Origin of the sequence: Neorhizobium sp. T6_25 (assembly GCF_002968555.1) — a bacterium.
GTDB lineage: Bacteria > Pseudomonadota > Alphaproteobacteria > Rhizobiales > Rhizobiaceae > Neorhizobium.
Map to the genome: position 1 here is coordinate 1 of NZ_PVBL01000033.1, position 57671 is coordinate 57671.

The 57671-nt window shown below is 61.4% G+C and carries 49 protein-coding genes, 1 tRNA gene and 1 pseudogene (1 of these 51 running past the window's edge); 25 read left to right on the plus strand and 26 right to left on the minus strand.

Features of this window, described 5'->3' with window-relative positions:
• Positions 1 to 50 precede the first annotated feature (50 nt).
• A tRNA-Met gene (locus C5L10_RS29520) sits at positions 51 to 127 on the plus strand.
• Between the two features lie 204 nt (positions 128 to 331).
• Here C5L10_RS29520 and C5L10_RS29525 read toward each other — a convergent pair.
• Positions 332 to 862: a MarR family winged helix-turn-helix transcriptional regulator gene (locus C5L10_RS29525; RefSeq protein WP_172717255.1), complete on the minus strand. Its 531-nt coding sequence runs from the start codon at positions 860 to 862 to the stop codon at positions 332 to 334.
• Positions 863 to 928: 66 nt separating this feature from the next.
• On the opposite strand from C5L10_RS29525, the gene C5L10_RS29530 reads away from it, so the two are divergent.
• Positions 929 to 1822, plus strand: coding sequence for an arginase family protein (locus tag C5L10_RS29530; protein ID WP_105432586.1), 894 nt, complete (start codon positions 929 to 931; stop codon positions 1820 to 1822).
• 760 nt (positions 1823 to 2582) lie between these two features.
• Here C5L10_RS29530 and C5L10_RS29540 read toward each other — a convergent pair.
• Together C5L10_RS29540 and C5L10_RS29545 are read right to left on the minus strand one after the other, a co-directional pair.
• Entirely contained in the window at positions 2583 to 3224 is a 642-nt protein-coding gene (locus C5L10_RS29540; RefSeq protein ID WP_105402634.1) for a 3-oxoacid CoA-transferase subunit B, read from the minus strand.
• Entirely contained in the window at positions 3224 to 3937 is a 714-nt protein-coding gene (locus C5L10_RS29545) for a CoA transferase subunit A (protein WP_105432588.1), read from the minus strand. The genes C5L10_RS29540 and C5L10_RS29545 overlap by 1 nt, the downstream gene beginning before the upstream one ends.
• Positions 3938 to 4014: 77 nt before the next feature.
• Between C5L10_RS29545 and C5L10_RS29550 the strand changes: the two genes are divergently transcribed.
• Positions 4015 to 4605: a PAS and helix-turn-helix domain-containing protein gene (locus C5L10_RS29550; RefSeq protein WP_245448284.1), complete on the plus strand. Its 591-nt coding sequence runs from the start codon at positions 4015 to 4017 to the stop codon at positions 4603 to 4605.
• Between the two features lie 145 nt (positions 4606 to 4750).
• Here the strand turns inward: C5L10_RS29550 and C5L10_RS29555 are convergent, their stop codons facing one another.
• The 3 genes from C5L10_RS29555 to C5L10_RS29565 all read right to left on the minus strand — a co-directional run bounded on the left by C5L10_RS29555 (position 4751) and on the right by C5L10_RS29565 (position 8679).
• Entirely contained in the window at positions 4751 to 6424 is a 1674-nt protein-coding gene (locus C5L10_RS29555; protein ID WP_371412004.1) for an ABC transporter permease, read from the minus strand.
• A 53-nt stretch (positions 6425 to 6477) separates the two neighbouring features.
• Complete coding sequence (locus C5L10_RS29560; protein ID WP_105432590.1) at positions 6478 to 7500, minus strand: extracellular solute-binding protein; 1023 nt, start codon at positions 7498 to 7500, stop codon at positions 6478 to 6480.
• A gap of 123 nt (positions 7501 to 7623) precedes the next feature.
• Complete coding sequence (locus C5L10_RS29565) at positions 7624 to 8679, minus strand: ABC transporter ATP-binding protein (RefSeq protein WP_105432591.1); 1056 nt, start codon at positions 8677 to 8679, stop codon at positions 7624 to 7626.
• Between the two features lie 1073 nt (positions 8680 to 9752).
• On the opposite strand from C5L10_RS29565, the gene C5L10_RS29575 reads away from it, so the two are divergent.
• The 9 genes and pseudogenes from C5L10_RS29575 to C5L10_RS34595 form a co-directional block, all read left to right on the plus strand.
• A complete protein-coding gene (locus tag C5L10_RS29575; RefSeq protein WP_105432593.1) occupies positions 9753 to 10559 on the plus strand; it encodes a class I SAM-dependent methyltransferase in 807 nt (268 codons plus the stop codon).
• 447 nt (positions 10560 to 11006) lie between these two features.
• Positions 11007 to 13184 carry an EAL domain-containing protein gene (locus tag C5L10_RS29580; RefSeq protein ID WP_245448286.1) on the plus strand — a complete coding sequence of 726 codons (2178 nt, stop codon included), beginning with the start codon at positions 11007 to 11009 and terminating at the stop codon, positions 13182 to 13184.
• 62 nt (positions 13185 to 13246) lie between these two features.
• Entirely contained in the window at positions 13247 to 14140 is an 894-nt protein-coding gene (locus tag C5L10_RS29585; protein WP_105432595.1) for an amino acid ABC transporter substrate-binding protein, read from the plus strand.
• A 62-nt stretch (positions 14141 to 14202) separates the two neighbouring features.
• The gene (locus tag C5L10_RS29590; RefSeq protein ID WP_245448288.1) at positions 14203 to 15090 is read left to right on the plus strand and encodes an amino acid ABC transporter substrate-binding protein; all 888 of its coding nucleotides are present in this window, start codon (positions 14203 to 14205) and stop codon (positions 15088 to 15090) included.
• Positions 15091 to 15272: 182 nt separating this feature from the next.
• Entirely contained in the window at positions 15273 to 15923 is a 651-nt protein-coding gene (gene paoA / locus C5L10_RS29595) for an aldehyde dehydrogenase iron-sulfur subunit PaoA (RefSeq protein ID WP_105432597.1), read from the plus strand.
• Complete coding sequence (locus C5L10_RS29600) at positions 15920 to 16870, plus strand: xanthine dehydrogenase family protein subunit M (protein WP_105432598.1); 951 nt, start codon at positions 15920 to 15922, stop codon at positions 16868 to 16870. The genes paoA and C5L10_RS29600 overlap by 4 nt, the downstream gene beginning before the upstream one ends.
• Positions 16871 to 16873: 3 nt before the next feature.
• Complete coding sequence (gene paoC, locus C5L10_RS29605; protein ID WP_105432599.1) at positions 16874 to 19072, plus strand: aldehyde oxidoreductase molybdenum-binding subunit PaoC; 2199 nt, start codon at positions 16874 to 16876, stop codon at positions 19070 to 19072.
• A 175-nt stretch (positions 19073 to 19247) separates the two neighbouring features.
• Positions 19248 to 20135 (plus strand): LysR family transcriptional regulator, encoded by an 888-nt coding sequence (locus C5L10_RS29610; RefSeq protein WP_105432600.1) that lies wholly within the window; start codon positions 19248 to 19250, stop codon positions 20133 to 20135.
• 228 nt (positions 20136 to 20363) lie between these two features.
• Positions 20364 to 20492 (plus strand): annotated as a pseudogene (locus C5L10_RS34595) (L-iditol 2-dehydrogenase); the annotation flags it as partial.
• Positions 20493 to 20811: 319 nt separating this feature from the next.
• On the opposite strand, the gene C5L10_RS29620 reads toward C5L10_RS34595, so the two are convergent.
• Together C5L10_RS29620 and C5L10_RS29625 are read right to left on the minus strand one after the other, a co-directional pair.
• The gene (locus tag C5L10_RS29620; protein ID WP_172717256.1) at positions 20812 to 22275 is read right to left on the minus strand and encodes a sulfatase; all 1464 of its coding nucleotides are present in this window, start codon (positions 22273 to 22275) and stop codon (positions 20812 to 20814) included.
• A gap of 17 nt (positions 22276 to 22292) precedes the next feature.
• Entirely contained in the window at positions 22293 to 23246 is a 954-nt protein-coding gene (locus tag C5L10_RS29625) for a dihydrodipicolinate synthase family protein (RefSeq protein ID WP_245448290.1), read from the minus strand.
• A gap of 127 nt (positions 23247 to 23373) precedes the next feature.
• Here C5L10_RS29625 and C5L10_RS29630 point away from each other — a divergent pair, with 127 nt between their 5' ends.
• From C5L10_RS29630 to C5L10_RS29660, 7 genes are all read left to right on the plus strand, one after another.
• Positions 23374 to 24111, plus strand: a complete 738-nt coding sequence (locus tag C5L10_RS29630) for a FadR/GntR family transcriptional regulator (protein WP_105432602.1) — start codon at positions 23374 to 23376, stop codon at positions 24109 to 24111.
• Between the two features lie 31 nt (positions 24112 to 24142).
• Entirely contained in the window at positions 24143 to 25729 is a 1587-nt protein-coding gene (locus C5L10_RS29635) for an ABC transporter substrate-binding protein (protein ID WP_105432603.1), read from the plus strand.
• A gap of 73 nt (positions 25730 to 25802) precedes the next feature.
• Positions 25803 to 26762, plus strand: coding sequence for an ABC transporter permease (locus tag C5L10_RS29640; protein WP_105432604.1), 960 nt, complete (start codon positions 25803 to 25805; stop codon positions 26760 to 26762).
• Positions 26728 to 27639 carry an ABC transporter permease gene (locus tag C5L10_RS29645; protein WP_205837110.1) on the plus strand — a complete coding sequence of 304 codons (912 nt, stop codon included), beginning with the start codon at positions 26728 to 26730 and terminating at the stop codon, positions 27637 to 27639. Before C5L10_RS29640 ends, C5L10_RS29645 begins: the two co-directional genes overlap by 35 nt.
• A 10-nt stretch (positions 27640 to 27649) precedes the next feature.
• On the plus strand, positions 27650 to 28567 hold the full coding sequence (locus C5L10_RS29650) for a dihydrodipicolinate synthase family protein (protein WP_105432606.1): 918 nt from the start codon (positions 27650 to 27652) through the stop codon (positions 28565 to 28567).
• Positions 28568 to 28569: 2 nt separating this feature from the next.
• Positions 28570 to 29580, plus strand: a complete 1011-nt coding sequence (locus C5L10_RS29655) for an ABC transporter ATP-binding protein (RefSeq protein ID WP_105432607.1) — start codon at positions 28570 to 28572, stop codon at positions 29578 to 29580.
• A 3-nt stretch (positions 29581 to 29583) separates the two neighbouring features.
• Positions 29584 to 30552: an ABC transporter ATP-binding protein gene (locus C5L10_RS29660; RefSeq protein ID WP_105432608.1), complete on the plus strand. Its 969-nt coding sequence runs from the start codon at positions 29584 to 29586 to the stop codon at positions 30550 to 30552.
• Between the two features lie 60 nt (positions 30553 to 30612).
• Here the strand turns inward: C5L10_RS29660 and C5L10_RS29665 are convergent, their stop codons facing one another.
• On the minus strand, positions 30613 to 31245 hold the full coding sequence (locus tag C5L10_RS29665; RefSeq protein ID WP_105432609.1) for a PQQ-binding-like beta-propeller repeat protein: 633 nt from the start codon (positions 31243 to 31245) through the stop codon (positions 30613 to 30615).
• 9 nt (positions 31246 to 31254) lie between these two features.
• The gene (locus C5L10_RS29670; RefSeq protein ID WP_105432610.1) at positions 31255 to 32475 is read right to left on the minus strand and encodes a helix-turn-helix domain-containing protein; all 1221 of its coding nucleotides are present in this window, start codon (positions 32473 to 32475) and stop codon (positions 31255 to 31257) included.
• A 96-nt stretch (positions 32476 to 32571) separates the two neighbouring features.
• Between C5L10_RS29670 and C5L10_RS29675 the strand changes: the two genes are divergently transcribed.
• The 4 genes from C5L10_RS29675 to C5L10_RS29690 all read left to right on the plus strand — a co-directional run bounded on the left by C5L10_RS29675 (position 32572) and on the right by C5L10_RS29690 (position 36061).
• Positions 32572 to 33270 carry a thioredoxin family protein gene (locus C5L10_RS29675; protein ID WP_105432611.1) on the plus strand — a complete coding sequence of 233 codons (699 nt, stop codon included), beginning with the start codon at positions 32572 to 32574 and terminating at the stop codon, positions 33268 to 33270.
• A gap of 155 nt (positions 33271 to 33425) precedes the next feature.
• Positions 33426 to 34649 carry an MFS transporter gene (locus C5L10_RS29680; protein ID WP_105432612.1) on the plus strand — a complete coding sequence of 408 codons (1224 nt, stop codon included), beginning with the start codon at positions 33426 to 33428 and terminating at the stop codon, positions 34647 to 34649.
• 156 nt (positions 34650 to 34805) lie between these two features.
• Positions 34806 to 35348: a sigma-70 family RNA polymerase sigma factor gene (locus C5L10_RS29685; RefSeq protein ID WP_046637969.1), complete on the plus strand. Its 543-nt coding sequence runs from the start codon at positions 34806 to 34808 to the stop codon at positions 35346 to 35348.
• On the plus strand, positions 35345 to 36061 hold the full coding sequence (locus tag C5L10_RS29690) for an anti-sigma factor domain-containing protein (protein WP_105432613.1): 717 nt from the start codon (positions 35345 to 35347) through the stop codon (positions 36059 to 36061). Before C5L10_RS29685 ends, C5L10_RS29690 begins: the two co-directional genes overlap by 4 nt.
• Before the next feature lie 15 nt (positions 36062 to 36076).
• On the opposite strand, the gene C5L10_RS29695 is transcribed toward C5L10_RS29690, so the two are convergent.
• From C5L10_RS29695 to C5L10_RS29765, 15 genes are all read right to left on the minus strand, one after another.
• Positions 36077 to 37465 carry a M20 family metallopeptidase gene (locus tag C5L10_RS29695; protein ID WP_105432614.1) on the minus strand — a complete coding sequence of 463 codons (1389 nt, stop codon included), beginning with the start codon at positions 37463 to 37465 and terminating at the stop codon, positions 36077 to 36079.
• Positions 37466 to 37481: 16 nt separating this feature from the next.
• A complete protein-coding gene (locus C5L10_RS29700) occupies positions 37482 to 38489 on the minus strand; it encodes an ABC transporter ATP-binding protein (RefSeq protein WP_105432615.1) in 1008 nt (335 codons plus the stop codon).
• Positions 38486 to 39475 carry an ABC transporter ATP-binding protein gene (locus C5L10_RS29705; protein WP_105432616.1) on the minus strand — a complete coding sequence of 330 codons (990 nt, stop codon included), beginning with the start codon at positions 39473 to 39475 and terminating at the stop codon, positions 38486 to 38488. The genes C5L10_RS29700 and C5L10_RS29705 overlap by 4 nt, the downstream gene beginning before the upstream one ends.
• Positions 39472 to 40416 (minus strand): ABC transporter permease, encoded by a 945-nt coding sequence (locus C5L10_RS29710; protein ID WP_105432617.1) that lies wholly within the window; start codon positions 40414 to 40416, stop codon positions 39472 to 39474. The genes C5L10_RS29705 and C5L10_RS29710 overlap by 4 nt, the downstream gene beginning before the upstream one ends.
• On the minus strand, positions 40413 to 41384 hold the full coding sequence (locus C5L10_RS29715) for an ABC transporter permease (RefSeq protein WP_105432618.1): 972 nt from the start codon (positions 41382 to 41384) through the stop codon (positions 40413 to 40415). The genes C5L10_RS29710 and C5L10_RS29715 overlap by 4 nt, the downstream gene beginning before the upstream one ends.
• A 10-nt stretch (positions 41385 to 41394) precedes the next feature.
• Entirely contained in the window at positions 41395 to 42549 is a 1155-nt protein-coding gene (gene argE / locus C5L10_RS29720) for an acetylornithine deacetylase (RefSeq protein WP_105432619.1), read from the minus strand.
• Positions 42549 to 44153 (minus strand): ABC transporter substrate-binding protein, encoded by a 1605-nt coding sequence (locus tag C5L10_RS29725; RefSeq protein ID WP_172717258.1) that lies wholly within the window; start codon positions 44151 to 44153, stop codon positions 42549 to 42551. Before C5L10_RS29725 ends, argE begins: the two co-directional genes overlap by 1 nt.
• A 323-nt stretch (positions 44154 to 44476) precedes the next feature.
• Entirely contained in the window at positions 44477 to 46438 is a 1962-nt protein-coding gene (locus C5L10_RS29730; RefSeq protein ID WP_105432621.1) for a 3-hydroxyacyl-CoA dehydrogenase NAD-binding domain-containing protein, read from the minus strand.
• A 7-nt stretch (positions 46439 to 46445) separates the two neighbouring features.
• Positions 46446 to 46841 carry a RidA family protein gene (locus C5L10_RS29735; protein ID WP_046637978.1) on the minus strand — a complete coding sequence of 132 codons (396 nt, stop codon included), beginning with the start codon at positions 46839 to 46841 and terminating at the stop codon, positions 46446 to 46448.
• Positions 46819 to 47250, minus strand: coding sequence for a thioesterase family protein (locus C5L10_RS29740; RefSeq protein WP_105432622.1), 432 nt, complete (start codon positions 47248 to 47250; stop codon positions 46819 to 46821). The genes C5L10_RS29735 and C5L10_RS29740 overlap by 23 nt, the downstream gene beginning before the upstream one ends.
• A gap of 8 nt (positions 47251 to 47258) precedes the next feature.
• On the minus strand, positions 47259 to 48434 hold the full coding sequence (locus tag C5L10_RS29745; RefSeq protein WP_105432623.1) for an acyl-CoA dehydrogenase family protein: 1176 nt from the start codon (positions 48432 to 48434) through the stop codon (positions 47259 to 47261).
• Entirely contained in the window at positions 48434 to 49276 is an 843-nt protein-coding gene (locus C5L10_RS29750; RefSeq protein ID WP_105432624.1) for an enoyl-CoA hydratase family protein, read from the minus strand. Before C5L10_RS29750 ends, C5L10_RS29745 begins: the two co-directional genes overlap by 1 nt.
• Before the next feature lie 59 nt (positions 49277 to 49335).
• A complete protein-coding gene (locus tag C5L10_RS29755; RefSeq protein WP_105405354.1) occupies positions 49336 to 49782 on the minus strand; it encodes a cupin domain-containing protein in 447 nt (148 codons plus the stop codon).
• A gap of 43 nt (positions 49783 to 49825) precedes the next feature.
• Positions 49826 to 50638 carry an SDR family NAD(P)-dependent oxidoreductase gene (locus tag C5L10_RS29760; RefSeq protein ID WP_105432625.1) on the minus strand — a complete coding sequence of 271 codons (813 nt, stop codon included), beginning with the start codon at positions 50636 to 50638 and terminating at the stop codon, positions 49826 to 49828.
• A gap of 10 nt (positions 50639 to 50648) precedes the next feature.
• Positions 50649 to 52991: a bifunctional salicylyl-CoA 5-hydroxylase/oxidoreductase gene (locus C5L10_RS29765; RefSeq protein ID WP_105432626.1), complete on the minus strand. Its 2343-nt coding sequence runs from the start codon at positions 52989 to 52991 to the stop codon at positions 50649 to 50651.
• Positions 52992 to 53287: 296 nt separating this feature from the next.
• Here C5L10_RS29765 and C5L10_RS29770 point away from each other — a divergent pair, with 296 nt between their 5' ends.
• Both C5L10_RS29770 and C5L10_RS29775 read left to right on the plus strand, forming a co-directional pair.
• The gene (locus C5L10_RS29770; RefSeq protein WP_105432627.1) at positions 53288 to 55444 is read left to right on the plus strand and encodes an indolepyruvate ferredoxin oxidoreductase subunit alpha; all 2157 of its coding nucleotides are present in this window, start codon (positions 53288 to 53290) and stop codon (positions 55442 to 55444) included.
• A gap of 3 nt (positions 55445 to 55447) precedes the next feature.
• The gene (locus tag C5L10_RS29775) at positions 55448 to 56995 is read left to right on the plus strand and encodes an indolepyruvate oxidoreductase subunit beta family protein (protein ID WP_105432628.1); all 1548 of its coding nucleotides are present in this window, start codon (positions 55448 to 55450) and stop codon (positions 56993 to 56995) included.
• A 77-nt stretch (positions 56996 to 57072) separates the two neighbouring features.
• Here C5L10_RS29775 and C5L10_RS29780 read toward each other — a convergent pair whose 3' ends face one another.
• On the minus strand, positions 57073 to 57671 hold the 3' portion of the coding sequence (locus C5L10_RS29780; RefSeq protein WP_105432629.1) for a hypothetical protein. It continues 49 nt past the right edge of the window; the window shows 599 of its 648 coding nt (coding positions 50-648); its start codon lies off the right edge, out of view — the gene reads right to left on this strand; it ends in the stop codon at positions 57073 to 57075.

Below are 57671 nucleotides of genomic sequence, written 5' to 3' on the forward strand. Positions count from 1 at the left end.
AACCTTCGGTTTTGCGCACCGGTATTTTGCCCCAGGCAAAAACCTTATAACGCGGGGTGGAGCAGCCCGGTAGCTCGTCAGGCTCATAACCTGAAGGCCGCAGGTTCAAATCCTGCCCCCGCAACCAAATCCCTAAACTCACCCCATACATAACAAAGCCCCCTCGTAGGGCTTCTTGCGTTTTAAGCTCCAAAAGCCTCAGTTCGCACGGCAAATGCCCGCCCAACTATCGATCGCGTTCCTCGAACCCGCGACCAACTGCGATAGTGTGGGCCAGAACGGAGTGCGTGCGATGCTGGTGAGGGACGCAGGCATGTTCGCCACCATGTGCTCACCGGTCCTTCTCGCGTGCCGCCTGCTCGACCGGGCAGAGGTCCGGCGGGCAGTTGTCAAGGTCGCACAGGCGGCAAGTGTGGTCGCAGGTCTCGCGGTTAGGCGTCATGGCCGTCAGCATGCGCTCGAGCAGCAGTTCTAATGTGCTCCGGTCCTCAGGTTCGAGCTGCGACAGAGCCCGGTCGAACACTTCGCGCCGGGCGGCGAGAATGGCGGCGACGCGGGCGCGGCCGGCCACGGTTGCGCTCAGCGTTCGCGCACGCCGGTCGGCGTCACTGACCTCACGTCTGACTAGTCCTTCGCGCACGAGGCGATCGACGAGGCGGGTTGTCCCCGCTGGCGACAAGCGCAGGGTGCGCGACAGCGCGTCAATGGTTTCGTTAGGCCACGTAGCGATCTCGACAAGCGCAGCCGCTTCCGAGGGGCCTCCGCTGGCGCGGTTGCGGATAGCCAAATAGAACTCGTCGGTGACCGCGAGCGCGAGCGCGCCCAAAAGGTTTGCGGTGCGATATTTGTTTGCATCATGCAAGGAACTCGTGGCGGCGCAAGACGTTCCGCACCAAGGACCATTTGTTGCAGCCACAGGGAGGCGCAGATGCCGAGCTGTTCCTTTGCAATCCTGGAAGCCCCCTCCACACTGGGCCTGGCGACAGACGGAGTGGAGCGATTACCCGAGCGGCTCCTGGAATTGGGTCTTGCGGAGCGGATCAATGCGCGTCGCGCCGGGCGGCTGGCGGTGCCGCCGAAAGATCCAGCGCCAGATCCGGAGACCGGAACCCTCAATGCCGAGGCGATCGCGAGCTGGTCGCCCAAGCTCGCTGACGCGGTCGAGACGCTGCTCCACGCGGGCGAATTTCCCGTCGTGCTGGGTGGCGACTGCACGATCCTGCTAGGCTCGATGCTCGCCCTGAAACGGCGCGGCCGCTACGGTTTGCTCTTTATCGATGGCAATGCCGACTTCTTCCAGCCCGAGGCCGAACCCAACGGCGAGGGCGCGTCAATGGATCTTGCGTTCGCGACCGGACACGGGCCGACGCTCCTGACCAACATTGAGGGCCGCGGCCCGCTGGTGCGATCGGACGATGTCGTCGCGCTCGCCTATCGCGATCACAAGGATCAGGAAGAGTTCGGAAGCCAACCGCTCCCCAAAGAACTTAAGGCGCTTGATCTTCCCACCCTGCGCAAGGTGGGAATCGAGGCCGCGACACGCAAAGCCGTTGACCATCTGCTGCGTCCGGAGCTCGAAGGTTTCTTCATCCATCTGGACGCCGACTGTCTTGACGACTCTATCATGCCAGCAGTTGATTTCCGTGTCCCGGGCGGGCTGGCCTGGGACGAATTGGGGACGACGCTGCGGATTGCCATGGCAAGCGACAAGGCGGTCGGTATCGAGGTCACCATTTACAATCCGCGTCTCGATGAGGATGGCTGCGCTGGGCGCGGCCTGGCCGACGTGCTGGCCGCAACACTCGGAACTATTGCGAGTTGACGCTGCTTCGGTTGATGCATGATCACGAGAATAGGCGGCAGGATGAACCCGGCAGCGCTTTGCCTTTCCAGCTCTCGAACGACGATCCGAAAGGTCGGGCCGCCTCTTCACCGGAACAGGTGGCCGGACGTTCGATCGGTATGCCTAGCGAAGAGATCGGCCAATCGCCAAGTACAGCCGGATCGTCAGATCTGTATTCAAACCGCATGAACGATCCAGCCCATGATGAGAATCTCTAAAAGGCTCTGGAGCAGCAAGGTTGTTGCGAGCCAGCGGCGTCGTCCTCCAGCCCACCAGCAAATTCCGTTACAAATGCAGGATATCAGGTTCCCTACGGCCAGCACGAATATTCCGACGACCATGCCGAGGTCAGGGAAAAATCCACCCCCCGAGGGGGCCAGGATCAGAAGACCGCCGACGAGCAACCCGCAGCATAGCGAGAGGACGGAGACCACGCCGCATGTGGTAGTTATTACAGTTCTCAAAACACTATTCCGCGGGCACACACTTCGTTTCGACTGGCTGAGCCAGGTCATTGGATGGATAGGGAGGAAAACTGATCGCCCAGGTGCCGCGTCGTCTCGGGTTGAATGGATAGCTGCCAGTAACGTTGTGTGTCCTCATCAATCGCCCGAACGACAAGGGCGCGCGCCTCGACGAGTTTGGAGATCGACATAAGCAGCGCCGGAGAGCCGGTCAGTTAGAGATCAGCTCCGGCGTGAGGCGAACACGTCGCGGGATGTATTGCCCAAAGCGCCGATCAAAGACCGACCCTGAAGTCAGCCCTGGTCTTAGCCTTGATTTCTTCGAGGGTCACCCCCTCGGCGATTTCGACCAGCACCATTTCCGGAGCGCCCGTCCTTGCGATCGTGAAAACGCCGAGGTCGGTGACGACGAGATCCACGACGCGCTTGCCCGTGAGCGGAAGATCGCATTCCGGCAAAAGCTTCGATTCGCCCTTGGCCTCGTGTTCCATCAGTACGACGACGCGTTTGACCCCGGCCACGAGGTCCATCGCGCCGCCCATGCCCTTGGCCATCTTGCCCGGGATCATCCAGTTCGCGAGGTCGCCGTTGCTGGCCACCTGCATGGCACCCAGAATCGACAGGTCGATGTGACCGCCGCGGATCATCGCGAAGCTGTCCGCAGACGAAAAGAAGCTGGTCATCGGCAGTTCGCTGACGGTCTGCTTGCCGGCATTGATGAGGTCGGCGTCGACTTCATTGTCGAGCGGGAAAGGGCCGATGCCGAGCATGCCGTTTTCGCTCTGCAGGACGACATTGATGCCGGCAGGAATGTGGTTAGCCACTAGCGTCGGGATGCCGATGCCGAGGTTGACGTAGAAGCCGTCCTGAAGCTCACGCGCGGCGCGCGCGGCCATCTGATCCCGTGTCCAGGCCATTACACCGCCTCCGTCTGTGCGGATCTCACGGTCCGCTGTTCGATATGTTTCTTCGCATTGGGAACGTGGAGAATTTTTGACACGAAGATGCCCGGCGTATGGACATGGTCGGCGTCAATCTGGCCGACGTCGACGAGATGTTCGACCTCGGCGATTGTGAACTTGCCGGCGGTCGCCATCATCGGATTGAAGTTCCGGGCCGTCTTGCGATAGACGAGATTGCCTTCGGTGTCGCCCTTCCAGGCATGGACAAGCGATACGTCCGCCGTCAGCGCCATTTCCATGACATATTGCTCGCCGCCGAACTCCCGAATCTCCTTGCCCTCCGAAATGATGGTACCGACACCCGTCTTTGTGAAGAACGCCGGGATGCCTGCGCCGCCTGCGCGTATCCGTTCGGCAAGGGTACCCTGGGGATTGAACTCGAGTTCGAGTTCGCCGGAAAGAAACTGTTGGGCGAAGAGTTTGTTCTCGCCGACATAGGACGAAATCATTTTCCGAATCTGGCGCGTTTCCAGTAACAGGCCGAGGCCTATTCCATCTACGCCAGCATTATTCGAGATGACGGTGAGGTCCTTTACGCCGGACAGCTTGACGGCCTCGATCAGGATTTCGGGTATTCCGCAAAGCCCAAACCCTCCCGACATGATCACCATGCCGTCCTTCAATACGCCTGCCAGCGCCTCAGTGGCGCTTGATACTATCTTTCGCATCCTGACCCTCCCACGGAATTCCGCTAGTGCGAAACTAAGGCTTGATCGACCTTGGCGGCTAGCCGTATTAATACTGCATGCCCGAAGCTCCAGCATCAATTCCGGATCCGGATCAGAGCCATCGCTTTCCGCTGGCCGATATGCCGGTGCCCATGGTCTATGCAAGGCATCGCATTATTCGTGATTGTAACGTCGAATTCGCTACGCTTTTTGGGCTTCGCCGGGAAGAGATCCTGGACACCAGTTTTGCACGTCTCTATCCGAAGATCGCGGACTTTGTGCGCATTGGTCATTTGTGGCGCAGTCACCTGCCCGCCGGGCAGGTCTTTTATGACGAGCGGATCATGACGAGGGGGGATGGCGGCCGCTTCTGGTGCAGGGTGAACGGCCGTAGCCACCATCTGGCCGATCCGTTTGCCGAAGCACTCTATTGTTTCCAGGCGATCAACCGGCCGATCAAGAGCTCCGACCCGACCTTTACCGACCGGCAGCACCAGATCATCACCCTGGTTGCGCAGGGAAAGAGCAACGCAATGATCGCCGACGAACTCGGACTTTCGAAGCGTACGATAGAATCCCATCGTGCACGGCTTATGCAAGCCGTAGGCGTACGCAATGCGGCTGAGCTGGTAGCATGGTTTACGGCAGGCCATAAACGGCAAGGATGAGTTCATTTAATTTGGCTGAGGAGAGATCCTATCCTCGATCGGTTCTTTCCCAAACCACGAGGTTGGCGCGTCATCCATGCGCCCGGCGGGTAGGCGTCGCCCCATGCCTAGTCAGTCGGACTGACCTCGGCTTGCCCGGGCAACGTCAACGATCCGAGCGACCGATGCGGGAGAGCAGGATGACCGGTAGCATGCCGATCAGAAGGATGGCCAAGGCAGCGACGGAAGCCTCCTCGTAGGTTCCTCTCGCGGCCTCGCCATACAGGTGGGTGGCAAATGTTTCGATGTTGAGCGGTCGCAGCAGGAGCGTGGCCGGGAGTTCCTTGACGCAGTCGACAAAGACGAGCAGGCCGGCTGCCGTTAATGCCGCTTTGGACAACGGCAGATGTATATGGCGCAGGGTCCCGGCCGGAGACTGGCCGAGCAAGCGGGAGGCTTGGTCCAGTGACAGGGGAATACGTCCAAGCCCGGCGTCAATGCCTCCAGCCGAGATAGCCAGAAACCTCATCGTATATGCGTAGATCAGCGCAGCGCCCGAACCGATGAACAACAGGCCGGTGGAGACTCCGAACCAATCGATGGCGGCCTGGTCAACCAGCCGATCTGCCGTCGCCAGCACGATCAGAACGCCGATGGCAACCACCGTGCCGGGGGCCGCATATCCCATTGTCGCGAAACGATAGGACCAAGACGACACTGCGCCCGGGCGAAGGCGGTTCGCATAGGCGACGACGAGGCCAAATGCGATCGTGGTCGCGGTTGCGATGACGGCTAGGGCAACCGTGTTTACCGCCTCGTTCAGCAGGTTCGAGGATACGCCGGCGAAACGGATGCGCTGCCATGCTGATGTCAACAGGTACAGGGCCGGTGCGGCAAAACCGATCAGGATCGGGGTTAGGCCGAGCATCAGTAAAAGCAGGCCTTTCGGCGACGAAACTCGGAGCGGCTCAAAACCACGATTGCGCTGCGCAGTTGCGGAATAGCGCTGCCTTCGCCTCGCCCACCGTTCGAACGACACGAGAGCGACGACCATAAGCAATAGCAACAGGGCGATCTGTGATGCGCCGGGCAGGTCTGTTCGCGTGATCCAGGTCGTATAGATCGACACGGTCAGCGTGCGAACACCGAGAAATTCCGAGGCGCCGACATCATTCAGGGTTTCCATCAGCGCCAGGCTGACACCGACGGCGACCGCCGGCCTCGCAAGCGGCAGAGCGACGTTCCAGAAGATGGCGCGGCGGGAGATGCCAAGCGTCCGCGCCGCATCGATGAGATTGGCTGATTGTGTCAGGAACATCACGCGTGTGGGCATGTAGACGTATGGGTAGAGAACGAAACCCAGAAGAAGGATGCAGCCGGGCATCGAGCGCACGTCCGGCAATCGGAACTCGCGCGGGCTCGAATAACCAAGCAACCAGCGGATTGCGCTCTGTACGGGACCGATCGGGTGCAGAATGTCGAGATAGGCATAGGCGATGATGTAGGTCGGCACGGCGAGCGGCAACAGCAGTGCCCATTCCAACGTCCGCCGACCGGGAAAGGAATACGCTGTAACCAGCCATGCCATTGTTGTGCCGATGACAGCCGAAACGATGCCGACGCCCAGGAGAAGGATGACGGTATCGACCATGGAAATCGGCAGGATAGTGGTTGCCAGATGCTGCCAGAGGCCGGGAGAGCCCTGAATGGCCTGCAGGAAAAGGCCCAGGACGGGAAGCGCCACAAGTGCTGCGACTATAACCGTACAGATCAGCCAACGGTTGCCTGGACGTCGTTTGGGCCAGGCGATCGCGGCGATAGGGGAGGTCACGTTATTCACCAACTGGCCAGACGAAAGGCGCCCGCGAACACAAGGGCGCCTTTCTGTCCATGTTAGTTGTCGAAGCCAACCTTGTCGACCAGCGTGCTTGCTTGCTTGCGATGGCCGACGATCTCCGTCAACGACTGGGAATCGATCTTCAATTGACCGAAGGATGCGATGATCGGGTCGGTGGCCGCGCCGGCCTTGACCGGGTATTCGTAATTGGCTTCGGCGTAGATCTTCTGGGCTTCATCGGAGACGAGATACTCCAGGAGCTTGACTGCTTCAGCCTTGTTTGGCGCATTTTTGGCGACAGCTGCACCACTGATATTGACCTGCGTGCCACCATTCTTGAAGGTCGGAAGAATGACCTTGATGGCCTCACCCCACTTGACCTGATCCGGACCGCCCTTGCCCGATCGCATCAAGCCGACATAATAGGAGTTCGCGATTGCAATATCGCAGATACCGCCCAGGATGTCCTTGGCGCCGTCACGGTCGCCACCACCGGCCTTGCGGGCCAGGTTGGCCTTAACGCCCGTCAGCCACTTTTCTGTTTCAGCCGCGCCGTAATGGGCGATGTAGTCAGCGAAGAGAGCCGTGTTGTAGGGGTGCTGGCCGGCGCGAATGCATATCTTGCCCTTCCATTTGGGGTCGGCAAGCTCTTCGTAGTTGAACGATTTCAGATCCGCGTCCTTCGCGGCATAGAGCACGCGTGCACGCATCGAAAGCGCGAACCAGTTGCCTTTGGGGTCGCGCAGCTGCGCGGGAATGGCAGCATTCAGCACCGCCGACTCGACGGGCTGGGTCACACCTTTCTCGACCAGGTCGACCAGGCTGCCGGCATCGACGGCCATCAGAATATCGGCGGGCGAGCTGGCGCCTTCTGTCGCAACGCGTTCCGCAAGGCCATCCTTCAGGAAAACGGTGTTGACCTTTGTGCCTGTGGACTTGGTGAATGCATCGAGAAGCGGCTGGATTAGCCCCGCCTCACGCGTCGTGTAGATGTTGATCTCGGCGGCAGTGGCCGCGCTTGCACTCAGGAAGAGCGAGGCGACGAGAAAGGTCGATGTTGCGATGGCATGCGTGTTCATGAGTCCCTCCATGTTCCGCATGCTTGCAGCAGTTTATGATCATTTTCGTCAAGTTTAATGTTCAACTTGCAGTCACAATCACGGTTTGTTGATCCGTATTTCCCACCCAATACAATCTTCGATTTAATCGCTCGGAAATGCCAGCACTTGATCGTTGGCGATAGAGACTCGCACCAGATCGACATCCGGCGGCAGTCGTCTGGTCGATCTCACTCGCAATGGTGTTTCAAGGTTATCGACACGAACAAGGAACTGCTCGAATTCTCCATGAAAGCTTCGCCCTTCGATGCGGCCGGCAAAATCTCCGTCATCCCGCGAAATCGAAATCGCCTGGGGGCGGATGTAAAGCGTCGACGGACTGCCTTCCGGGATAGCCAAGGCGTGCGAGAAGACGCCCATCGCCGTTTCAATCACGCCGCCATTGTAAACGCCCGGCACCTTGTTGAAGTCACAGAAGAATTCCGCCGCATAAGGAGTGAGGGGGCGATCGTGTAGATCGTAGCCTGAGCCCGCCTGAACGACTTCGCCAGCCTTCATCAGAACCACGCGGTCCCCGGCCGAAAGCGCCTCGTCGGGGTCATGAGTGACCATGATCACGGTTGTACCCAGCGTTTTCAGAAGCGACAGCGTGTTGTCGCGCACCCTGTCCCTCAGGCTCTGATCCAGATTGGAAAAAGGTTCGTCCATCAGCAGGATGTGGGGCCGGGGAGCAAGCGCCCTTGCCAGCGCTACGCGCTGTTGTTCGCCACCGGACAGCATATGTGGAAAACGGTCGATGAGATGCGTGATACCTATCCTGCCAATCACCTCCGAGGTCCTCCTGATGGCCTCGGCTCTATTGTAGCGCTTGAGACCGAACAGGATATTCTGCTCCACGGTCAGATGCGGGAAGAGAGCATAATCCTGGAAAACGAAACCGATATTGCGCGCCTCGGGCTCGATGAAGGTCGATGGGCCCGAAATCTCCTTTCCAGCCAGAAGAATACGGCCGCCATCCGGCGTGTCGACGCCGGCGATCAATCTGAGCAGTGTTGATTTGCCGCATCCGGAGTGGCCGACGAGGCAGATAATTTCTCCCTTGCGGACCGATAACGAAATGCCACCGACGGCTGCCGTCGGTCCGAAACGTCGTGTCACGTCTCGGATCTCCAGCGCAAATTCGGCAGTCTCGGCGACCATTTCTGATATCCTCTCGATCGTAGGTGTTGGGCCGGTCCCTTGTTGCAGAAACCGGATAGTGCTGCAAACCACCGGCCTGCCATTCTGACTGCGGTTGGGGATCGGAAGCGGCATATCCAGACGATGTCAAAACCAGAGCCCAAAGGCGATCTGCTCAGCGAATTCGTCGCCCATATGCCGTTGCGCCGCGGCTGCGATATGCTCCATTGCCGCAGTATCAACCCAGTGCGGCTTACGGGCTCACAAACCGGGTGAGGGAAGTTTCGCCCGCCCAATCCAGTTCCCGCGGATCAAAGCGGACAGTGCGGATCGCAAAGGAAAGAGGGTTTAGTCCATAACACGTCGACAAGGCCTCTCCCGGCGCGATGACTGCATCACTCGTATGGGACGCCCTGTAAACGATCGAATCACGTTGCTTGGCAATTAGGCTGAACGAGACAGTCTCAAGGGCTCTGTCCGCATGGTTGGTAATCCGGACCGAGACCGGCATATCCGGATTTGGGCACAACTGGGGATCGGAGTTCGCTGAGATGGAGACAGACTGGTTCGAGGGCTCCCGCTCGCTTTTCCGATCCGTGGCGAGCCAAAACCCGATCCAGGCAACGGCGAGAAATGCGACTACAACGGCGCCAGCTCTGCGCGAAACCAAGAAGGTTATCAAAACTATCGCGCCGCCGATCAGCCAACCCATAGCGGCCTCGGAACGTTGTCATCGATGATTAAATTCATCGCCCTTAGGTAGGATTGAAGCAGATGCAACGCAATGAAGGAATTGACGCATCTGAAGAAGGTTGTCGCGAAAGCGTGTTCGGAGGTGACGAACGGTGTCCGTGGAGGAAATGCCCTCAGGACATCATGGGGAAGGGTCGTGCGACCGGTGGTTCCTGATGAGGAGATCTGTGCCGCAGGACCGTCTATCTGAGGAAATATCCTCGCGAGGACGTGTACTTCGGGATCGCGCCCAGAGCAGCGTGACTGCTTTGCGTCGATTGCGGTCTTCGCTGGCCGAGGGTGCGACTTTCCCCCCAGAATGATATAAGCAAGCGGATATTCACAATCCATGGGTGGACACGATGGCAGGCGCTTCACGTCACGACGCATGGCAGGCGGGCGACAGCTACGAAATCTACATGGGACGTTGGAGCAGGCAGATCGCGCCGCGTTTCATCGAGTGGCTTGAACCTGACGATGATCTTGATTGGCTGGAGGTCGGCTGTGGGACAGGCGCGTTGAGCGCCCGCATCCTTTCGGACACCAATCCCAAATCCCTCATCTCGGTCGATCCGTCCGAAGGGTTTCTGGAGAAGGCTCGCTCGACCATTGCCGATCCGCGCGTGGAATTTCAGATCGGCGATGGCGAGGCCCTGTCAATTCCATCGGGCACAAGAGACATAGTCGTCTCAGGTCTGGTTTTAAACTTCATACCAGACCGCGAAAAGGCGCTCCAGGAAATGCAAAGGGCCGCGCGCAGCAAAGCCACCATAGCCTTCTACGTCTGGGATTATCCAGGCGGTGGAGTGGAATTCATGCGGGCTTTCTGGACGGCTGCGACAGCACTTGACCCAAGCGCACGCGACCTTACCGAAGATCGACGCTTTCCGTTCTGCACTCTCGAGGGACTAGCCGATCTCGCTCACCGAGCCGGGCTTTCCCACGTGGAGACGACGAAGATCGAAGCGCCCACACGCTTCCAAAATTTCGACGACTTCTGGCATCCATTCACGCTGGGCGCTGGCCCCGCACCCGGTTACTGCGCCAACCTGAAGACGGCCGAACGAGAAAAGCTGCGGGAAAAGCTCCAGGAAAGTCTGCCGACGGCAGAGGACGGGTCCATCCCGCTTAAGGCGAGAGCATGGGCAGTCCGCGGCAGAAAACAGTAGGCCGCCTCCCGGGGCAACTTGGCGGCCTTTTGAACCGCTGTCTCTCCGACAACGAGCAATTCGCATCTTGATGGCGGCTCCGCGGCCGAGAGCCGCCCGTTCTTCTTCCATCTGCAAGATCGCTGTCTGAAGCGGAAGCTGTCGTTCCAGTTCCAAGGAGGGGGCAATGATGCCCAGGTGGCCGAGCAGCGCCGAGAACACGTAAAAGCTCATCCTCGACCATGTGGCTGTGATGACCAAAGATCTCGGAGATTCCTCCTATCACCAATTGGAAACTTCTTGCTGCAATACTGTCCATTGGACAACCTAAAGACAACAAGGAACGTCAGCTGGACCTCCGCATGGCCCTCTTCAATGATAGATAGCCCGCAGAAACCGGACGATTCCAGCCGATCGCTTGACAGAGGCGTTCCGGCTGACTTTTTGCCCTCGATCCCATTCCTATCGTTGGCCGCGGCCTGGAAGCGATCCCTGCTCGTCAAGATCATCATCGTATTCCTGGGGGGAATCCTTCTCTCCTATTGTGTTGGCGCCCTTGTCGGTTGGTTGATGTTCGTCGATGCGGCAAAGGAACAGTGGCGAAACCAGGCGCGCATCAATACCCAAATCGCCAGTGCGACGCTGCGGACCATCTATACCTACATCGTCATAGACACCGACGAGAGCGGGCAGGTGCAGCGTGTCGTAACCAGTCAGCCGATCGGCGATGACGATTCCATCCTCTATACAGGATTCGCCCCGGCAGATGTGCTTGCGCTCGTTACCACGCAGACGAAGAACGAAACGTGGCTGCTGCGCTATGACAGAGCAACCGCGGCAATCGTCGACGTTGCCGGGTCCATGGGCGGTCCCGGTCAGACGCCAGTGGCTGCCGCTGACGAAGCTCCGATCGCCGAAGGCCTCAACGGCCGTTTCGCAACGGGATTTGCCGTAATCGGTGGAGAAAGGCACTATCTCGGGCTCCTTCCTGTCGTCAGCCCGGACGGCGTGGTTCTCAACCTTGTTGCAGTCAGTATAGGCAAGGCCGCAATCCTCCATCGGGCTCAGGACGAATTGTTCCGCAATTCGCTCCTGACGCTGCTGGCAGTCCTGCTGGTGACCGGCATAGTGGCAACGATCATGGCCAGACACCTCTTCCGGCCGGTGCCTGCACTTGTCGAGGCTACGCTTCAGATCGCCAGCGAGGTCACGGACAAAATTACACCATTTCAATCCCGCGCCGACGAGATCGGCGACATGGCAAGGGCGATCGAGGCCCTGCGTGAGGCGGTCGTCGAACGGGCGCGGTTGCGCGAAATCCGTGACATGGCAGTGACGCTGGAACATATGGCGCATCACGATGCACTGACCGGCCTTGCAAACCGCATCCTCCTGATGAAGACGATCAACGCCTCTTTGGGGGGAATTGGCGGTTCGGAGAGCTTCAACGTGCTGCTGCTGGATCTGGACCGGTTCAAAGTTGTCAACGACACTCTGGGACATGCAAGCGGCGATCTGCTTTTGACGACGGTTGCCAATCGTATCACCGACGTTTTGGGGCCCGGGGATCTGGCGGCTCGTTTGGGAGGTGACGAATTTGCAGTTGTCCAATGCGTCGAGCGTGATTCCGATCGGGAAGCGCACCAGCTTGCCGGACGTCTGCTGGAGACGATTTCGTCTCCATTCATGCTTGAGGGAAACGAAGTCGTTATCGGCACAAGTATAGGCATTGCTTGCGCCCCCGTGCATGGATCAACCGCCAGCCAACTGCTTCAAAATGCAGACCTGGCTCTCTATCGCGCCAAAGCCGCCGGGCGCGGCACCATGGTCGTTTTCGAGCAAGGCATGGACATGGTGGTGCAGGATCAGCATGCGCTTGAAATGGACTTGCGCTTCGCGTTGCAACGGCGCGAGTTCGAGCTGCACTACCAGCCTTTCGTCGGTGTCGTGGACCGGGAGATCCGTGGCTTCGAGGCACTCGTGCGATGGCGCCATCCACAATTGGGGTTGATCCCGCCGGATCGCTTTATCCCGTTGGCAGAAGAGACGGGCATCATCATTCAACTTGGCGAATGGGTGCTGATGCGCAGTGCGCATGATGCCGTCTCGTGGCCAAAGCATATTAAGCTGGCCGTGAACCTGTCTCCCGTGCAGTTGCGCAGCGAATCGATCGTTGAGACAGTCATGGGCGTTTTGCAGACGTCCGGCCTACCGGCTTCGCGGCTCGAACTGGAGGTCACGGAATCGATCATGCTGGCGGGAGAAGCAAGCAGGAGCCGCCTCGAGAAACTCCGTTCGATCGGGATCGCGATTGTCCTCGACGATTTTGGAACCGGCTACGCTTCGCTAAGCTACCTGGCGCAAATGCCCTTCAGCAAGATCAAGATCGACCGTGGTTTCGTGACGGACCTGCCGACACTGCCAACGTCCCGTGCCATTGTCGCTGCCATCATCAACCTGGCACGTGAACTGGATATGGATGTCACTGCGGAAGGCGTCGAGACCGAGGAACAGTTGCTGATCTTGCAGGCTGCGGCCTGCAGCGATGCGCAGGGCTACCTTTTCGCCCGTCCCAAACCGATCGAGGATGTCGAACGCGTGTGGGAAGACCGGGTTACAGGAGGCGGTCTAAGCCGGGCCGTTTAAAAGTGGAACGACAGAGATCCGGGGAGCGCTTGAGCTTGCACGGACGAGACCGGAGAAGCGAAATGCGTAGACTAGCATTGAGCCTATGTACACTTCCGTGCCTGTTGCTGCCCGCCGGCCTGGCGCAAAGCGAAGAGGCAACGCTCGATAAAATCGCGAGGACTGGAACGATAACGCTGGGCTACCGCGACGCGGAGCCGCCGTTCTCCTACAAGACGCCGAACGGCAAGGTGGTGGGATTTTCCATCGATCTTTGCGATCTTGTCGTCGACGACGTCAAGAGGCGTTTGAAACTCGATCATCTCAAGGTGGAGCACGTTCTTGCGGCCCCGGCTACCCGATTCATCCTCGTGAAGTCGGGCAAGATCGACCTCGAATGCGCCGCAACCACCAATACGGCCGAACGACGCAAGATGGTCTCCTTCTCCTACCCGCACTTTCAGACCGCCACTCAGTTTGTCACTCGACGCGCTGACAACATCACGACGCTGAACGACCTAGCCGGACGGACCGTTGCATCGGCGTCAGGCACCGTGAACATCGACCAGCTGAACGCGATAAACCGAGAGAGAAAGCTGAACATCGGAGTGCTGCCAACGAAGACCAACGAAGAGTCTTTCTCGCTGGTCGTTTCAGGCCGTGCCTCCGCTTTTGTAATGGATGGCATCCTGCTTGCCGCGATGGTGGCGCAGACCGCCGAGCCTTCGAGATATAGGCTTTCCGAGGAAACGCTGAGCAAACCGGAACCCTACGGATTGATGATCCGGCACGGGGACGAGGATTTCAAAATGGTGGTAAACGAGACGCTGAAGCGGGTGTTTACCGGCGCAGAAATCGATGCGCTTTATAAAAAATGGTTCCAGTCGCCTATTCCTCCCGACGGGATGAATCTCAATCTGCCAATGTCGACGACACTGCGCGATGCCTTTGCACGCCCACAAGAATATCGCGATTGAAATCGTGCTTCGGTAACGGCTGGAAACGGGGAACATAGATGCGACGATTGAGACGATCTGCATTGACTGCGTTGACTGCGCTTACGCTTTTCTCCTCGCCCGGCTCGGGATGGGCTCAGTCGCCGACCTCGACGCTGGAGAAGATCGGCGAGACTGGCGTGATCCGAATCGGTTACAGCGCCGAAAGCATGCCTTTTTCTTACAGGACCGCGGATGGAACGGTCACCGGTTACTCGACGGAACTGTGCCTGCTTATTGCGGACAGGCTGAAGCGGCAACTCGGCTTGCCGGCCCTGGCGGTTGAGTATGTCGAAAGGACGCCGAGCAACCGCGTCGCGATGTTGCGCGACGGTCAATTCGACATCGAATGCGTTGCCAGCACCAATAATACGGAACGGCGAAAGAGCGTGGCCTTTTCCTACAGCCATTTCGTGACAGGCACGCAATATGTTTCCCTGAAGAAAAACAACCTCAGAACCGTCGATGATCTCGCGGGGCATACCGTCGCCGCTACTTCGGGCACGATCAATATTGGCAAGCTAAACGCCATCAATCGGGAACGGGGCCTGCACATTGCCGTTATGCCGGTCGAGAGCCACCATGCTGCCTTCAAAATGGTTGCCGAGGGCCGCGCAGCCGCATTCGTAATGGATGGCATCTTGCTTGCTGCAATGATCGCCAATTCGGAGACCCCCGAACTTTTTGCCCTTTCAACCGGTACACTGGGTCCACCCGAACCCTATGGCTTGATGGTCCGTCGGGATGATCACGAGTTCAAGCGCTCAGTCAACGGCGCTCTCCAGGAACTCTATGCGAGCGGCCAGATCGAAGAGATCTACAACAGATGGTTTATGGCGCCGATAGCGCCTAACAATATCAATATGCGCCTGCCGGTCTCGGCCGAACTACGCAAGGTATTTTCCGATCCCGCTTCAATGGTGGAACAATAGCGTTGGAAAGTGCGGCGCTGAGCTAGGCACCACCTCTAAAGGCGACGGTCGATCGGATGCGACCCATCATTTATGTTCAGCATCGATAGGTCCATGCGAGAATCAGGTACTAATCACCTGTTTTCGCCGCACTAGCTTCGGGTTGCGCTGCCGGTCGTAGCGCCTCGCGTCCAATTTCGGAACTGGAGCTGGCTATGCAAAGCCCAACCCAACTTGAAATCTCCCGACGAAACTTACTTATCTCGTCTGCCGCAGCTGTTGCGGCGACCAGCGCCGTGCCGCTCGCAGCGGCAGCGCAATCTTCGGGAAATAGGATGAACCTCAGCACCTCTGTCGCATTTTCTGTCAACGGCGAGCAGCGCGAATTGATCGTCGACAACAGGACCACGCTGCTCGACGCCTTGCGCGAGCATCTCCATCTGACCGGAACGAAGAAAGGCTGCGACCACGGGCAATGTGGTGCCTGCACCGTCATGGTGGACGGTCGTCGCGTCAATTCCTGTCTGACGCTTGCCGTCATGCACGAGGGGGACGAGATCACCACGATCGAAGGTCTGGGCGAACCGGGCAGCCTCCACCCGATGCAGGCGGCCTTCGTGAAGCACGACGGTTTCCAGTGCGGTTACTGTACGCCTGGGCAAATCTGTTCCTCGGTGGCCGTCCTCGAGGAGATCAAGGCGAATATTCCGAGCCATGTGACTGCCGACCTTACCGCGCCGGCTTCGGTTACCGTAGCGGAGATTCGCGAGCGCATGAGCGGCAACATCTGTCGATGCGGCGCCTATTCCAACATCGTGGATGCCATCACGGAAGTCGCGGGGACAAAAGCATGAGAGCTTTCACCTACGAACGTGCCTCGTCGATCGAGGCCGCGGCCAAGGCGGCCGCTTCCAGCCCGACCGCCAAGTTCATTGCCGGCGGTACCAACCTGCTCGATCTGATGAAGCTCGAGATCGAAGTGCCGACCCATCTGATCGACGTCAACGGTCTTGGCCTCGACACGATTGAAAGGACGCAGGAGGGCGGTCTGCGTATCGGCGCTCTGGTGCGCAACACCGATCTTGCCGCGAATGATATCGTTCGCCGCGACTATGGGCTGCTTTCCCGCGCCCTGCTGGCAGGTGCGTCAGGTCAGCTCCGCAACAAGGCGACGACTGCGGGTAATCTCCTGCAACGCACCCGCTGTCCGTATTTCTACGATACCAATCAGCCGTGCAACAAGCGGCAGCCTGGCAGCGGCTGTTCGGCTATCGGCGGTTTCAGCCGCCAGCTGGGAATTGTCGGGGTCAGCGATGCGTGTATCGCGACACATCCGAGCGATATGGCGGTCGCCATGCGCGCGCTCGATGCGGTCGTGGAAACCGTGAAACCGGACGGGCGCCGTCATGCGATCCCGATCGCGGAGTTTCATCGCCTGCCGGGCGACACGCCGCATCTCGAAACCGTCCTGGAGCAAGGTGAGTTCATAACCGCCGTCGTTCTGCCGGCGCCGATCGGCGGACGTCACATCTATCGCAAGGTTCGCGACCGTGCGTCCTATGCCTTTGCTCTTGTTTCCATCGGTGCGGTTATTCAACCCGACGGTGCCGGGCGTGTCGCGGTCGGCGGGGTGGCCCACAAGCCATGGCGGCTTGAAACGGCGGACGCCGAACTTGCGAAGGGAGCTAAGGCGACCTCCGCGGCGCTTCTCGCAGATGCGCGGCCGACGGAGCAGAACCGGTTTAAACTAGATCTGGTCGAGCGCACGCTCGGAGCCGTAATCTTAGAAGCGAGGGGTTGAGCTATGAAGTTCGACACACCAGCAACGACTAATCCGATCGACCAGCTCAAAGTGGTCGGGCAGCCCATCCACCGTATAGACGGTCAATTGAAGACCACGGGCCGGGCGAAATACGCTTACGAGTGGCATGACACCAACATTCCCTACGCTTACGGCTATCCGGTCGGGGCATCGATTGCCAAGGGCCGGATCAGATCGATGGACGTCGCGGCAGCGCAAGAAGCGCCAGGTGTCCTCGCGGTTGTCACCACGCTCGGCGTCGGCGACCGCAAGAAGGGGAAATTCAACACCGCGAAGCTGTTCGGCGGTGACGAGGTGCAGCATTACCATCAGGCGATCGCCGTCGTGGTCGCCGAGACTTTCGAACAGGCCCGTGCCGCAGCGGTGCTGGTCAAGGTCGACTACGCCGTGGAGGCTGGTGCCTTTGACCTGAAGGAGGCGATGAAAACCGCCAAGAAGCCGGCTGAGTCACAGCAGCCAGATACCGCAGCCGGCAATTTCGACGGCGCTTTTGCGAGTGCTACGGTCACATTGGACGAGACGTATACAACGCCGGACCAGTCCCACGCGATGATGGAGCCGCATGCATCGATCGCGGCCTGGAATGATGATGAGGTGACGGTGTGGACCTCCAGCCAGATGATCGACTGGTGGCGAAGCGACCTTGCCACAACGCTTGATATCGACAAGGAAAAGATCCACCTGATGTCGCCGTTTATCGGCGGCGGGTTTGGCGGCAAGCTCTTCTTGCGAGCGGATGCCGTCTTGGCGGTTTTGGGAGCCCGCGCGGCGAAAAGGCCGGTCAAGGTAGCCCTGCCGCGTCCGTTCATGATGAACAACACCACGCACCGGCCGGCGACGATCCAGCGGATCAGGATCGGGGCAGAGCGTGACGGAAAGATCACGGCGATTGCGCACGAAAGCTGGTCGGGTGACCAGCCCGGGGGCCAGCTCGAAACCGCGGTCGCGCAGACCCGTCTGCTTTATGCCGGGGCGAACCGGATGACGGCGATGCGGCTTGCGACACTGCATCTTCCCGAAGGCAACGCGATGCGCGCGCCCGGGGAAGCGCCAGGGTTGATGGCGCTTGAGATCGCGATCGACGAGATGGCCGAGAAGCTTGGCATGGATCCAGTGCAGTTCAGAATCGTCAACGATACGCAAGTGGATCCCGAAAAGCCGGAGCGTCCTTTCTCTCACCGCGACCTTGTCGGCTGCCTGAAGCTTGGCGCCGAACGCTTCGGTTGGAACAGCCGAGGCCGGCCAGGCGCTCGCCGCGACGGGAACTGGTTGATTGGCCACGGGGTCGCGGCTGCGTTCCGCAACAACCTCGTCCTGCCGTCTGGAGCGCGTGTGCGACTGGATCGCGAGGGCGTCGTCACGGTCGAAACGGATATGACGGATATCGGTACCGGCAGCTATACGATCATCGCCCAGACGGCGGCCGAAATGCTGGGCCTACCCCTCGACAAGGTCGCGGTGCACCTCGGGGATTCGCGTTTTCCAGTGTCTGCTGGTTCCGGTGGGCAGTTTGGGGCGAACTCTTCGACATCAGGCGTCTATGCCGCCTGCGTGAAGTTGAGGGAAGCTATCGCAACGAAGCTTGGCTTCAACTCCCCTGATGTCGTGTTCGAAAACGGCGAAGTGCGCTCCGGAAACCGCTCCGTTCCGCTTGCGCAAGCAGCAGGCGAGGAGGGGCTTGTCGGTGAAGACACGATGACGTGGGGCGATCTGACCGAGACGCATCAGCAATCGACATTCGGCGCCCACTTCGTCGAGGTCGGGGTCGATGTCGCGACTGGCGAAAGCCGTATCCGCCGCATGCTTGCCGTCTGCGCCGCAGGTCGGATTCTCAATCCGATCACCGCACGCAGTCAGGTGATCGGTGCCATGACAATGGGAGCGGGCGGGGCGCTGTCGGAGGAACTGGCGGTCGATACGCATCGCGGCTTCTTCGTCAATCACGACCTGGCAGGTTATGAGGTGCCGGTGCATGCGGACATTCCGCATCAGGAAGTGATATTCATGGATGAAATTGATGCGATGTCGTCGCCTATGAAGGCGAAAGGTGTCGGCGAACTCGGTCTCTGTGGTGTGGCCGCAGCCATTGCCAATGCTATCTATAACGCATCGGGCGTCCGAGTGCGCAACTATCCGATCACGCTCGATAAGCTGATCGGCGGTCTTCCTGAAATCGCCTGAGCAGGAGAGGCGGCGGCTTTATCAAGCCGCCGCCAGAAATTGAGCTCATTGTGGATTTGATCTCTGCGAGCCGCTTCATTGCGCCTATCGCGAACGCCTCAGTTCGATGACTAGCCATTGCAATTCGCTTGGACTTATCGGCTATTGATATCAATCATCATGTTGTGAGGCGGCCATGAAGCGAGAAGATCTCAACGACATGCTTTGGTTTCTGGCCGTTGCGGAAGAGCGAAGCTTTACGAAGGCGGCTGCGAAGCTCGGCACATCGCAGTCGACGATCAGCCATACGATCAAGAGGCTCGAAGCGCGATTGGGACTGCGCCTTCTGACCCGGACCACCCGCAGCGTCGTCCCGACGGAAGCGGGTGAGCGGCTCATCCGCTCGCTTGCACCTCGAATTGAAGAACTCGAAACCGAGATCGACGAACTGATGGAAATCAGGGACAAGCCGTCGGGATCTGTACGGATCACCCTATCGGACCATGCATTGCAAAGCGTCGTCTGGCCGAAACTGCGGCCGGTACTGCGGGACTATCCCGATATCAAGGTCGAGCTGAACAGCGATAACGGTTTCAGGAACATCGTCGAAGAGAAGTTCGACGCAGGCGTACGACTCGGCGAGAGCGTGGACAAGGACATGATTGCGGTCCGGATAGGGCCTGATTGGCGCCTGGTCGCCGTCGGTTCTCCCAAGTATTTCGCGGCCCGTTCGGTTCCTGAAACACCGCAGGATCTGGTCGGTCATGACTGCATCAACCATAGGCAATCGCAGTTGGGCGGATTGTACGGTTGGGAGTTTGAGAAGGGTGGCCGGGAGCTTCGGGTGCGCGTTGCTGGACAACTGACCTTCAACACCTCCTATGCAATGATCGACGCGGCCGTCAATGGCTACGGCATTGCCTATGTGCCTGAGAACCTCGTTGAGCGGGAAATTGCTTCCGGACAACTGGTGCAGATTCTCGATGACTGGACGCCGCCGTTTCCCGGATACTACCTCTACTACCCGAGCAGGCGACAGAATTCGCCGGCGTTCAAAGTTGTTGTTGAGGCACTCCGCGGCTGAGGCCATTCCGAAGGATGGTTTCTGTTCAAGGGTTGATGTCCGACGGAAGCAACGACGACACCGTCTGCTCGCCCGATGAATGGATTGCAGGGCAGAAAATGCTGCAGCCCATCTGCAGGACTGGAAACACCGGTGGCCGTGTCTGGTGCTGGTCACGACGCGGAGGTCCATCTAATTCTTCAGGACAAGCCTCACAATGATGCGTAGGCAGGAGCGCCCTCCGCCGCTGCCGGCCCATTCGGACGCATGGCTAGGGCGGAAGACTTCACCGGAATGTCAGTATTTTTGGCCTCCTCAGATGCCAACTACGTCGTTGCGCAATGTTACAATGCCGATGGCGGGCAGTGGATGAGCTGAGGTCTCGCTGGCTCGGTCTTTCCAGGTTGGAACTCCGGCCGCCCTGTCGGCGGTTTAAACCTGTTCAAGAGCAAAATATTTGCAAGTCTCCGTGCGCTCCGGCCCCCGCAATCAACAATTCCCAAACTCCCGCAGCAATTGCTCCGGGAGTTTTTTGTCGCCGAAGCCCCGGTCCCGAGGTCGCACGGCAAATGCCCGCCCAACAAATTCCGCCACCTATGTCTTAAATGCCGATCGCGTTCCTCAAACCCGCGGCCAACTGCGATACGACAACCGACGGCAACCGGAGGAGAACAGGCTTCGGATTGTATGCTGATGCCTACTTGATCCTGTTCTGCAGCCGCTGGGCCGCGTTCGGCGTGGACGATGTTGCGCGCGGTGGGGCTGCCGCGGCTTCCGCTTGCAGGAACGCGGTGATTTCGCCAAGTAGCGTGAGTTCGGTCGGGGCGTGGGCTGGATCGCCCGAAAGATTGACGGTCTCCTGCGGGTCGGTCTGAAGGTCGAACAACTCCCGCTCGCTCGATCCTCCGCTCGTATAGAGCGTCAGCTTGAAGTGCTGGTTCCGCGCCATGGTCGCCCGCATCGGTGGGTCCCAGAAACTGCCGCTGTCGTTGACGCCGGAGTTGCGGTAGGCGCAGATCGCGCTGTTGCGCCGCGTCGCATTCCGGGATGCCATGACCACCAGATCCTCGCTTTCCGGGCAGGATTGCGTATCGAGGCCCGCTGCTGCGAGGCACGTGGCCGCCACGTCGCGACCTTGCGCAAGCGCGGTAGAGCAGGTGCCGGCGTCGACGTGGCCCGGCCAACGCAGCAGTAGCGGCACTCCGACGGTCGGTTCGTAGAGTGCAACTCCCTTGACGAAAAGCCCGTGATCGCCAAGCTGGTCGCCATGGTCGGACATGAATACGACCAGCGTGTCGTCGGCCATCTCCGCTTCGTCCAGCGCCGCCAGAACGCGGCCGACCTGTACATCGAGAAAGGCTATGGAGGCGGCATAACCAAGACGGATCCTGCGGATCTCCTCCGCAGAGAAGTCCGAGAAACGTCCGAGATAGGAACCCTGCTGCTCCTGACGGACGCATCCGGGCGGTATCGTGCGCGAAACGACCGGCTCCGGGATCTTCGCCGCATCTATGCAATTTCCGAAGGTACGGGGGTAATCCTCATAGGGGTCGTGAGGGTCGAACAGGCTCATCAGGCAAAAGAAGGGCTGCCTCTCTGCTTTCATCGACTGGATGAAGGCAATGGTCCGGTCAGCCGCCCACTTGCTCATGTGCTGCGCTTCGGGGTGATGAAGTTCCTTTCGGCCATTGCGCTGGAGGGCAGCGAGGAAATCCGGCGCCGTGTCGCGAAGCCAGGCCGCATAGCCGTTGAAGGGGCTGCCGATCGAAACCGATGGCTCAAGACACCATTCGTAGATGTCGAAGCCGTCATGCGGATGCCGTTGCCGTTCTTCCTGAGTACGGCTGCTGACATGCAGCTTGCCGAAAAGCGCGGTCCGATAGCCGGCCTCCCGCCGCAGCCGTTCGGTGAACAGCACTTCGTCCGGCGGCAGGTTGTCATGCACCCGTTGGACCGCATGATCCGGCACGGGTTTGCCGGTGAAGATGCTGGCCCGGGAAGGCGTGCAGATCGGGTTGTCGACTGTGCAGTGCTCGAATACCGCTCCGGCCTGGCCCAGCCGGTCGAGGTGAGGTGTCGGGATCCAGTCGCAGCCATAGATGCCGAGCGTATCCCGACGCTGCTGGTCCGTCATGATCATCAGGATGTTGGGTCGTGTCACGATGCCACCTCGACGTTTCAGAGCATGATCTCGGGAAGGGCGATCCTGGCCTTCTCGCGCAGTGCGGAAACGACCGACGGATCGATCCAGCGATAAGGCCGACGCAGCCGGGTGCCGATCTCCGCCCATCCCCCGATTGCAGCCAGGAGCTTGTCCAACGCGGCGTTGGAATATCCGTGCACCCTGGCAAAGGGCGCTATGTGGTCATCCAGGAAGGTGCGCAGCCGCTGCTCGATATCAAGCGCCCGGTCGTTATCGTCGGCCATCGACGCAGTCCATTGTTGTGCTCCGGACGGGCTCAGGCAGGCAACGTTGGAGAACGCCCCGACCGCAACGCCCTGCTGGACACCTGTCGCAAGATGATGCCCCGGGACATAGATTCCCCACGCATCGAGATGCTTGCGGGCCTGATCGTACCAGGACGCATCGCCATCCCCAAGCTTGATACCCACGACTTGCGGTACGCCTGAAAGGATCGTCGCCAGCTCCTCCGGGGCAAAGACGCGCTTGGCATGCGGCGGCTGGTAAAGCACCAGCGGCACCGGACCGGCAGCGCCGGCGGCCATCTGCAGGAAATCGGCCGCCTCCGCGGCCGTCACCGGCCACCAGTCGGGAAGGATCACCTGGATTGCCTCCGGCTTGAGCGCCGCCGCCCGGCGTACCCGGTCCAGGGATATGCGGGGATCGGGCTGACACGCACCGATGACGAATGGCATCGCTGCAGGACTGCAGCGGTCAGCCAACACTTGTTGAATCCGGTCGAACTCCGCTTCCGTCTGGTTGTGGAATTCGCCGGCGGTGCCGTTCGAGTAGATGCCGTCCACCCTGGCGGCAATCAGTCGGTCGATCGCATTGGCCAGACGCGGGAAATCGATGGAATCGTCTTCATTGATCGGCAGCAAGAGCGTCGCCCAATTTCCGCGAATGCGGCCCCAGCGGTCATTTCGCCGCTCAAACTTCGTGGTTGCCACACTCTACCTCCCCTTTTGCTGAAGCCGAATCCATCCCAGTCGGACCCGTTCAATCGCTATCTGGAATTCATCGACTTGCCAGATATCCTACAAGTCGATATACCTCAATCATGTTGATTGTCGAAATATGCATGGAGCAGTGTTGGCCAAGCCCATAAAACCTCTGGAGCGCCCGCCGCTTCTGCATGTCAGCGTGCAGGAAAGCCTGCGCAGCTATATCGAGGACAATGACTTGACGGCCGGCGCGGCTCTGCCGCCGGAGACTTTCCTGGCGCAGCAATTGGGCGTGGGGCGCAATTCGGTTCGCGAAGCGATCAAGGCGCTGGAATCCGTCGGTATCCTCGAAACGCGGCGCGGCATTGGCGTTTTCGTCAAGGAATTCTCGTTCGCGCCGCTTCTGGACAATCTCGCCTATGGGCTGCAGGCGTCGCTGCGTGATGTGGAGGAATTGTTGGAGATCCGTCGCGTACTGGAGACGGGCCTCATCGACAAGACCATCGAAATGATCAGCGACGAGGACGTGGCCGAGCTTCGACGCCTTACCGATCGCATGCGCCAGCGCGCTGAGCGCGGCGAAAGCTTCGCCGAGGAGGACCAGCAATTTCATCAGCTTCTGTTCCGTTGCCAGAACAACAAGATGCTGAGCGCACTGATCGATATCTTCTGGTCTGCCTTCTACAAGGCTTCGGGCTTCGCAAATCTCGCAAGTCCCACGCCCCTGGCGACCTGGCAGGATCACCACGAGATTGCAGAGGCCGTGGCGGCGAGAGATGTCGAAGCGGGCCGCAAGCGCCTGAGCGCACACTATTCCGGCATCCGGAAAGTCATCGCGATCAACCGGCCCGAGGAGGTCGATCCGGTTTAGCGATAGTCGAAATATAAAGGAGGAGGAGAGCATGCATCGACGGAATTTAGGTCGCCTTCTGGCGGCGGGAGCTTTGCTTTTTGCCACGACTGCCGCAATGGTGCCCGCGACGGCCCAGGCGCAGACGGGCAAGACCATTGTCGGCGGGTTCGACGTGGGTCCAGGCGGTTTCCAGGGTAATTTCAACCCGCTGACTGCAACAGCCGGCTTCACCTGGCTTAATACCTATTTCGAGCCGCTGGTCATCTACACATCCGATTTATCGAAGCTTACAGGCGCGCTGGCTTCAGAGTTCGCCCTCGGTCAGGACAACCTGACATACACGTTCAAGCTCGCCCAGACGAACTGGCATGATGGCACGCCTTTCACCTCGGCCGACGTCAAGTTCACCCTCGAGCTTGCCAAGAATGCCGAGAGCGGCAGCATTTTTGCCGCGCGGCTTGCCGATATCGCATCGGTCGAGACGCCGGATGCGCGCACGGCAGTCGTCAAGCTCAGCAAGCCGAACTCGGCATTCCTTTCCGTTCTGTCGCAGCTGATGATGCTGCCGCAGCATGCGCTGTCGTCCGTGAACGTCAAGGAGGTCGCCAAGAGCGCGTGGTGGTCCACCAAGCCAGTCGGGACCGGTCCTTTCAAGTTCGTGAAGCATGTCAGCGATCAGTATGTCGAACTGGCTGCCTATGATGGCTATCGGGGCGGAAAGCCGAAGGCGGATCGGCTGATCAACCGCTATTTCGCCAATCCGGCGGCGGCCGTCGCGGCCCTCAGGGCAGGGGAGATCCAGTTCACCTTTGCCGAACCCGACGACGCCAAGACCTTCAAGGGCAATGGCGGTTTCCGGGTCATCGAGGGCGATTCCTATGTGGTGAACTATATCGGCTTCAATCACCGCGCCGGAATCTGGAGTGACCTTCGCGTTCGTCAGGCGGTCATGCACGCTATCGACCGAAACGCCATCGTCTCAAGCCTGTACGGGGGTGCAGCCAAACTCGCCAACTGCGGTTATGTCGCGCCGCAGCTTCTTGCGAAGGATATGGCCGATTATGCCTACAATCCGCAAAAGGCAAAGGACCTGCTGGCGGAGGCGGGCTGGGAGAAGATCAACGGCAGCAAGCCGATCCCGTGGCTGACCTACTACAATACGCCGCAGGTCGCCAACGTCATGGCGGCGGTGCAGGCCATGCTGGCGCAGGTCGGTGTCAACGTGGTTCCGCGCGCGCTCGACGTTCCGAGCTACAACGGCATCGTGCGAAGCGAAAAGTGGCAGGATTTTCCGCTGGTCTATGCGGGGCTGCAGAACGGCCCCAATCCGGGATCGCTCAATGTCGGGCTGAATGCCGCACAGATACCTCCGTCCGGCAACAATATCATGCGCGTCGAAATGCCTCCGCTGACCGATGGGTTGAATGCGGCGATGGGGGAAACCGATCCGGCCAAGGCCGACGGCAGGTGGCAGAAGGTCTGCAAGGAAATGAATACTGCGCTTCCCTGGGGGCCGATGTGGGTTGCGAGCCGCTATGGGGTCGTGTCCAGCAAGCTCAAGGACTTCTTCTGGACACCTGCTCCAGGCGGCGGCCCGTTCGTCTCCCACCCGGAAAAATGGGATCTCGCTCCGTGATGTGCCCGTAAGCCGAGATGCGGTCTGGCGGGCAAGCCCGACCGCATCTCCTGCGGACCCTGTTGGTGAAAACATGCTGCAATACATCCTTCGCCGTACGGCTGTCGGCCTGCTGATGCTGCTGGCCCTGACGGTTCTCATCTTCACGTTGCTGCGGCTGACGCCCGGCGATCCGATCGATGCCTACATCAATCCGTCTGTCCCGATTTCCGCGTCCGATCTCGAGATGCTGCGCACCCGGCTCGGTCTCGAGCGGCCGCTGCCTGTGCAATATTTCGCCTGGCTCGGCGCGGCCCTGACGGGGGATTTCGGCTATTCCATCCAGTATAACGGCGAAGCGGTGCTGCCGCTTGTCTTGAGCCGCATCGGTCCGACGATCCTGCTGATGTTCAGTGGGCTTGTCATCTCAGTGGTCGTCGGCATCGCAACCGGCATCTTTGCTGCCGTCCGCCGCAACAAGCTGGCCGATCTTTCACTTTCGACGGTGGCTTTCGTCGGAATTTCAAGTCCGGCTTTCCTGACCGCCCTGCTGGGGCTCTACGTATTCGCGGTCAATCTGCGCTGGGTGCCGGCTGGCGGCATGTCGACGCCGGGTGCGCCTTTCTCCGTCGGCGACTTGCTGGCGCACCTCATCCTGCCCGCCGCCCTGCTTTCGATCGGCCATGGCGCATTGATCATGCGCTACATGCGCTCCTCCCTGCTCGAGGTGCTTTCGCAGGACTATGTGCGCACGGCGCGCGCCAAGGGCGTCCGGGAGTTCTGGGTCATCGTCAAACATGCCGTCCGCAACGCCTTGCTGCCGGTGATCACTCTGATCGGCTCCACGATCGGCATGGCCATCGGGGGGGCGATCTTCATCGAGAGCGTGTTCGACTGGCCGGGCATGGGCCTGCTGATGGTCAACGCCGTCGTCAGGCGGGATTACCCGGTCATCATGTGCGCTACACTGCTGACCGGCGCCTGCGTCATCCTGGTCAACCTGCTCACCGACATCGCCTATGCCGCTGTCGATCCACGCATCAAGGTGGCATAAGATGGCGAGCTTGACACATGCCGGCTCCGCCGGTCCCATCCGACGCGCACTTTCCCGCTTTTTCGAGAACGGCGCGGCCGTGGTCGGTTTGGCTATCCTGATCCCGATCCTGGTCCTGACGCTCACTTACGATCTCTGGTGGCTCTACAAGCCCAACGACATCGACCTGCTGGCCATGAACCAGGGGCCGTCGGCGGCCCATTGGCTCGGCAGCGACGGCGTAGGGCGCGATATCATGGCGCGGCTGCTGCAGGGCGGGCGGATTTCGCTTCTGGTGGCGACGGTATCGATGGCGATCTCCACGTTCCTCGGTTTCTTCCTCGGGGCCATCGCCGGCTTTGCCGGACGTTTCGTGGATGGTGCCACGATGCGGCTCGTCGATCTCGCGATGACCTTGCCACCGGTTATTTTCCTCCTGGTTCTCGCCTCGATCGTCGGCAGCGGCATAATGCCGACCATCTTCGTGATTTCGCTGCTGTCGTGGCCGGTTCTCGCCCGCATGGTACGGGCCCGGCTGCTGGAATTGCGCGAGCGGGACTTCGTCGTGGCGTCCCGGGGCATGGGCGCCGGCCTCTGGCACCTGCTGATCCGGCATGGTTTGCCCAATACGATCGATATTCTCGTCGTCTACGCCACCCTGCAGGTGGCAAGTGGAATCCTGCTGGAGGCCGGTCTCTCCTTCCTGGGTCTTGGGGTCACGCCCCCGGAAGCGAGCTGGGGCAATATGCTCAATGCTGCCCGCGCCACGCATGTGCTCGAAAATTACCCCTGGCAATGGATGTTTCCGGGCGGAGCGCTCGTCTTGACCGTTCTCGCCATCAACTTCGTGGGCGATGGGCTTCGCGATGCCTTCGATCCGCGTTCCGAACTCAAGTGAAAGGTTAAACATGCCCCTCTTCACCGGCGTCATTCCGCCCGTCGTCACTCCGCTCACCACGACTTTCGGGGTGGATTATCCTTCCTTCACGCGCGTCATAGACCATCTGCTCGATGGTGGCGTGCATGGCCTGTTCGTTCTCGGCTCGACCAGCGAAGTCGTGTTCCATGACGAAGCCACGCGCCGCAGCGTCATCGAACATGCGGTCGAGCAGGTGCGCGGCCGCGTGCCCGTCCTGGTCGGCGTGATCGACCCCACAACCGAGCGCGTGATCGCTCATGCAAAGGTGGCGCAGTCGGCGGGTGCCGACGCGGTTGTCGTCACGGCGCCATTCTATGCCCGGACAAACCAGGCCGAGACCATCGATCACTTCCGCTATATCCGGGAGGCGGTCGACATGCCGGTCATCGCCTATGATATCCCCGTCTGCGTCCACACCAAGCTTGAACGCCGGACCACCGTGACGCTTGCCCGTGAAGGCACGATCGTTGGCGTCAAGGATTCGAGCGGCGACGACGGCAATCTTCGTTATGTCATGGCAGACACGGCCGATCTGCCGGATTTCTTCGTCATGACGGGATCCGAGATCGTCGCCGACAGCGTCGTGAACATGGGCGCGCACGGCATCGTTCCGGGCCTCGGGAATGTCGACCCGCACGGTTATGTCCGCCTGTGGAACCTCTGCCAGGCGGGTGATTTTGCAGGTGCGCGGCTGGAGCAGGAACGGCTGTGCCGGCTTTTCGAAATGGTCTGGGTCAGCCTGGGCCGGACCAGTGCGGGCTCGGCGGGAGTGGGGGCCTTCAAGACTGCCATGCGCAGGCTTGGGGTCATCGACACCAATGTCATGGCCCGCCCGCAACGATCCCTGAACGACCAAGAGGCGGCCGTCATCGACGGTATCCTGCGGCAAACCGGGCTTCTGGATTGACGATGAGTGCAGAGCCGATCCTCGAAATTTCTGGGCTCAAGACGGTGTTCCGCATCGGCGATCGGGAGATCGTCGCCGTGCGGGACCTCAGCCTTGCCGTGGCGACCGGAGAAACTGTGGCGCTGGTTGGCGAATCCGGCTCGGGGAAGTCGGTGACGAGTTTGTCGATCATGGGTCTTCTGCCGCGCGGCGTGGGCCGTATCGCTGCGGGTACGCTGCGGTTGAAGCGCAAGACGGGCGAGGTCGTCGAACTGCAGACTATTGGCGGCGACACCCTGCGCCGGGTGCGCGGCAATGATATCGGCATCGTCTTTCAGGAGCCGCTGACCAGCCTCAATCCGGTTTTTACGATCGGCGAACAGATTGCCGAGCCGATCCGCATCCATATGGGCAAATCCCATCGGGAGGCCTTGTCGGACGCCATCCAGGGGCTGGAGGATGTCGGCATTCCCGATCCGCGTCGACGTGCCCAGCAATATCCGCACGAACTCTCCGGCGGCATGCGGCAACGAGCGACCATTGCGATGGCGCTCGCATGCAATCCGACGCTGTTGATTGCCGACGAGCCCACGACGGCCCTCGATGTCACCATCCAGGCGCAGATCCTCGACCTGCTCGGCCGGCTGCAGAAGGAGCGTGGCATGGGCATGTTGTTCGTCACTCACAATCTCGGGGTCGTTGCCGAGGTCGCCGACCGCGTGGCCGTCATGTATGCCGGTTCGCTTGTCGAGACCGGCAGCGTGGCGCGGGTCTTCTCCCATCCGCGTCATCCCTATACCAAGGGGCTGATGCGTTCGGTGCCGCAGCTTGGAACCGCGACGCTTCTCAGGGAGGCGGGCACTCCGCTGCCGACCATCGCAGGATCGGTTCCGAGTCTCATGGACCTGCCGTCAGGCTGTCCTTTCGCTCCCCGCTGTCCCTACCGCATAGAGGCCTGCTCAGAAGCCTACCCGGCGCTGGCAGACGCCGGCGAGGGGCAGTTCAGCCGCTGCATCCGATGGCAGGAGATCTGAGCGATGTCACAGGAATTTCTCCTCGAAGTGAGCCGGCTGGGCAAGGATTTTGCCCCGGTGGCATTTGCCCGCGGACCGGTCGTCCGCGCCGTCCAGGATGTCTCCTTCAACATCAAACGCGGCGAAGTCGTCGGCCTGGTTGGAGAATCCGGCAGCGGCAAGACCACCATCGGCCGCATGGTCGCGCAACTGATCGAACCTACCTCTGGCAGTATCCGTTTTGAAGGCTCGGAAACGACGAGCCTGACGCGCCGCGAACTTCGCAGCCTGCATGCGCGGGTCCAGTATATTTTCCAGGATCCCTTCGCCAGCCTCTCGCCGCGGATGACGATCGGCGAGATCCTCGCGGAAGGGCTGGATATCCAGCGGATCGGCAGCAGGTCGGAACGGGCCTCAAAAGCCGCCCAGGCCCTCGCCTCGGTAGATCTGCCGCCGGATGCGATTTCCCGCTACCCGCACGAGTTTTCCGGCGGCCAGCGCCAGCGCATCGGCATCGCCCGGGCGCTGACGCTTGCGCCTGAGCTGATCGTCGCCGATGAACCGGTGTCGGCGCTCGACGTGTCGATCCAGGCGCAGATCGTCAATCTGCTGCGCGATCTGCAGATGCGGCTCGGCCTGACTATGCTGTTCATCGCGCACGATCTCGCGGTGGTCGAATATGTCGCCGATACGGTAATCGTGCTCTATCTCGGGCGGATCATGGAAATGGCGCCGAGCCGCGAGCTTTATGCCAGCCCGCAGCATCCATACACGCGCGCCCTGCTTTCGGCTGTTCCGTCGCCCGACCCCTCGCGGCACGCGAACCGGCAGATCCTCAAAGGCGACATCCCAAGCCCCGCCAATCCCCCAAGCGGCTGCGTCTTTCGCACCCGTTGCCCGGTTGCGATCGAAGCCTGTGCGGGCGTCGTGCCGCCACTTAGGGAAGGGACGAAAGGACACTTCAAGGCCTGCATCCGGGACGATTTGGGTTGATCCGGCAGAACGACGTTGTTGCGCGCAATGAAAAGCATGCTTTCGAACTGGCCGTAAGCCCTATCCGGGCCGCCGCACCGCGCGCACCTTGCCGCTGCTGCCGCCGCCGCAGAAAAATTGGCCGGCGCCATCGGATTCCAGACCCGATACTCCCAGTCCCAGCGGCATTTCGAGCGTTTCCAGCATGTTTCCCGTTTGCGGATCGATGCGCCTCACTTCGCCCTCGTCGCCTTCCCAGACGCCGTGCCAGAGCTCGCCGTCGACCCAGGTGACGCCGGTGACGACGCGATTGGACTCGATGGTACGAAGGATCTTGCCCGTATCGGGATCGACCTGATGGATCTTTCGGCCGCGATATTCGCCGACCCAGAGGGTTCCTTCGGCCCAGGCGAGCCCGGAATCGCCGCCATTCCCGGGTGCCGGGATCGTGGCGAGCACGCGGCCCGTCTTCGGGTCGATCTTCTGGATGCGATCTTCGGCGATCTGAAACAGGTGCTCGCCATCGAAGGCAGTCCCCGCATGCGCGGCGACATCGATCGATCGCACCGTCTCGCCGCTCGCCGGATCGAGGGCGTTCAGCTTGTCTCCCGAGGCAAACCAGACATGCCGGCCATCGAAGGTGACGCCATGCACGTCATTTATCCCAGGGAAGGGCCCGTATTCTCGGATTATTTCGGCTTGAGATTCTTTCATGCGCTCATCCTAGTCGTTCGGAAGCGGACTTGGGAGTAACAAGATTGTCGGGAACCCCGGTACGGAGGGAGCCATCCACCGGCGCGCCCGCCCCTGGCCGAACCATTGCACCTTGCCGGCCGCCAAAAGCTGGTCCAGCGCCCGCTGCACGGTGCGGGAACTGGCGCCAAGCGCGATCGCCAGCGCCGAGCTGGACCAGGCCTCGCCGTCGGCAAGAAAGGCGAGCACCGCCGCATGCTGCTCGTCCACAGGCGGCGCCAGTACGACGACTGCTCCATCTCCAAGCGGCGACAGCGCAAAACCTCTCTTCGTCGCAGTGACATTCGCCAGCGTCTGAAGCTCGAGGCGCAGCCGGCCAATTTCCACCCGCAGCCGGGCGCGATGCGATTCATCCGCGTGCCTGGCTCGAAAGGTGCGGTAGAGCAGCGTGGTTCTCGGCACGTCGCCCGGCCAGGCCTCACCCAGGGCGCGGGCAAGCGCGAACAATATCGGCCGCGACGAGAGCGCTACCTGCGTGTCGCCGATCCGCACGACGTTGCGGCATGCATCCACCACGAGCGCGCCCGAGGCGAGGACCGTTTCGACTTCCTCCAGCAGGATCGGACGTTCGATCCCCCGCGCCACCAGCCGCGCCGCAGGCGTTTCCAGGACAAGCGCCGCGCTTTCGACCTCTGCGGTCAGCGGGGGAATGTCGGCTTCCCGCGCTGCCTGCCCTGCGCGCGCGAGCGCGGCGCGGGCCGCCTTTATCCGCAAGCGCCGGAGCGCGACGCCTGCGACGACCAGTTCATACGCAGCTCTCGATGCGGGCGGAAGCGGAGGTGGGTCGAAGGCGGCGAGCCTAAGCTCGGCCTCGTCGAGGCGGCCGATCAGCAGCAGGCGCCGGACCTCCAGAGTGAACGCATGTGCGGCGTTTACCCTGTCACCATGCGCTTCGAGTGTTGCCCGTGCGGCGTCGAGGGCCTTTACCGGCCAGGCAAGATCGCGGGAGACGAGCGCGATCTCCGCCTCTGCGACGACACATCTTGCGCGCGCCATCGTCTCCTTGGGGCCGAACGCACGAGTGGCACGCTTGAGCAGGGCCTTTGCGCGGACGAGATCGCCGAGCTGCGCCATGGCGATGCCTCGGAGGGCGAGCGCAGCCGCGTCGTCGCGCAGGGCCACCCGTTTCAATGCGCCAAGGGGATCACCCGAGGCGAGCGCACGCGCCGCGGCGGTGATCAGCGAGTCCATCGGAATCCCGTCACACTTGTCACTCTCACCATTCGATATCCGGCCCTAGTCTATCCCTCGACCATCAAGCTGCATTCCAACAAACAGGAGGTTGATATGCAAAATCAAGTCGTTTCGCCGGAAGAATGGTTGAAGGCTCGCCTTGATCTGCTCGCTGCGGAGAAGGAATTCACGCGTCAACGGGATGCGCTGACCCGCCGCCGGATGGCGATGCCCTGGGAAAGGGTCGAAAAACCCTATCAGTTCGAGGGACCGGATGGCGAGCTTTCGCTGGCGGATCTTTTCGACGGCCGTTCGCAACTGATCGTCTATCATTTCATGTTCGGCCCCGATTGGCAGGAGGCATGCAAGTCATGTTCGTTCTGGGCCGATAATTTCAACGGCATCCCGGTTCATCTCAACCATCGCGACGTGACCTTCGTCGCCATTTCGCGGGCTCCGCTTGCCAAGCTCGACGCCTACAAGAAACGCATGGGTTGGAACTTCCCGTGGTTCTCTTCACATGGCAGCGATTTCAATTTCGACTATCAGGTGTCGGTGAGGCCGGAAGATCTCCCCAAGGGCGTGGCCTATTACAATTACAAGGTCCAGCCGAGCAACGCTTCCGAAGAAGTGGGCATCAGCGTCTTCTACCGGGATGAGAGCGGCGAGGTGTTCCACACCTATTCCTGTTACTCGCGCGGCGTCGACATGCTCAACGGCGCCTACCATTTTCTGGATCTCGTGCCGAAGGGCCGCGATGAGGACGAATTCCGGTTCCCGATGGCGTGGCTGCGCCGGCACGACCAGTATTGAGGCAGCCTTTGGCCCGTCTCGACAGGAGCCGGAGCCGACGACAGTCGATCCGGCCCAGGCAACTAACCTTCTGACATACCGGCATTTCACGGCCGCGCGCAGGCGACAGCATTGCCGCGTGGCTTGCTGCCGGACACCCAAAAATGGAGACGAAGATGACCAATATTCAATATCGATGGGTAATCGTGGCGGCTGGCGGCCTGCTTGGCTGCCTCGCTATCGGAGCGATGTTTTCCCTGCCCGTTTTCCTCCTGCCCATCGCGCGCGACACCGGATGGTCGGTCACCGGCGTCTCGAGTGCGATGACCATAGGTTTTGTCGCGATGGCATTCGCCAGCATCGCATGGGGCAGCCTGTTCGATCGGTGGGGGCCGCGTCCCATCGTTTTTGCCGGCTCGGTCCTGCTTGCCGCCAGTCTTGCGTCGGCAAGCCTGACGACATCGCTGGTGGCCTTCCAGCTCATCTTCGGGCTTGCCGTCGGCACCGCGATCGCGGCAATCTTCGCACCGATGATGGCCTGCGTCACCGGCTGGTTCGACACGCATCGAAGCCTCGCGGTCTCGCTGGTTTCAGCCGGCATGGGCATGGCGCCGATGACCATGTCGCCCTTCGCGGCGTGGCTCGTGTCGATCTACGACTGGAGAACATCGCTGCAGATCATCGCCATACTCGTGGCCGTCGTGATGATCCCGGTTTCTTTCCTCGTCCGGCGTGCCCCGGCTCCGAAAGAAAGCGATGCCGCTGCCCCCGCCGACGGCGAACTTCAGCCGTCCATGTCGACGGCGCAGGTGTTGAGATCGCCCCAGTTCATCATCCTGCTGCTTACCAATTTCTTCTGCTGCGCCACCCATTCAGGCCCGATCTTCCACACCGTGAGCTATGCGGTGACCTGCGGCATTCCGATGATAGCGGCCGTTTCGATCTATAGCATCGAAGGACTGGCGGGCATGGGCGGGCGTATCGTCTTCGGCATCCTTGGAGACCGTTTCGGCGCCAAGCAGGTTCTCGTTCTCGGCCTGCTGGTCCAGGCTTTCGGGGCGCTGGCCTATGTTTTCGCGCAGGGGCTCGGATCGTTTTATACGGTCGCTGCCCTGTTCGGCTTCATCTACGCCGGCGTCATGCCGCTTTACGCGGTGATCGCCCGTGAGAATTTCCCGATGCGGATGATGGGCACCGTGATCGGCGGAACGGCAATGGCCGGCGGTCTGGGCATGGCGACCGGCCCTCTGGCCGGAGGACTGATCTACGACACGCTCGCGAGCTACACCTGGCTCTATGTCGGCTCCTGGGGGATCGGCATCGGCGCCTTCCTGATCGCCTTGACCTTCAAGCCTTTTCCGAAGGCTCAACGGGCGGTGCCGGCCCTCGACGCCGCCTGATGCCCCGGCGAGCAGCAGTGATCCCGACGAGGCAAAGGCAGCGCGGGATATCGGCTGCGAGGAGATTAAAGACCCTGCTGCGGGTTTTGCGAAGACGGCGCCTTGTTTTTTGCGATCAGCGTTCTCTATAGATGGGGACGGCGAGGTTTTTTCCGAATGCAAAGCAATGAGATCGCGGCTCTGGTCAATCGCGTGGCGATGGGTGATCGCAAAGCGTTCGCGTCGTTGTATAATGCGACGAGCCCGAAACTATTTTCGATCTGTCTGCGTATCTTGAAAGACAGGGCCGACGCGGAAGAAGCGCTCCAGGAAATCTATGTCAGGATATGGCAGCGCTCCAGGACTTTTGCCGTGGATACCGGTTCGCCCCTTGCCTGGTTGGCGGCGATCGCGCGCAACCACGCGATCGACATCCTCCGGGCCAGGAAGCCTGTGACAGAGGACCTTGACGATGCTTACGACCTTGCCGACGACGGCACGCTCGACCCCGAACAGCAGGTGGCCAATGCGGATGAAGGCCGTCGCATCGACAGGTGCATGGAGGAGCTCGACTCTGCGCATGCGCGTGCGGTTCGACGTGCCTATGTGGAAGGTTTGAGTTATCTTGAACTGGCGGAAGAATTGAAGGTGCCGTTGAATACGGTGCGCACGTGGCTGCGCCGGAGCCTTCTGAAATTGAGAGAGTGCATGGAGCGATGACGTCGGGCGAACAAAGTCAGGGCAGGCGGCCGCAGGACGAGATCCTGGCCGGCGAGTATGTGCTCGGCGTCCTGTCGCTCGAGGCCCGCCGCGCCGTGGAGCAGCGCATCGCCAATGACCGCGCTTTTGCCCGGATCGTCGAACGGTGGCAGGCGGACCTCGCCTCATTCAACGACGACTATGAGGACGTGGCGCCGAGCCAGGCGATTTTCGGCCGGATCGAAACGCGGCTCTTCGGGCCCGCCCGGGTTGCCCCATCCTCATGGGGTCTGTGGAATTCCGCGCTGTTCTGGCGACGGCTCTCATTTGCCACGACGGCGGTTGCGGTGGCTGCCGTCGTCTATGCATCGGGCGTGATCCCACGTCCGCAGGGATCTGCGCCGCTGGTGGCGGAATTATCCTCGACCGATAGCCAGATCAACCTGCTTGCCTCCTACGATACCGGAAACGGGCGTTTGCGGATCGTGCCGGTCGCGGCCGGCGGGCGCGAAGAGAAGTCGCTGGAGCTCTGGCTGGTGCCCGAAAGCGGCAAAACACTATCTCTCGGCGTCTTCGAGCCGGATCAGACAGGAGAGCTCGTGATACCTGCCGATCTGCGTCGCAATCTGACCGAGGGCGCGACGCTTGCCGTCAGCCTCGAACCGCTCGGCGGCTCGCCGACCGGCGTAGCAACCGGTCCTGTCATAGCGAGCGGCGCCGTGCGCAGGCCCTGACGCCGAAGCTGAAGATCACGCCGCAGTCTCGCCGATATCCCAATAGAGCCCGGCCATCATAGCCAGCCCTTCGCGGACGATCGAGATCGGCAGGTGTTCGTTCGGCGCGTGCTGCAGGCAGCCCGGGTAGGAATGCGGGATCCAGATGGTTGGGAGGCCGAGCAGATCCGAAAAAATGTTGTTCGGCAGCGAGCCGCCGAGATTAGGCAGGATCGCCGGTGGCGCGCCGACGGTTTTTTCAATCGAAGCGGCAACGCGTCTGACCCATGGATGATCCGGATCGAGACGGCTGGCGGGGAAAATCGCGTCCGTCGGATCCTTGACCACGACGCGGTCGTAACCTGCATCCTTCAGCGCTTTGCGGACGGCCGGGACGACCGCATCCGGATCGACGCCGACCGGGAAGCGAAGCTGCATGCGGGCGCGGGCTTTCGGCGGGATGGCATAGAGCGGCTGGGCGAGGTTGCCGCATTCCATCTCCATCACCTCGAAGGAACTCCAGGCAAACACCTTCTCCTCCGGCGTCAGGCCGGGCTCGCCCCACCAGGGCTCGATCGGCGGATCGCCGGCCGCGGGCGTGATGTGGCAGTGCTTCAGTGCTGCACGGACGTTTTCCGGGATCGACCCCGGCGTCATCTCGGGCACCTTGATCTGGCCGGTGCGACCGACCAGCGCGGTGATCGCGTGGCAGAGTTCGATGCCGGGATTGGAGAGGAGGCCGCCCCAGTTGCCGGAATGCTGAAAACTTTCGCGGGCATCGATCTCCAGGTGGAAGGACATGCCGCCGCGGGCGCCGAGGAAGATGGTCGGGCGGTCGAGCGCGAGGCGCGGGCCGTCCGAGGCGATGAAGACGTCCGCCTTCAGCTCGTCCCGATGCGCGGCGCACATTTCCTCCAGCCCCAGCGATCCGGATTCCTCGCCCATCTCGATCAGGTATTTGAGGTTGAAGCCGAGCGAACCCTTTGTCGCGAGCAGCGCTTCGACGGCGGCGAGGTTCACGGCATGCTGGCCCTTGTTGTCGGCCGTGCCGCGGCCATACCAGGCGCCGTTCCTTTCGGTCATCTCGAAGGGCGAGAGGCCTGTCTCCCATTGGCCGTGGAGACCTGCGACGACATCGCCGTGGCCGTATTGCAGGACGGTGGTGAAGTTCAGGTCTTCGATGCGTTCGGCAAGCAGAAACGGGCCAGGTGCCGTATCGTTCTCGTAGATTTTGGTGGTGAAGCCGAGCCGCTCGAAAAAGGGGTGCATGTCCTCGGTGACATAACGCCAGAGATCCGGCTTGTTGGCGGCGACGCGGCTGGCGGACGGGATCGCCACGCGCCGGCGCAAGGTTTCTTCGAAGGAACCGTCATCGAGATAACCGACGGCGTTGTCTATCGTTGCTTGGCGGGAGACGGTCGTCATGGGGCATCCTTGAAATTCAGGCCATCTTGACCTGTGCGGCTGGCGGAAAGACCGTCGCGTTCGACAGATCAAGATCGAAATGACAGCGGAACATGCCGCCGCTCTCGGTCACCTTCTGCGGCGGCGAGGTGTTGCGGCAGATCTCCTGCGCGAACGGACAGCGGGTGTGGAAACGGCAGCCGGCGGGCGGGAAGGCCGGGTTCGGGAGCTCGCCGGCGATTGGATGCAGCGAGCGGTCGCTGGTATCCATGTCCGGTGCGGCATCGATCAGCAGGCGCGTATAGGGATGGCGCGGCTTGCGGAACAGCTCTTCAGACGTCGCCTCCTCCACCAACTCGCCGAGATACATGACGCCGATCCGGTCGGCCATGATGCGCACGACCGAAAGATTGTGAGTGATGAACAGGCTGGTGAGATGGAGGTTCTTCTGCAGGTCGCGCAGCAGATTGAGGATCTGGGCCTGCACCGAGACGTCGAGCGCCGAAGTCGGTTCGTCGAGAACCAGGAAGTCCGGTTCTCCGGCGAGCGCCCGGGCGATGCAGATGCGCTGCCGCTGCCCTCCGGAAAATTCCTGCGGGTATTTTTCGGCATCCGCTGCGGAAAGGCCGACCTGGACCAGCAGTTCGTCGACGCGGGCGCGGATTGCGGCGCGGCCCTGGCGGAGCTTATGGACGCGGATAGGCTCGGCGATGATGTCCTCGATCGTCCAGCGACCATTGAGCGAGGAATAGGGGTCCTGGAAGATCATCTGCAGGCGCGGCTTGTTGCCGGATGCATTCGGCGGAAAGCTGATCTCGCCGGATGTGGGCGGCATCAGGCCGGAGACGAGGCGCGCCAGCGTGGACTTGCCGCAGCCGCTTTCGCCGACCAGGCCCATGGTCTCGCCATGGCGGACGGTGAGGCTGACATCGCTGACGGCCTTGGTGCCGCCACTCTCGCTCTTCTTCAGCCGTTCGATAAGGCTCTGGTTGCGGCGGTAGACCTTGCTGACGCGATTGAGGACGAGGAAATCGGAAGCGCTCATGCGGGCACCCTTTCCAGCGGATGGAAACAGGAAAAGGCGGAGCTTTCCTGGCGATAGAGCGGCGGGATTGTCGCGCGACAGTCACCCTCCGCCCTGAAACAGCGCGGGTTGAAGGCGCAGCCGGGTGGGACCGCACCAAGTCCCGGCATGGCGCCGGGGATCTGGTCGAGCCGCATCTCGCCGGTGGCAGACGGCATCGGCGTCGCGCGGATCAGGCCGCGCGTATAGGGATGTTTCGGGGCATTGAAGAGCTCGCCGACCGGACCGATCTCGGCGACGCGACCGGCATAAAGCACCGCGACGCGATCGGCCATCTTGGCGATGACGCCAAGGTCGTGGGTGATCAGCATCATGCTGACATTGCTTTCGCGATGCAGGTCGCGCAGCAGTTCGAGGATATGCGCCTGCACGGAGACGTCGAGGGCCGTGGTCGGCTCGTCGGCGATGACCAGCACGGGGTCGGCGCAGAGTGCCAGGGCGATCACCACGCGCTGCCGCATGCCACCGGAAAGCTGGTGAGGGAAACGCTTGAACTGGACGTCCGGATTGGGCAGGCCGACGCGGTCGAGCCAGTCGAGTGCCCTCTTTTTCGTCTGGTTGCCGCCAAGCTTCAGATGCGCCTGGATGGTGTCGCAGAGCTGCTGGCCGATCGTGATCACCGGGTTGAGGCTGGTCATCGGATCCTGGAAGACGAACCCGATCCGGCCGCCGCGCACGCCGCGCATCGCCTTTGGGGAAAGCTGGTCGAGACGGGTGCCGGCAAGGGTGATGGTGCCGCCGGTGCGTTTCAGCGGCGGTACGAGAAGATCGATGATCGCAGCGCCGGTGATCGACTTGCCGGCGCCGGATTCTCCGACGATGCCGAGCACTTCGCCGGGATTGACGAAAAAGGAGACCTTGTCGAGCGCGGTGACCAGTCGCCCATCGCGATTGATGGTGACGGTGAGGTCGCGGACGTCGAGGAGGGGAGTGGCTACGTTGATCATGAGCGGCCCCGCAGGCGCGGATTGTAGACGTCGCGCAGATGGTCGCCGAGAATGTTCACCGAAACGACGAAGAGCACGAGGATCAGGCAGGGCCAGACCGAAATCCACCATTCGCCCGACTGGAGGAAATTGTTGCCGTTGCGGATCAACGTGCCGAGCGATGGCGAGGTGACCGGAATGCCGATGCCGAGGAAGCTCAAGGTCGCCTCGGTGATGATGGCGATGCCGAGATTGATGGTGGCGATGACCAGAACCGGGGCCATGACGTTCGGCAGGATATGCAGGACGATGATCGCGACATTGCTGCGGCCGGTGATGCGGGCGGCGGAGACATAGTCCTGGTCGCGCTCGATCATCACGGAGGAGCGGATGGTGCGGGCATACTGGACCCAGAATGCGATGCCGATCGACATCACGACGATCGCGATCGCGGTGCCGACGCTGCGCTCGGTGCCGAGGGCTGCCCGGGCCGCACCGTCGATGATCATCGCCAGTAGCAGGGCCGGATAGGCAAGCTGCACGTCCGCGACGCGCATGATGAAGGCATCCACCTTGCCGCCGACGAAACCGGCGATCAGGCCAAGGCTGCCGCCGAGGACGAGGCCGATGGTGACCGACAGGAAGCCGACGATGATCGAAGTGCGCATGCCATAGGCCATCGCCGTGATCAGGTTGCGGCCCTGGTCGTCGGTGCCGAGCGGGAAATCAGCTGACCCGTCTGTCATCCATACCGGCGGAATGAAACTGTCCAGCACCGACATGCCGGAGAATTCGAACGGGTTCAGCGAGAACAGCGGCACGACGAAGGCGTAGACCAGCAGCGCGAAGATCACCATCGCACACAACGTGGCGCCCGGCGCCTTGCCCATGGCGCGTAGAAGCTTGGCGCCTCTGCTGCGGCGAGCCGGGCCGGCTGCCGGGATGTTGACGACTGGCGTCATGATTGCCTCCTCAACACGCGGGCGTCGATCAGCGGATAAAGCAGTTCGACGATCAGATTGATGACCATGAAGACCAGCCCGACGAAGATGAGATAGATGGCGATGACCGGAATGTCGGCGCCCTGGATCGATTGCAGGAAGAGTGAGCCGAGGCCCGGCCAGGCGAAGACGTTTTCGGTGACCACCGAGAAGGCGATGATATTGCCGAGCTGCAGGCCGAGCATGGTGATGACCGGCAGCAGCGTGTTCTTGATCGCATAGACATACCAGATGCGCGCTTCCGACAGGCCGCGGGCACGGGCAAAGCGGATATGTTCGCTCTGGCCGACCTCCATCAGCTGGGTGCGCAGCATGCGGATGATGAAGGCGACCTGGAAGGTGGAAAGGGTGGCTGCCGGCAGGAGGATCGCCCGCCAGCCGGAGACGGTGAGAAGCCCGGTCTTCCAGAAGCCGAGATCGACCACGGTGCCGCGCCCGAACGACGGGAGCAGGCCGAGCTGGACGGAAAACACCGCGATCAGCAGGATGCCCACGACGAAGTTCGGAAGCGTGATGCCGGCCGTCGAGATCAGCATGATGAAGCGGCCGAACAGCGAATTCGGGTTGACGCCGCAATAGATACCGGCCGGCACTCCCACTACGATGGTGATCAGCACGCTGACGAAGGCGAGCTCGACCGTCGCGGGCAGGCGTTCGGCGATCAGGTTGGCGACCGGGTCCTGGGTGCGATAGGAAAAGCCGAAATCGCCCTGCAGCATGTTGCCGATGAAATGCAGGAAGCGCGTCCAGAGGGGCTGGTCGAGGCCGAGTTTGGCGATCAGTTCCAGCCGCTCGTTGACGGTCGCATCGGCGGAGAGGAGGGCCGCCAGCGGGTCGCCGATATTGGCGACCAGCAGGAAGGCGATGAAGCTGATCACCAGCAGGACGATGATCGTCTGCACGATCCGTGACGCGGCATAATTCAGCACGGCAAATTCCTTAGCAGCAGCTATCCCCGAGCTGGTCGAGGAAGACGGCGCATTTCTCGAGCTCGGAAATCGCAACCGATTCATCCGGCTGATGGGCGTCGGCGATATCGCCCGGACCGATGACGACCGAGGGGACGCCGGCGATCTGGAAGATGCCCGCTTCGGTGCCATAAGAAACATAGCGGGGTTCGGTGCGGCCGAGAAGCGCCAACAGTTCCGCATCGAGCGTCGGATCGTTATTGGGTTTAAGGCCCGGGATACTGGCCTGAACGTCGAAGACGATGCCGCAGGACGGATCGATCGCCTTCATGGCCGGTTCGAGCCTTTCGGCCGCAAAACGCTTCATGTGGTCCAGAACCTCATAGGTATTTTGACCCGGGATGAGGCGCATTTCCCAGAAGAACTCGCAGTTTTCCGAGACGATATTGCCGTGCAGGCCGCCCCTGATGACGGTGACCTGGGTGGTCGAATAGGGCGGATCCAATCCTTCGAATTGCGGGCCGTTGCGCATGTCCTCGCGGATGCGGTTGATTTCGGCGATCATGTCGCCGGCGACCATGACTGCGTTGACATAGCGGTCCGGTTGCGAGGAATGGCCGGGCTTGCCCTTGATGCGGCACCAGCCGATCAGGCCGCCCTTGTGGGCTGCGATCATGTCCATGCTGGTGGCTTCGCCGATGACCGCAAGCCGCGGCTTCAGGTCGCTCTGGCCCACCCATTCGGCCATCGAGCCGACGCCGGTGCAGCCGACCTCCTCGTCATAGGAAAAGGCGAGGTGGATGGGCTTCTTGAGGTTCTTGGCGGCAATGCCCGGCGCGGCTGCCAGGCAGCAGGCGAGAAAGCCCTTCATGTCGGTGGCGCCGCGACCGATCAGGCGGCCGTTCGCTTCCCTGAGCGTCCAGGGATCGCCGGTCCAGGCCTGACCTTCGGTCGGCACCACATCCGTATGGCCGCTGAAGATGATGCCGCCGGGCGCTTCCGGGCCGATCGTGATCAGCGCGTTTGCCTTGTCGCCCTCGGGGTTGGCAAAGCGCCGGACGCGCCCGCCGAAAGGGGTGGTCTGGGCTTCGACGTATTCGAGCAGGTCGAGATTGGAAACGGCGCTGACCGTGGGATAAGACACGAGGCTGGCAAGCTGCCTCGTTATATCGGATGCAATGGTCATTACTTCACCGTGAAATAACGCAGCGGATAGGCAAGGTCGGCCGGCTGGACGACGGTGACGTTGTCCTTGACGCCCCAGAGAATGTTCAACTGGTGGAGCGGAATGAAGGCGACGTCAGCCTTCATGAGCTTGAAGGCCTGGGTGATATAGCCGGTGCGCTTGGCCTGGTCGGTTTCCTTGCCGATCAGGTCGATCAGCTTGTCGACCTCCGGATTGGAGTAGCCGCCGATGTTGAAGGCGCCGAGGCCGCTCTTGGGATCGCGGGTGGCGGCGATCGAGGTCAGGAAGATGTGTGCGTCATAGGTGGCCGGCGAATAACCGAGCATCGCCATGCTGGTATTGTATTCCGGCGGGTTGACCTGGGTCGCCCACTTGGCGGTCGGTTGGGCGCGCGGATCGACCTTGATATTGATGCGGGCGAGCGAGGCGGCGACCGCAAGGCAGGTCGCTTCGTCGTTCATGAAACGGTCGCTGGTGCAATCGAGCGTGACGGAGAAGCCGTTTTCGTAGCCGGCTTCCTTCATCAACGCCTTGGCCTTGTCGACGTCGGGCTTTACCAGCGCGCCGAGGGCGGCGTCGAAACCGTTGACTTCCTTGCCGATCGGCAGGCCGACCGGGACAGAGAAGTTGCGCATGATGCGCTTCTGGATCGCGCCGGTATCGATCGCCAGTTCCATGGCCTGGCGGACCTTCAGGTCCTTGAAGGGGTTCTTGGTCTTTTCGCTGCCGAAGATCAGGTTGTCGCGGGCGACGTCGGGCTGGATGTAGATGGTGCGAAGGTCGGGACCCGCCTGCATGTGCAGTTTCGGATCGTTCTCGATGCGCTCGGCATCCTGCGGCGGCACGCCATCGATCATGTCGACTTCGCCGGAGATGAGGGCGGAGACGCGGGTCGACGGGTTGGGGATCACGAAGAACGTCGCGTTGTCGACATTGCCGGTCTTCTTGTCCCACCAGCCCGGGTTCGGCGCAAAGACCGTCTTCACGCCCGGATCCCGCTCCTTGATGACGTAGGGACCGGTGCCCATGGCATTGCGGTTGGCAAAGGTCTCGGTGGCGTTGTTGGCGGCACCCGGCTGAACCGTGTTGTTCGCCTCGGCCCATTCCTTGTCCATGATGTACCAGTTGGTGATCTGGTTCGGCAAGATCGGGTTGATGGCGCGCGTCTTGATGCGAATCTTGTGGTCGTCGACCTTCTCGACCGAGGCGATCGAATTGAGGTTTGCCTTGATGCCGCCGGCCTGGCCGCGGGTCAGCGAGAAGATGACGTCATCGGCGGTAAAGGGATTCCCGTTCGAAAATTTCACGTCCTTGCGGAGATTGAATTCCCAGGTCGTGCCGTCCGTCTGCTTCCATTCGGTTGCCAGTGCCGGTTCGATCTTCTGCTCCGCGTTACGGCGCACAAGCGGTTCGTAGACATTGGCAAGAACAGCGAAGATCAGCGTGTTCGAAACCGCATGGGGATCGAGCGTATAGGCATCGAGCGGACCGGCGAACTTGAAGTCCGCCGCCTGGGCCATGCTTCCAAGCGGGGCGGCAATCGCGGCTGCGGCGATGGTACCCAGCAGCATCTTGCGTTTGAATGCAGAAAACGGGAAAGGCATCATGATCTCCTAAGCGCGCCACGAGACAGTCGGAATACGGGACAACGATGCAGAAGATATTTTATGGTTAAAATATCTCGACGGAGTGAGCTCTGGAAGTGCGAGCATGCAGCGTTCCCTGTCGTTGTTTGGAGATGCCTACTTGCGAGGCTTGGGCAAACAATAGGCGAATTAGGGAAACATGCAAGCATGTTTGATCAAATGAGCGTAACTCTTTTGGATGGGCAAAACACGGGCACACGGAAGCGTTTCCGCAGCCTTTAGCGGATCGAAATATTTCATATATTTCCGCCTGTTAGCACTTGAGCGACACCTTGCAGCGCTCAAGTCCTGGCAAACATTGGGCCGCCCTTATAAGCCGGGAAGCCGTAGCCATTGATCATCACCAGGTCGATATCGCTGGCGCGCGCGGCGATCCCTTCCGTCAGCAATGCCTCGCCTTCGAGAGCCATCGCGGCAAGCATCCTTTCGACAATCTCCCTCATGGAGAATGCGCGTGGGGTGATGCCCTTTTTGGCCCGAGCTGCTTCTATGATTGCGGTGACCTCCGGGTCGATGGTGCGCTTGCCCTCCGGATAAGCGTACCAGCCGCGGCCGGTTTTCTGGCCCAGGCGACCCGCCTCGCACAGCGTATCGGCAATCTCGACGTAGCGTGCCGAGGGATCGCGGGTCGTCGCCTGCCGTTTACGGCGCGCCCAGGCGATTTCGAGGCCGGCCATGTCATAGACGGCGAAGAGGCCCATGGGAAAACCGTAGTCTTCCAGCGCAGCGTCGACCTCGTGCGGCAAGGCGCCGTCTTCCAGCAGGAGTTCGGCTTCGCGGCGATAGGCGGAAAAGATGCGGTTGCCGATGAAGCCTTCGGTGACGCCGGTGACGACCGGCAGCTTGCGCAATTTCCTGGCGACCGCCAGCCCTGTTGCCAGCACGTCCGGCGCGGTCTTGGAGCAACGTACGACTTCCAGGAGGCGCATCACATGGGCGGGCGAAAAGAAATGCAGGCCAAGCACCCGTTCCGGGTGGGCGGTCGCGGCGGCGATCTCATCCGGGTTCAGGTAGCTGGTGTTGGTCGCCAGCACGGCATCCGGGCGGACGACTTCGTCGAGACGCTGGAAGAGATCGGTCTTGACCGTGAGATCGTCGAACACGGCTTCGACGACGAGATCGCAAGGGGCGAGATCGGCATCATCCGCGGTCACGGAAAGCCGCGCCTTCTGCGCTTCGAAGCCGGCCTGGTCGAGGCGGCCTGCGGCGACATTGCGCTCCAGCAGGCCGATGATGCGCTGGCGGCCCTTTTCAGCGGCTTCCGACGTTTGATCGAGGCCGATCACCGAATAACCGGCGCCAAGAGCGGCGACGGCGATGCCGCTGCCCATCAGGCCAAGGCCGCAGATGCCGATGGTCTCGACGGGGCGAGGTTCGACGCCTTCCAGACCCACGACCTTGGAAGATTCCCGTTCGGCGAAGAAGACATGGCGAAGGGCCGCCGACTCGCGGCTGTCGCGGAGTGTGAGGAAGGTGGCACGTTCGTCCGCCAGGCCTTCGGCGAGCGGGCGATTGGACGAGGTGACAAGCCGGACCGCTTCCGCGGGTGCCTTCTGGCCGCGCGCCCTGGCGAGGATCTTGGCCGAGACTTTTTCGATTTCGGCCGGATCGGCGGCCGCGACATTCAACTCACCCGTGCGGCGGAGAGGTTTGCCAGCCAGCGCAAATGCCGCGGATATTGCGGCCTCGATGAGATCGCCCGCGGCTACCTCGTCGATGATCCCGAGTGTCACGGCTTCCTCGGCCTTCACCGAACGTCCGGAGGTGATGAGGTCGAGTGCTGCCAAAATGCCGATCAGGCGCGGCAGGCGTTGCGTTCCGCCCGCGCCCGGCACGATGCCGAGTTTGACTTCCGGCAGGCCGACCTGTGCAGCCGGCGAGGCGATGCGATACTGGCAGGCGAGTGCCACTTCGAGACCGCCGCCGAGCGCTGCGCCATTGAGCGCTGCGACGACCGGCTTCGACAGGCCTTCGATCGTCTCGATGACATCAGGCAAGGTCGGCTCCATGGCAGGCTTGCCGAATTCCTTGATGTCGGCGCCGCCGATGAACGTCTTTCCGGCGCCGGTGACGACGACACCGGTTACATCGGCGGCCGTTTCGGCATGGGCGAGCGCTTTCTCAAGCCCGCTACGGACATCGACGGAGGTGGCGTTGACCGGCGGATTGTCGATCGTCACGACCAGAACTCCGTCGCGGGTCATGGTTGATACCGTGGCGGAAAATTCGATCGTCTCGTTCATGATTGCCTCAGGCCGGAATGACGGCGGTCGCCTGGATTTCGATCTTGGCGCGGTCTTCCACCAGCGCCACCACCTGCATGGCGGCCATGGCCGGAAAGTGCTTGCCGATGATCTCGCGATAGACCTGGCCGATGCCCTTGAGGTTGCCCAGATATTCGGCCTTGTCGGTGAAATACCAGGTCATGGTGGTGATGTGCTCGGGTCCGGCGCCGGCCTCGGCCAGCACGGCGACGACGTTCTGCAGCGTCTGCTTGACCTGACCGACAAAATCATCGGTTTCGAACTGGCATTGGCCGTTCCAGCCTATCTGCCCGCCGACGAAGACCTGGCGGCCGGTGGCGGCGACGCCGTTGGCGTAACCGATCGGTTTTGCCCAGCCTTCAGGCTGCAGGATGGTGTGCATCATTCTTCTCCAAATGCTGTGTCAGCGCCGAGCGCATATCGTCGGGCCAGGGTAGGGCCTTGTGGGTTTCGTTCGAGGTGGCGACCAGCCGCTGCCCGGCGGTCCAGAGCAGCCGGTCGCCGGCCCGCACCTCGTATTCGAGATCTGCGGAACTGTTGCCGATCGCCAGGACCTTGATGGTGAAATCCATCATATCGCCGTGGTAGCCAGGGCTCTTGAATGCGACGTCCAGCGTCACGGTCGGCACACCGATCTTGCGGTGGTTGATCATGTCCGGCCAGGGCGAGCCGATCGCGCCGAAAAATTCCTCGCAAACGCCGACCATGATGTTCAGATAGGAGGGGAAATAGGCGATGCCGGACGGATCGCAATCTCCAAAATTCAATCGGCGGGATGTCGTGTAAGCCATGGTCGCCCTCACGCCTTCAACAGTTCACGGGCGATGATGAGCTTCTGGACCTCGGTCGCGCCTTCATAGATGCGCAGCGCCCGGATTTCCCGGTAGAGGCTCTCGGTGATCTCGCCGCTCTTCACGCCGCGGCCGCCAAAGATCTGAACCGCCCGGTCGATGACGCTTTGGGCGTTCTCCGTCGCGACCATCTTGGCCATGGCGGCCTCCTTGGTGGTCGGCAGGCCCTGCACGTCGCGGCGCCAGGCGGCCCGGTAGGTGAGGAGCGCGCCGGCATCGATCTGGGCCGCCATGTCCCCGAAGGCGGCTTGCGTCAGTTGCAGATCGGACAGGTGATTGCCGAACATCGGCCGCGCCTTGGCATAGGCGAGCGCCTCATCCAGCGCCCGCTTGGCGAAACCGAGAGCGGCTGCGGCGACGGAGGCCCGGAAAATGTCCAGGGTCCGCATGGCGATCTTGAAGCCTTCGCCCGGTGCCCCCAGCAGCCGCGAAGCCGGGATGCGGCAGGTTTCGAAGCGGATCGTCGCCAGCGGATGCGGGGCGATCACATCGATGCGCTCGGCGATCGAGAAGCCCGGATCGTCGGCGAAAACGACGAAAGCGGAAATGCCGCGCGTGCCGGGTGCCTCGCCGGTGCGAACAAAAACGGTGTAGACATCGGCGATGCCGCCGTTGGAGATCCAGGTCTTTTCGCCGTCGAGGATATAGTGGTCGCCGTCCTTTCGGGCAGCGCAGGCCATGGCGGCGACATCCGAACCTGCTTCCTTTTCCGACAGCGCGAAGGCGGAAATCCATTCGCCGGACTGCGCTTTCGGCAGGACCGTTCGGCGAAGCTCCTCGGAACCGGAAAGGCCGATCGCGCCGGTGCCGAGGCCCTGCATGGCGAAGGCGAAGTCGGCAAGGCCGTCATGCCAGGCAAGCGTTTCGCGGGTCAGGCAGGCGGCGCGGCTGTCGACCGGCTGGCTGCCGCCGGCGCCGGTCGCGGCGTCGAGAAGGCCGGCGGTTCCGAGCGCTTTGACGATCGCGCGGCAGGCCCCGTCCGTGTCCGAATGGTCGATATGGCTGAGCGCGCCCGATGCCGTGAAGGCATCCAATTTTTCGGCGAGCGCCTTGTGGCTGTCGTCGAAGAAAGGCCAGTCGAGGAAATCGCGTGCCGGTCCTTTGATTGTCGTGTGGTTGGCCATCAGTCGCCCTCGAAGACCGGCTTGCGCTTTTCGGCAAAAGCCTCGAAGGCGCGGCGGAAATCCTTGGTCGCCATGCAGATCGCCTGCGCCTGGGCTTCGGCTTCGATCATCTCTTCGATGCCCATCGCCCATTCCTGGTTCAGCATGGTCTTGGTCATCGTGTGTGCGAACCACGGACCGTCTGCCAGCGAATGGGCGAGCTTGAGGGCCTCTGCCTCGACCGCGTCCTGCGGGTGAAGGGCGTTGAAGAAGCCCCAGGCATGGCCTTCGTCGGCGCTCATCGAACGGCCGGTGAAGAGCAGTTCGGCGGCTCGGCCCTGGCCGATGATGCGCGGCAGAATCCCGCAGGCGCCCATGTCGGCTCCCGCAAGGCCGACGCGGGTGAAGAGGAAGGCGGTCCTGGTTTCGGGCGTCGCCAGCCGCATGTCTGAGGCCATGGCGAGGATCGCGCCGGCGCCCATGCAGATGCCGTCGACCGCAGCCACGATCGGCTGCGGGCATTTCTTCATTGCCTTGACGAGATCGCCGGTCATGCGGGTGAAGGCGAGCAGGTCCGGCATCGCCATATGGGTCAGCGGCTCGATGATTTCGAAGACGTCGCCGCCGGAGGAGAAATTGCCGCCGGCGCCGGTCAGGACGATCGAGCGGATATCGGAGGCGTAGACGAGATCGCGAAAAAGGTCGCGCAATTCCGCATAGCTTTCAAAGGTCAGCGGGTTTTTGCGCTCCGGACGATTGAGGCGAACCGTCCCGACGCGGCCGTTTTCGCTCACTTCCCAGAGGAAATGTTTCGGCTGGTAGTCGCGAAAACTGCGCTTCATGTCCTTCATCACGTCACTCATGTTCGTCTCCTCTCCTTTTCATCGACCGTCCCTTTCCGGGCGGCAGGACCTGTCCCGGCTCAGTCGTTGGCGGAGGGTGGCAGGAAATCCACCTCGTGCGCGGCGGAAACCTTCACGATCTCCTCCACGTCGGTCATTTCGTGCAGCTCTTCGAAAAGCTGTTGGAGCTTGCGGGCCGGGGAGACCCAGAAAAGTGCCCGGCACGGCTTGTCGGACTTGTTGAAGTAACCGTGAGGTATGCCGCGCGGCATGCGCACCAGATCTCCGGCCTTCGCCTTGACCCACTGGCCGTCGAGCTTCAGATCGAGTTCTCCCTCCTGCACGAGGATGAATTCGTCCTGGGTCGGGTGGACGTGCACAGGCACGAACTGTCCCGGCAGGCTATTGGTCTCAAAGGCGAAGGTGTCGTCGCAGACCGCCTTCGGGAAATAGACCTGGCCGAGGATATTCCAGCTGGTGCCGTTATATCCGCTGCCGCTCTCGGTTATGCCCTTTTCCAGTTCCATCCTGATCTCCCGGTTTTCGTTCCCTGGTTCATGCCGAGGCCGATTAGCCTGCCATGACTTCTCCCCCGGCAACCGCGATTGCCTGTCCGTTGATCGACGCCGCTCCGGGCGATGCCAGCCACAGAACCGTGTCTGCGACTTCCTCCGGCTTCACCAGCCGCCCCTGCGGATTGCTCCTGGTAAATTCCTGTCGCGCCAGTTCTTCCGTCCGTCCGGTCTTTGCGATGATCGTCTCGATCGAACGGGCGATCAGCGGCGTGTCGGTAAAGCCAGGGCAGACGGCATTGACGGTGATGCCGCTCCTCGCAAGCTCCAGCGCCAGGGAACGGGTAAGGCCGACGACGCCATGTTTGGCGGCCACGTAGGCCGAGACGTAGGCATAACCGGTGAGTCCCGCGGTCGAGGCGATATTGATGATGCGGGCGCCCGCGCCAAAAGCCTTGAGATCCGGCAGCACGGCTTGGGTCACCAGGAACACGCCGGTCAGATCGACCGACATGACCCGGTTCCACATCTCCAGCGAGGTCTTTTCGAAGAGCGCGCTCGGGCCCTCGCCGGCATTGTTGACGAGGATATCGACAGGACCGAACGCGGCTCGCGCCGTCCTCAGGCCATTGTCGATGGCCATCTCGTCGGTGACGTCGAAACCGTCCGCGACGCAGACCTTATTCCTGCCAAGCGCGGCGGCAAGCTCCTCAAGAGGCTCGGCACGCCGGCCGGCGAGGGTCACCCGCGCGCCGGCTTCCACCAGCGCCGTCGCGATCGCAGCGCCAATACCCGAGCCTGCGCCGGTGACGAGGGCGTGACGGCTGGCAAGTCCGGCACTGGCAAGTCTGGCAGAGGGCGCTTCGCTCATGATGCGATCCTTATTTCGCCGCCGGGCCGACAGCCGGAGGGGCAACGGCGGCCGCAGCACGCGCGAGGTTGGTTTCGTACTGCGCCTTGCCGGAATAATACTGTTTCGGCCAGGGAATGTCCTTCAGGCCGATCTTTGCCGCTTCATGCAGAACCCAGGCCGGATCGGCAAGATGCGGGCGGGCGACGGCGCAGAGATCGGCGCGGCCGGCGGCGATGATCGAGTTCGCATGATCGGCCTCCGAAATCGCGCCGACGGCGATGGTCGGAATGCCGATTTCGTTGCGGATCTTGTCGGAGAAGGGCGTCTGGAAGAGGCGGCCATAGACCGGCTTTTCTTCCTTCCATACCTGGCCGGACGAGCAGTCGATCAGGTCGGCACCGGCATCCTTGAACATCTGTGCGTAGATCGCCGCGTCTTCCGGCGTGTTTCCGCCTTCGAACCAGTCATGGCAGGAGAGCCGCACGGAGATAGGCTTGTTTTGCGGCCAGACTTCGCGGACCGCCTTGAAGACTTCCAGCGGATAACGCGCGCGGTTTTCGTGGCTGCCGCCGTATTCGTCTGTGCGGATGTTGGTGAGCGGCGAAAGGAAGCTCGACAGAAGATAACCGTGGGCGCAGTGCAGCTCCAGCCAGTCGGCACCGGCTTCTGCGGCATATCGGGCCGCCCGGACGTGGTCTGCCGTCACCCGATCCATGTCGGCGCGGTCCATTTCCTTCGGAACCTGGCTGGTCTTGAGGTAGGGGAGCGCCGAAGCCGAGATCAGCGGCCAGCCACCTTCTTCGACCGGTTGGTCGATGCCTTCCCAGGCGGTCTTGGTCGAGCCCTTGCGGCCGGCGTGTCCCAGCTGGATGCCGACCTTGGCGGCGGAATTGTCATGCACGAAGGTGACGAAGCGTTTCCAGGCGGCCGCCTGCTGCTCGTTCCAGAGGCCGAGGCAGCCGGGAGTGATGCGGGCGTCGGGCGAGACGCAGGTCATTTCTCCAAACACGAGGCCGGCGCCGCCGAGCGCACGGGAGCCGAGGTGGACCAGATGGAAATCGTCCAGCAGCCCGTCCTTGGCGGAGTACATGGCCATCGGCGACATGACGATGCGGTTCGGCAGATGGGTTTCGCGCAGCGAATAGGGCGTGAACATCGGCGGCAGGGTGCGGCCGTTGCCGGTTACCTCGATACCGTTTTTCCTGGCGAACCAGCGCTCGTAACCTTCCAGCCATTTGGGATCGCGCAGGCGCAGGTTTTCGTGGCTGATGCGCTGCGATCGGGTCAGCATGGAATACATGAACTGTTCCGGCTCCAGCGTATCGGCGTAACGCTGGCCGACCACTTCGAACCATTCCATGGCGTTGCGGGCGGCATTCTGGATGCGGGCGACGTCGACGCGGCGGATTTCCTCGTAGGTTTCGAGGACTTCCGGGATCTTGTCCCTGGAATGGCCGAGCTTGTTGAACTGGTTGCTGAGCTCGATCGCGTCGTCGATCGCCAGCTTGGTGCCGGAGCCGATCGCGAAATGGGCGGTATGGGCGGCGTCGCCCATCAGCACGACATGCGAATTGCCGTTGAAATGGCTCCACTTGCCGCAGATCAGGCGGTTGAAGTTGAGCCAGGCGCTGCCGCGCAGATGCCGGGCATTGGTCATCAGTTCGGAGCCTTCGAGGACTTCCGAGAACAGGTCCTGGCAGAAATCGATCGAGCTCTGTTGGTCCATCTGGCCGAGGCCGTGCTTTTCGTAAGCCTCTTCCGTCGTTTCGACGATGAAGGTCGAGGTCTTGTCGTCGAACTTGTAGATATGCGCCTGAAACCAGCCGTGATCCGTCTTGCGGAAGTCGAAGGTAAAGGCGTCGAACAGCTTGTTGGTGCCGAGCCAGATATAGCGGTTCGGACGCACGACGAGGTCCGGTTCGAAGACCTCCGGATAACGGTTGCGGATCTTCGAGTTGAAGCCGTCCGATGCAATGATCAGGTCCGCATCCGGATAATCGACATCGCCATTGGAATCGGTTTCAAAAACAAGCTCGACGCCGAGCGCCTCGCAGCGACGCTGCAGGATGTTCAAGAGCTTCTTGCGGCCGATGCCGACGAAGCCGTGGCCGGAGGTGCGCTGGCGCGTGCCCTTGAACAGCAGCTCAATATCGTCCCAGTGATTGAAGGCGTCCTCGATTTCGGCCGCACTCTCCGGGTCCCACGCCTTCATCGACACCATGGTGGCGTCGGAGAAGACCACGCCCCAGCCGAACGTGTCGTAAGGCTTGTTGCGTTCGACGACAGAAATGGAATGCTCGGGATGCAGCTTCTTCATCAGGAGCGCGAAATAGAGACCGGCCGGGCCGCCACCGATACAGACGATGCGCATATCCAAGTCCTCCTGACGTTAGTCGCTCATTATTTTAAGTTTAAACTATATGGCGTTTGATCGACCCGTCAAGCGGATTTGCGGCAGCTCCGGCAGTTTTCATGTGAGGTCGATCAAATAATATGCAATAGCATATATTGTGATGCCTGTTGCTCACTCCTCTGTCCTGCCCGATGTTCGACGCCAGCAGTACTTGCTGTTCCGTCGGCATTTGTGAATTGACAAGTGGCGGGTGCCGAAAATATGCTTTTGCAAATGATTGTGGATTGAAGCCGACAAGGCGAAGGGGAACTGCCATGGCCGAGCGATCTTTTGCGCGCGAAGTCGAGGATCTCAAGCTTGGGGAAGGCGAGATTTTTCGTGGGGAAGGCATTCTCGCCATCACCAAGGCGCTGCTGCAATCCGGCGTTTCCTATGTCGGCGGCTATCAGGGCTCCCCGATCTCGCATCTGATGGACGTATTGGCTGACGCCAAGGACATCATGGAGGATCTTGGCGTTCACTTCGAGACCTCGGCCTCTGAAGCCGCAGCGGCGGCGATGCTCTCGGCCTCGGTCATGTATCCGGTGCGCGGCGCCGTGACCTGGAAATCCACGGCTGGCACCAATGTCGCCTCCGACGCGCTTTCCAACCTTTCTTCCGGCGGGGTCAACGGCGGTGCGCTGATCATTCTCGGCGAAGACTTTGGCGAAGGGTCGTCGATCATGCAGGAGCGCAGCCATGCGTTCGCGATGAAATCGCAGATGTGGCTTCTCGACCCGCGTCCCAACCTGCCGGCGATGGTTCAGGCCGTGGAAGATGGCTTCCAGCTTTCGGAAGCCTCCAACACCCCTGTCATGCTGGAAGTGCGCATCCGCGCCTGTCACGTGCACGGCCAGTTCGTCGCCAAGGATAACCAGCGGCCAAAATTCACGCTTCGGCAGGCGCTGGAAAACCCCGTCCGCGACGTCAACCGCATCGTCCTGCCGCCGGCAAACTTTGCGCAGGACAAGGACAAGCTCGAGCGCCGCTGGCCGGCTGCCGTCAACTTCATCAAGGAAAAGAAGCTCAACGAGCATTTCGGTCCCGAGGAAGGCGAAATCGGCATCATCACGCTCGGCGGCCTCTACAACGGCGTCATGCGCGGCCTGCAGCAGCTGGGCCTGGCCGATGTCTACGGCAATTCCTCGGTGCCGATCTATGTGATGAACGTCGCCTATCCGACGATCGACGACGAGGTGGTCGATTTCTGTCTCGGCAAGAAGGCCGTGATCATGGTGGAAGAGGGCGCGCCGGAATACGTCGAGCAGTCGCTCCACACGCTGATGCGCCGCCGCGATATCCAGACCCGCCTGCACGGCAAGGACATCCTGCCGCTTGGCGGGGAATATACCGCGCCCGTGATGATGAAGGGGCTGAAGACCTTCATCGAGATGTACGATCGCCTGCTGCTCGGCAACCAGCCGCCGGTGCCGGATCCGAGCGATGTCCTCAACGACCCGAAGGTGAAGGCTCTGGCCGAAGTCGTGCCGCAGCGTCCCGCCGGCTTCTGCACCGGCTGTCCCGAGCGGCCGATCTTTGCGGCCATGAAGCTGGTCGAAAAGGAGCTCGGCGAACACCACGTCTCGGCTGATATCGGCTGTCACCTGTTCTCGATCCTGCCGCCCTTCAATATCGGCGGCACGACGATGGGCTACGGTCTCGGCCCGGCTTCCGCTTCCGCCTTCAACGTCGAGGCGGACAAGCGCTCGATCGCGGTCATGGGTGATGGCGGTTTCTGGCATAACGGCTTGGCGACCTCGGTCGGCAATGCGGTGTTCAACAAACAGGACGGCGTCATCCTCGTCGTCGACAATTTCTATTCGGCGGCGACCGGCGGCCAGGACATCCTGTCGTCACGGGCTATCAACCCGAACCGCAAGACCAACAATTCGATCGTCAACGCGGTAAAGGGCATCGGTGCCACGTGGGTGCGCCAGATCGATCGCACCTATGACGTCGCCAAGATGCGCGATACGCTGAAGGAAGCGCTGACGAGCAAGGAGAAGGGCCCAAAGATCATCGTCGCCTCTTCCGAATGCATGCTGAACAAGCAGCGCCGCGTGAAGCCGCAGTTCAACCAGGCGGTCAAGGACGGCAAGCGGATGGTGAAGGAGCGGTTCGGGGTGGACGAGGATGTCTGCACCGGCGATCACGCCTGCATCCGGCTTTCCGGTTGCCCGTCGCTTTCCGTCAAGCACACGGACGATCCGCTGAAGGACGATCCGGTGGCTGCGATCGACAATAGCTGCGTCGGCTGCGGCAATTGCGGCGAGGTTTCCGAGGCTGCCGTTCTCTGTCCTTCGTTCTATCGCGCCGATGTGATCATGAATCCGACCGGCTGGGACAGGTTCCTCTCGAAATTCCGTAGCTCTGTGATCGGCTGGCTGCAGGCCCGCCGCGCCGCCGGCCGCGTCGTCTTTGCGGAGGCTTGATCCATGAACGAGACCGTGAACCTCAAGACGCTCCATGCTTCCGACAAGCCGCTGGCGCTGGCGATCATGGCCATGGGCGGCCAGGGCGGCGGGGTGCTGGCCGACTGGATCGTCGGCCTTGCCGAAGAACAAGGCTGGATGGCGCAGTCGACCTCGGTGCCGGGCGTTGCCCAGCGCACCGGCGCGACGATCTATTACATCGAGATGCTGCCCGCCCGCGACGGCGTGTCGCCGATCTTCTCGCTGATGCCGACGCCGGGCGATGTGGATGTCGTGCTGGCCGCCGAATTGATGGAGGCTGGTCGCTCCGTGCTGCGCGGCCTGGTGACGCCGGACAAGACCACGCTGATCGCCTCGACGCATCGCTCCTTTGCGGTCGGCGAAAAGGAAAAGCCGGGCGACGGCATCGGTGACCCGACCGTGGTGGTCGGCGCGACCGACTTTGCTGCCAAACGCACCATCGCCTTCGACATGGATACGCTGGCGACGAAAAACGGTAGCGTCATCTCTGCCTCGATATTCGGCGCGCTTGCGGCGGCCGATGTGCTGCCCTTCCCGAAGGAGGCCTTCGAGGCGACCATTCGCGGCGGCGGCAAGGGTGTCGAGCCCAGTCTCAGGGCTTTCAATGCCGCCTATGAGCGGGCGAAAACCAAGCCGCGCGACGAAGTGGTCGCGATGGCGCCGAAGCGTTTCGACGTCATGCCTGAAACCACCGGCCATCCGGATCTCGACCGGCTGGTGCACCGCCTGCGCGCCGAATTGCCCGAAGTCGCCTGGCCGCTGCTGTTTGCAGGCGTCAAGAAGCTCACGGATTTCCAGGATCCGGCCTATGCCAGCGAATATCTCGATCGGGTCGGCAAACTTCATGCACTCGACCGTGCCAATGGCGGCGAAGAGCACGACTATGCTTTCACCGTCCAGTCCGCGAAATACGTCGCCGTCGCCATGGCTTATGACGACGTGATCCGCGTCGCCGACCTGAAAACCCGTGGCACCCGGTTCGACCGCGTCGCCAAGGAAGTCGGCGTGAAGCAGGACCAGATCCTTTATATGACCGAATACATGCATCCACGCATGGAAGAGGTCGTCGGGACCATGCCGAAGCGGCTGGGTCTCTGGGTCGAAAACCGCCCGAAGGTCTTCGCCTGGCTCGACCGCCGTATCAACAAGGGCCGCCGAGTGCAGACAGGCACGCTGTTCTGGTTCCTGACGCTCTACACGCTTGCAGCCTTGCGCCGCACCCGCCGCGGCACGTTGCGTCACTCACGCGAAACCGAGCATCGCGAAGCCTGGCTCGCCGCGGCAACCTCGCTGCTCCCGCGGAACTATGATCTCGCTGTGGAAGTGATCAACAATCGCCGGCTGGTGAAGGGTTATTCCGATACCCATGCACGCGGGCTCTCGAAATTCGACCGGGTGATGTCGGCGCTGACGACGCTTAGAGATCGCGAAGACGGCGCGGCCTGGATGAAACGCCTGCGTCAGGCGGCACTCCTGGACGAAAACGGAATTGCGCTGGACGGGGCGCTGAAGACCGTGTCCACGCTTTGAACGAGGCTTTGATGGCCGAGCGCGGTCTTGAGGCGGCGCGTCATCAGGCTCCGGGCAGCGGTCTTTTGCGCCCATGCCTATCCTCTGCTTGCGGTCGCAAGCGCCGTGTTGAGGACCTTGTTGCAGAAGTTCAAGTTCAGCAGAGGGTTGTGGGAAATCGGCGCTCTGGTCGGGTCCTGTCCGCTGATGCAGGCGACCACAAGCGCCGACAGCGTGGCCTGGCGTGGATTAACGGCTCCGGTTGGGATGGCCATCGGCTTGCCGTCCGCCCCGACGATGGGTCGCCCGACCAACGCGACCAGAAGATTGCCGTATTGGCTGAGAATGATGGAATAGGCATCGTGGCCGATAAAGCCGTTGGCATAGGCTTCGCAAGCTCTATAAAGACCGTCGCGAAGGGCGAGCACAGCGCCGGCGCGGCCTTCCCCTTCTTCGACACTCTCATCCGTCTTGGCATCCGGTGCGATTTCGGTCGTCGTTCCGGTGGAGCTGGTGATTTTGACAGTCGCTTTCGCGGATTTGTCGAAAGCAACCGTGTAGTCAGGGCTGGGTTCGCTACAGATAATCGGATAACCCAGCCTTTTCCGTTCGGTGATGAGCCTGAAATTTCCGGTCATGACCAAGGATTTCGTGCCGCCGATTTCGGCGTGCTGCACGTTTTCATTCGCGGAGGTAC

Excerpts from the sequence above, each read along its gene's own strand:
- C5L10_RS29665 (WP_105432609.1), bottom strand. The coding sequence starts at position 31,245 with ATGAAAGAATCTCAAGCCGAAATAATCCGAGAATACGGGCCCTTCCCT.
- C5L10_RS29610 (WP_105432600.1), top strand. The coding sequence starts at position 19,248 with ATGAAGCGAGAAGATCTCAACGACATGCTTTGGTTTCTGGCCGTTGCG.
- C5L10_RS29700 (WP_105432615.1), bottom strand. The coding sequence starts at position 38,489 with ATGAGCGCTTCCGATTTCCTCGTCCTCAATCGCGTCAGCAAGGTCTAC.
- C5L10_RS29550 (WP_245448284.1), top strand. The coding sequence starts at position 4,015 with ATGCCCGAAGCTCCAGCATCAATTCCGGATCCGGATCAGAGCCATCGC.
- C5L10_RS29760 (WP_105432625.1), bottom strand. The coding sequence starts at position 50,638 with ATGAGCGAAGCGCCCTCTGCCAGACTTGCCAGTGCCGGACTTGCCAGC.
- C5L10_RS29600 (WP_105432598.1), top strand. The coding sequence starts at position 15,920 with ATGAGAGCTTTCACCTACGAACGTGCCTCGTCGATCGAGGCCGCGGCC.
- C5L10_RS29655 (WP_105432607.1), top strand. The coding sequence starts at position 28,570 with ATGAGTGCAGAGCCGATCCTCGAAATTTCTGGGCTCAAGACGGTGTTC.
- C5L10_RS29560 (WP_105432590.1), bottom strand. The coding sequence starts at position 7,500 with ATGAACACGCATGCCATCGCAACATCGACCTTTCTCGTCGCCTCGCTC.
- C5L10_RS29690 (WP_105432613.1), top strand. The coding sequence starts at position 35,345 with ATGACGTCGGGCGAACAAAGTCAGGGCAGGCGGCCGCAGGACGAGATC.
- C5L10_RS29585 (WP_105432595.1), top strand. The coding sequence starts at position 13,247 with ATGCGTAGACTAGCATTGAGCCTATGTACACTTCCGTGCCTGTTGCTG.
- C5L10_RS29705 (WP_105432616.1), bottom strand. The coding sequence starts at position 39,475 with ATGATCAACGTAGCCACTCCCCTCCTCGACGTCCGCGACCTCACCGTC.
- C5L10_RS29630 (WP_105432602.1), top strand. The coding sequence starts at position 23,374 with ATGCATGGAGCAGTGTTGGCCAAGCCCATAAAACCTCTGGAGCGCCCG.
- C5L10_RS29775 (WP_105432628.1), top strand. The coding sequence starts at position 55,448 with ATGAACGAGACCGTGAACCTCAAGACGCTCCATGCTTCCGACAAGCCG.
- paoC (WP_105432599.1), top strand. The coding sequence starts at position 16,874 with ATGAAGTTCGACACACCAGCAACGACTAATCCGATCGACCAGCTCAAA.
- C5L10_RS29645 (WP_205837110.1), top strand. The coding sequence starts at position 26,728 with ATGCCGCTGTCGATCCACGCATCAAGGTGGCATAAGATGGCGAGCTTG.
- C5L10_RS29530 (WP_105432586.1), top strand. The coding sequence starts at position 929 with ATGCCGAGCTGTTCCTTTGCAATCCTGGAAGCCCCCTCCACACTGGGC.
- C5L10_RS29730 (WP_105432621.1), bottom strand. The coding sequence starts at position 46,438 with ATGAACGAGACGATCGAATTTTCCGCCACGGTATCAACCATGACCCGC.
- C5L10_RS29540 (WP_105402634.1), bottom strand. The coding sequence starts at position 3,224 with ATGGCCTGGACACGGGATCAGATGGCCGCGCGCGCCGCGCGTGAGCTT.
- C5L10_RS29650 (WP_105432606.1), top strand. The coding sequence starts at position 27,650 with ATGCCCCTCTTCACCGGCGTCATTCCGCCCGTCGTCACTCCGCTCACC.
- C5L10_RS29685 (WP_046637969.1), top strand. The coding sequence starts at position 34,806 with ATGCAAAGCAATGAGATCGCGGCTCTGGTCAATCGCGTGGCGATGGGT.
- C5L10_RS29640 (WP_105432604.1), top strand. The coding sequence starts at position 25,803 with ATGCTGCAATACATCCTTCGCCGTACGGCTGTCGGCCTGCTGATGCTG.
- C5L10_RS29675 (WP_105432611.1), top strand. The coding sequence starts at position 32,572 with ATGCAAAATCAAGTCGTTTCGCCGGAAGAATGGTTGAAGGCTCGCCTT.
- C5L10_RS29660 (WP_105432608.1), top strand. The coding sequence starts at position 29,584 with ATGTCACAGGAATTTCTCCTCGAAGTGAGCCGGCTGGGCAAGGATTTT.
- C5L10_RS29670 (WP_105432610.1), bottom strand. The coding sequence starts at position 32,475 with ATGGACTCGCTGATCACCGCCGCGGCGCGTGCGCTCGCCTCGGGTGAT.
- C5L10_RS29695 (WP_105432614.1), bottom strand. The coding sequence starts at position 37,465 with ATGACGACCGTCTCCCGCCAAGCAACGATAGACAACGCCGTCGGTTAT.
- C5L10_RS29635 (WP_105432603.1), top strand. The coding sequence starts at position 24,143 with ATGCATCGACGGAATTTAGGTCGCCTTCTGGCGGCGGGAGCTTTGCTT.
- C5L10_RS29745 (WP_105432623.1), bottom strand. The coding sequence starts at position 48,434 with ATGGCCAACCACACGACAATCAAAGGACCGGCACGCGATTTCCTCGAC.
- argE (WP_105432619.1), bottom strand. The coding sequence starts at position 42,549 with ATGACCATTGCATCCGATATAACGAGGCAGCTTGCCAGCCTCGTGTCT.
- C5L10_RS29575 (WP_105432593.1), top strand. The coding sequence starts at position 9,753 with ATGGCAGGCGCTTCACGTCACGACGCATGGCAGGCGGGCGACAGCTAC.
- C5L10_RS29725 (WP_172717258.1), bottom strand. The coding sequence starts at position 44,153 with ATGCCTTTCCCGTTTTCTGCATTCAAACGCAAGATGCTGCTGGGTACC.
- C5L10_RS29770 (WP_105432627.1), top strand. The coding sequence starts at position 53,288 with ATGGCCGAGCGATCTTTTGCGCGCGAAGTCGAGGATCTCAAGCTTGGG.
- C5L10_RS29750 (WP_105432624.1), bottom strand. The coding sequence starts at position 49,276 with ATGAGTGACGTGATGAAGGACATGAAGCGCAGTTTTCGCGACTACCAG.
- C5L10_RS29545 (WP_105432588.1), bottom strand. The coding sequence starts at position 3,937 with ATGCGAAAGATAGTATCAAGCGCCACTGAGGCGCTGGCAGGCGTATTG.
- C5L10_RS29680 (WP_105432612.1), top strand. The coding sequence starts at position 33,426 with ATGACCAATATTCAATATCGATGGGTAATCGTGGCGGCTGGCGGCCTG.
- C5L10_RS29735 (WP_046637978.1), bottom strand. The coding sequence starts at position 46,841 with ATGCACACCATCCTGCAGCCTGAAGGCTGGGCAAAACCGATCGGTTAC.
- C5L10_RS29565 (WP_105432591.1), bottom strand. The coding sequence starts at position 8,679 with ATGGTCGCCGAGACTGCCGAATTTGCGCTGGAGATCCGAGACGTGACA.
- C5L10_RS29710 (WP_105432617.1), bottom strand. The coding sequence starts at position 40,416 with ATGACGCCAGTCGTCAACATCCCGGCAGCCGGCCCGGCTCGCCGCAGC.
- C5L10_RS29755 (WP_105405354.1), bottom strand. The coding sequence starts at position 49,782 with ATGGAACTGGAAAAGGGCATAACCGAGAGCGGCAGCGGATATAACGGC.
- C5L10_RS29740 (WP_105432622.1), bottom strand. The coding sequence starts at position 47,250 with ATGGCTTACACGACATCCCGCCGATTGAATTTTGGAGATTGCGATCCG.
- C5L10_RS29765 (WP_105432626.1), bottom strand. The coding sequence starts at position 52,991 with ATGCGCATCGTCTGTATCGGTGGCGGCCCGGCCGGTCTCTATTTCGCG.